We start from the raw sequence: 55,859 nt of genomic DNA, 5'->3' as shown, positions 1-55,859 counted from the left end.
CGATCGCCGCGATCACCGCGGCGGCGTCCGGCTCCCCGCGCCCCTCGGGCATCGGGCAGTAGGCGTCCGGGTTGGTGGCGACGAGCCTCGCACGCCGGTGCTGCCAGAGTGCGTCGAAGGCGATCTGCAGCTTCCGGTAGTCGAAGCCGCGGTCGTAGCTGGCCACGACGACGTCGATCTCCCGCGGGTCCTCGCTCAGCCTCAGCCCCGCGTCCAGGATGGCGCGGCGCAGCGGCTCCTCGCCGATGACGAACACCGAGGCGCCCGGCATCTCCCTGCTCAGCCACGCGGACATCGTCACCACCGGGTTGACCACGCGGTCCGGCGAGGTCGGCAGCCCGAGGCCCGTGAGCTTGTCCGCGTACATCTGGGGGTCACGCGTGGGGTTGTTGGAGAGGAAGAGCGTCTCCCTGCCCTCGCGGCGGAGCCCTGTGATGAGCTCGTACGCCCCGGGCAGGAGCTCGTTGCCGAGGTACACCGTGCCGTCGAGGTCGAAGAGGTAGCCGTCGTAGGCCCGGAGGGGCCTGGAGATCAGGGAATCGAGGGCTGCACTGGTCATCGGACTGCCTCCGCAAGCTTGGCGAACACGGCACGGTTGGCCGGGTAGATGTCCCTGTAGACGTCGTAGAGCCGCTCGTAGGCTGCAGCGGCGGCACCGGGCTCATAGGAGACGCCCGTGCCGCTCATGGCCTTCGCCGCGGAGGGGATCGACTCGTGGATCCCGACGGCGGCCGCGGCCAGCATGCCGGCCCCGAGGCACGTGCTCTCGGGCTCGCGCACCACGGAGACGCTGCGCTGCATGACGTCCGCGATGATCTGGCACCACACCGGGCTCCGCGACCCGCCGCCCAGCGCCACGACCTCGGCCACGGGCTCGGACAGCGCCGTCTCCGCGCCGGTGGTCAGGAGCCGCTGCTCGAAGGCGAGGCCCTCGAGCAGGGCCCGGTACACATGCGCCTTGCCGTGCACCCCAGTGAGGCCCACGAGCATGCCGCGCGCGTTGTGGTCCCAGTACGGTGTGAGCGCGCCCGTCCAGTACGGGAGCGCCAGCAGGCCGTCCGAGCCCGGCGGCAGGTTGGCCGCGGCGGTCTCGAGGACCTGCTCGGGGCTCAGCCCGAGGCCGAGGGCCTTGGAGTCGATCCCGGAGAACCTCTCGACGAACCAGGTCAGGTTGATCGTGCCGCCGCCGATGAACGTCTCGAGCGTGTAGGCGCCGGGGACCGCGGCCGAGAGGGTGCGGTACTCCCGGGCATGGGAGTAGTGGGCCGAGAACGTGCCGGAGACGATCCCGCTGCCGAGGTTGAGGTAGGCGCGGCCCCCGGTCGTCGCACCGGCGCCGAGCTGCGCGCACTGCCCATCTCCCGCCCCGGCCACGACGGCGACCGCCGCCGGGAGCCCGAGGCGCGCTGCGGCGTCGTCGGTCAGATGGCCCAGCACGCTCCCCGGCGCGCGCAGCTCGCTGAGGTTCCCGCGCTCGAGGCCGACGGCGGCGAGGAGGCCGTCGTCGTAGTCGAAGGTGGACATGTCCACGAGCCCGAGCGGGTCTGCCGAGGCCCACGAGGTGAGCCACGTGCCCGTGAGCCGGTGGACGAGGAAGCCGTGCACGTCCACGACCTTGCCGAGGCGCGCGATGGTGTCCGGCTCGTTCTGCGCGAGCCAGTGGAGCTTGTACCAGGCAGGGGTCGGATTGGCGGGCTTGCCCGTGATCCGGTGGACCTCGTCGGTCCCGTGCCGCTGCACCTCGTCGGTGGCACGCGTGTCGAGCCACAGCATGGCCGGGCGCAGGGGCGTGCCGGCGTCGTCGAGGCACACGAAGCTCTCGCGCTGGTGGGTGATGCAGATGGCGCCGATCCGCGAGGCGTCAACGGTCTGCGCGGCCCGGCGGATGGCGTCGGCGGAGGCGCTCCACCAATCCTCGGCGTTCTGCTCGCCCCAGCCCGGGCGGGGCTGGCTCAGGTCGAACGCGCAGCGGGCCTGCGAGAGGACCTCGCCGCGTGCGTCCCACACGACCGCCTTCGCGGCCGTGGTGGAGCAGTCGACGCCGATCACGTAGTCGCGTCGCATGTCCTTCAGTCCTTCCTGCTCTCGGCTGCGGGAACCGCCTGTGCGGCGCTCGCGGCGCGGGCGGCCCCCGCAGCCCGGCCAAGGACTTCATCGACGTCGGCGGGCGTCCACCACCCCAGGACGGTCAGGAGGTCGACGACGGTGAAGCGGTTGCGCATGAGCGCGCAGTTCTCGACGGCCCAGCGGGCGAGGCCGGAGTCCACGCTCGGGTCGAGGTCCGCCGGGGTCGCCGCGGAGCCGGCGTCGCGCAGCGCCCGCGCGATGGACGCCGCCGGGCGCAGGAGGCCTCGGAGCTCTTCCCGGTGCTCGGCCCAGCCCTCGACGAGGGCCTGGACGCGGTCCCGGTTCGCCTCGATCGCTGCGAGCTTGGCCGAGTAGTCCTTCCAGCACTCGTCGGCGACGCGGAGGCTCGGGTCCACGCGCTCGAATGCGGCCAGCACGCGCCGCCGGGCCTCGTCCCGGTCCAGGGCGGCCTCGGAGAGCTGCGGGGCGGCGCCCCCGTCCAGGCGGTCGAACAGCATCTCCCACGCGCTCGCGGCGATGACCGCCCCAGCGCCCACCTGGGCGCCGTGGAGGCCCATGGGAAGGCCGTTCTCGGTGTGGTACTGGTCCAGCATGTGGCTGATGAGGTGCTCGACGCCGGAGAGCACCGCGGTGGTGCCCGCGACCCCGGTCACGATGCCGCGGAGGGCGAGGGCCCGCGCGAGCGAGGCGACGGCACCGGCCTCGCCCTCGCGGACGCCGGGCGCCCAGCTCTCGAGGTCTTCGCCGACCGTGCCGAGCAGGCGCACGGCGTTGGGCTTGAAGGTCGTGTCCGTCCCCACAAGGGAGGCGAGGCGCCAGTCCGCCGGCGCGACGAGCATCGACGTCATCTCCCCGAAGCCCGCCCGGTTCATGGAGTCCGGCGCCTCGGCGATCACGCCCGTGTCCGCGACCACGGCGTCAGGCCAGCACGAGGGCACGGTGCGCTTGACGCCGTCGCGCAGCACCACGGAGACGTCGTCCGTGAACCCGTCCACCGAGGCCGCGGTCTGCACCGTGACCAGCACCGGAGGCACAGCGCCCTCCCCCGCCCGCTGGACGGCCACCTTCGCGATGTCGCTGATGGTCCCGCCGCCGACCGCGACGACAGCGGCACGGCCCTCGGCGGCGCGCGCCGCCTCGTCCATGACGCTGTCCACGACGTGCAGCTCCGCGTGCCCATCGTCGAGCACCGTGCGGACGACGTCGAAGCGCTCCGCCAGCCGCGTCTCCACGAGGGCCTTGACGTCCTCGCCGCGGCGCGAGATCAGCGTGCGGTCGACGAGGAGCAGGACGCTCGGCCGGGTGGCGTCCTGACGGCTCTGGCCGAGCAGCTCGTCCACCGTCGCGGTCACGGCGGCGAGCGCCTCGGGGCCGATCACGAGCCGTCGGAGCCCGCAGGGGGCGAGGGTGCCGTCCGGGTCGGCGTCGCTGATCAGGGCCTCGATCGGCTCGACGGCGTAGGCGTTCGCGGGCATGGGGGTCCTCTCTCGTGCCGCCGGGGAGATGCCGACGGCGCAGGGCTCGCCGCCATGGGCGGGCCGGGTCAGGTGCGGCGGGTCAGGTGTGGCGGGCGCGGCTGGCCCGGTCCGTCAGCACGGCGACGATGATCGCGATGCCGATCACCACCGGCTGGAGGTTGGGCGAGACGTTCAGCAGGGACATGCCGTTGTTCAGCACACCGATGATGAGCAGGCCGATGAACGTGTTGAGCATGCCGCCGGAGCCGCCGGACAGGCTCGCCCCGCCGATCACGACGACCGCTATGACGTTCAGGAGGTCTGCCGTGCCCGCTGTGGGCTGGGCCGAGTCGAGCCGGGACCCGACGATCACGCCCGCGAGTGCCGCGAGGAATCCGGCCACGACGTAGACGCCGATCTTGATGCGGGTCACGTTCAGGCCCGAGAGGCGGGCCACCTCGGCGTTGCCGCCGATCGCGTAGAGGGCGCGGCCGGAGGGGCGGAAGCGGAGCCAGTACGCCGCGAGGAGGTAGGTGCCGACCAGGATGATCGCCTCGAGGGGGATCCCCAGGATGTCCTCGCTCGTGATGGCGAGGTACCACTCCGGGAAGCCGTTGATCGGGTTGCCGTTCGTGAGGTACAGCGCGAGGCCCGCGGCGGCGGACATCGTGGCGAGGGTCGCGACGAAGGGCTGGATGCGCCCGTAGGTCGAGAGCACGCCGTTGACGAAGCCCACCCCCGCGCCCACGAGGAGCCCTACGACCACGCACAGCTCGAACGGCAGCCCGGCCGAGCGGTACAGCCACGCGCTCGTCATGAGCGAGAGCGCGAGGGTGGATCCGACGGACAGGTCGATCCCGCCGATGAGGATCACGAGGGCCGCGCCGACGGCCATGATCCCGATGTCCGCGTTCTGGGTGACGATGTTCGAGAGGTTGCGGCCCGTGAGGAAGTACGGGGACAGCACGGAGAACACGATCATGACGGCGATGAGGCCGAGCAGCGGCCCCGGCACCGCCCGGAACGCCTTGGCCGCAATGCCGGCCACTCCCCCGCCGCCGGCGCCCCGGCCCCGGACCGGGACGGTCTGGGCGTTTGCTGCGGTCGCATCCCCGTGGGCCGAGGACCTCTGCTTGACGGCACGATCCGTTGTGGTTCGCATGGCTGCTGCTCTTTCTACTGCTGGGGGACGAGGGGTGACGGCGACGGGTCGGCCGAGTGCACGGCCAGGGACATGACACTCTCCGGGGTGGCCTCTCCGCGGCGGAGGATCCCGCGCTGGCGGCCCCTCGACATCACGAGGACCCTGTGGGAGAGGCCGAGCACCTCGTCGAGCTCGGACGAGACGACGATGACCGCCATCCCCTCCGCCGCGAGGGAGCGGATGATCTCGTAGATCGCCATCTTGGCGCCGACGTCGACGCCGCGGGTGGGCTCGTCGATGATGAGGACCTTCGGGTCCTTGACGAGCCACTTGCCGATGAGGACCTTCTGCTGGTTGCCGCCGGACATCGACTTGACGGGGAGCGCCATGTTCCCGCGGACGTCGAGGCGCTGCGCCTGGACCGCAGCGACCTTGCGGATCGCCTTGTGGGTGAGCGGGCCCTTGCGGGCCATGTCCCGCTCCCACGGGAGCGTGACGTTCTCCTCCGCCGAGCGGTCCAGGTTGAGGCCCTGGCCCTTGCGGTCCTCCGGGACCATGACGATCCCTGCCCGGATGGCCGCCTGGGGGCTCGTGCACGGAAGCCGGCGCCCTTCGAGGAACACCTCCCCGGAGTCGGGGCGGTCCACGCCGGCGATGGCCCGGACCACCTCGGTCCGGCCTGCGCCGACGAGGCCCGCGATCCCGAGCACCTCTCCCGCGGCGAGCTCGAAGCTGATGTCCGCGAACGCGCCGCGCCGGCCGAGGCCCCGCACCTCGAGCACCGTGGAGTCACGGCTCGGCTGGGGCGGGACGTGCTCGTACGTGAACTCGCGCCCGACCATCGCGTTGATGATCTTCTCCTTGTCCACGGCTCCGGAATTCCACGACTGGACGCGGGAGCCGTCCCGCAGGCACACGATCTCGTCAGCGACCTCACGGACCTCGTCGAGGCGGTGGGAGATGTAGACGACGCCGGCCCCGGCCGCCCGGAGCGAACGGATCCGCTCCAGGACGTGCTCGGTCTCGGAATCGCCGAGGGACGCCGACGGCTCGTCGAAGACGACGTACCGCGGCTTGCGGCTCAGGGCCTTGGCGATCTCGATCTCCTGCTGCATGGCCATCGAGAGGCCGCGGACCTGGCGGCGGACGTCGAGGTCCACGCCCAGCGAGTCGAGGACGGCCCTCGACTCACGGCGGACGAGGTCCCAGTCCACCCGGCCGGCCCGGCGGGGCAGGCGGCCGAGGAAGATGTTCTCGGCCACCGAGAGGTCCTGGATGAGGCGCGTCTCCTGGTGGATGAGCGCCACTCCCTGCCGGAGGGCCTCGGCGGGGCTCGACGGCGAGTACTCCTCGCCGTCGAGCCGCATGCTGCCGCCGTCCGGCTTGACCACGCCGGTGATGATCGAGCTGAGCGTGGACTTCCCGGCGCCGTTCTCGCCCACGAGGCCGACGACGCTGCCCGGCAGGACCCGGAAGTCCACGGACTTCAGGACCGTCACCCCCGCGTAGGCCTTGACCAGGCCCGTGCCCTCGAGGCCGGAAGAGGCTGGCTGTGTCGTCATGGCTGGGCTCACTTGAAGGACTGGGCGTCCGGGCCGTAGAAGTCCTCGACCTTGTGCTTGGTGACGGTCTCCTTGTTGATCAGCACCGTGTCCTGGTACTGCTCCTTCGGGATGTCATCGCCCTTGCCCTCCATGAGCGCCACGGCGTTGCGCACCGCGAGCTGGCCCATCATGTACGGCTGCTGCGCCATGGTGGCCTGGGTCAGGCCGCTCGCCACACCGTCGAACATGGTCGGGAAGCCGTCGATGCCCACCGAGAAGATCTTCTTGCCGGAGGCCTTGGCCGCCTTCGAGGCGCCGAGGGACATCGCGTCGCTCTCGCCGAAGACCGCCTTGAGGTTGGGGTGCGCGGTGAGGATGTTCTGGGTGGCCTTGTACGCCTCGGTCTCGTCCCAGTTGGCCGTCTCCTCGGCGACCACCTTGATCTCGGGCGTCTCCTTGAGGGCCTTCTGGCAGCCCTCGGTGCGCTGGATCTCGGCGGTGGAGCCGAGCACGCCGTGGAGGATGGCGATCTCGCCCTTCTTGCCGATCTGCTCGAACATCCAGGTGCACAGCTCGTAGGCGGCCTTGACGCTGTCCGTCGCGATGTAGGTGGCGAGCTCGCCCTGGCCTGACTCGGGGCGCTGGTCGACGGCGACCACGGGGACGTCCGCCTCGTTGGCCGCGCGCACGCCGGCTGCTGCCGCGGTGGAGTCCTGCGAGGTGAAGATGAGCGCGCCGATCTGCTTGGTCAGGAGGTCGTTGACCTGCTTGACCTGCGCCGAGGAGTCGTTGTTGGCGGAGGTGATGTTGACCTCGTAGCCGAGCTTCTTGGCCTCGTCCTTGATGCCCGCGACCTCGGCGACGTAGAAGAGCGACTTCTGGTCCGCGACGGAGACGCCGATGACCTTCTTGCCGGCCCCGGCCGATCCGCCGCCGCCATCGCTGCCGCAGGCCGCCAGCGAGAGTGCCGCGAGGCCGGCCAGGACTGCGCCGCCGAGCCGTACCGCCATACGTGAAGCCATCTTCGTCTCCTTTGTGCGTGATGACTGAGGGGTAGAGGGGGTCTACCGCAAGTCTTGCGCATCTTTATTCGGATGCTCAATTCCTATGCACCGATAGTGCGACGCAGCTCACACGCTTGTCAAGCAGCCCGCCCCGTTTCGGGTACAGATCCCGACGGCAAGACGGGGTCTCGGGTACGCAAGCACCGACGACCGGGCTTCCTTTGGGCCGGAAACGCCTGAGGGCCGCCTCCTGCCGGTCGATGCCAGATGGCAAAGACCGGGAGGAGGCGGCCCTCAGACGGGACGCCTCAGAGGTGGTCCCTCAGACGGGACGCCTCATGCGGGACGCTTGGGAGGGGAGCCGGGGCGCGGCGTCAGGCCTTCTTCGGAATGAATGCCACGGCGGCCGCCGCGAGGAGGCCGATCGCCGCGAAGATGATGAAGTTCCACTGGAACGGCAGTTGGGCCGCGCCGATGACGCCGCCGATCATCGGGCCGGTGATCGCGCCGATGCGGGCGAACGAGAGCGCCCAGCCCGTCGCGGTCCCCCGCGCGTGCGCGGGGTAGTAGTCTGCGACCCAGCCCGTGAGGACCAGAGAGGTCGAGATCGAGCCGATGCCCGCGAGCGCCACGAAGACGTAGTTCACGAGCAGGCTGCCCGGGAACATGAGCATCAGGATGCCGGCCGCCCCGAGCGCGTAGAACGTGACGAGCACGGCCTTCTTGCCGTACCGGTCCGCGATCCGGCCGATCACGAGGCCGCCGATCGCGGAGGCGAGGGAGAAGACGAGCAGGAAGGTCAGCGAGGAGCCGAGGTCGTATCCGGCCTTCTTCATGATGGCCGGCAGCCAGGTGTTGAGGCCGTACACGAGGAGCAGCCCGCAGAAGAGCGAGATCCAGAAGCAGACGGTGGCCACGCCGTACTGGCGGGAGAACATCGAGGACAGCACGCTCTTCCACGACGCCCCGGCCTCCTTGCCGGGGGCTGCCTTCGGCGCCCAGTCCTCGGGCACGAAGGGCGTGATGCCGAGCCTGCCCGCGAGCGCCTCCGCCTTCTCGCGCCTGCCCTTCGCCATGAGGTACTCGATCGACTCGGGGACCATGGCCATGATGAGCGGGAGAATCAGGATCGGCGCGGCGCCGAAGCCCACCACCCAGCGCCAGCCCAGAGTGGGCAGGAAGGCGAGGGCGCACAGGGCCGCGGCCACGATGCCGAGCGAGTAGCCCGAGTACATGAGGCCGTAGTTGAAGGAGCGCTTGTTGGGGGCCGAGTACTCGATGGTGAGGGCGGCCGCGACGGGGATGATTCCGCCCATGCCGAGCCCGCCGATCAGGCGGAACAGGCCGAACAGCTCCGGGGTGGGCGCGAGCGCCGCCCCGAGCTGCGTGAGGGTGAAGATCGCCATGGACACCGCGAGCATGCGGCGGCGCCCGAACAGGTCCGAGAGCGTGCCGATGCACATCGCCCCGATGAGCATGCCCACGAGGGCATAGGAGCCGAGCCCGCCGAGCTGGAGCGGCGTGAGGTTCCAAGGTCCGTAGTCGGCGAGGGCGGGCAGCACCGCGCCGAGCACGCCCACGTCGTATCCTTCGGCGAGGATGGCGAGCCAGCAGCAGAACAGCACGAGGCGCGTGGTGCGCTGGGGTACTGGCCATGCGGTCTGGGTGCTGGAGAGTGTTGACGACGGCGCTGCGGCCATGGGCGGTCTCCTTGGTGAACGGATGTTGTGACGTGCGTCACGACTTGAACATATGCGAGTCCTTGACGGCCGTCAATGAAACCGCATAAATGGAACCACTGCCCGGGACGAAGGAGCCACAGCATGAACGCACAGCCCACAGCAGGCTCAACGGTCGCCGAGGTCGTCGCCCAGACCCTCGCCGAGCTCGGCGCAGGCCACTGCTTCGGAGTGGTGGGCTCCGGGAACTTCGCGGTCACGAACGCCCTCGTGGCCCATGGCGTCCCCTTCACCCCCACGCGCCACGAAGGCGGCGCCGCCACCATGGCGGACGCCTACGCGCGCATGTCGGGCAGGGTCGGGCTCGTCTCGGTCCACCAGGGCTGCGGGCTCACGAACGCCGCGACGGGAATCGGCGAGGCCGCCAAGTCCCGCACGCCGCTCATCGTGCTCGCCGCCGAGGCAGCCGGCGCGTCCGTCCACTCCAACTTTGCCATGGACCAGGCCTCCCTCGCTCGCAGCTTCGGCGCGGTCGCCGAGCGCGTGCACTCCGCCGCCTCGGCTGTCGCGGACACCGTGCGCGCCTTCCGCACCGCGCTCGAGGGCCGCCGCACGGTGGTCCTCAACCTTCCGCTCGACGTCCAGTCCCAGCCCGCGCCCAGCACAGTGCACACAGCGCACGACGCCGGGCACTCGCCGTCGTCCGCCCGCCCGCCGCAGCGCCTCTCACCGCCGGCACCCGTGCGCCCCGCCGAGGAGAGCGTGCGCGAGCTCGCGGCGCTCATCGCGGGCGCGCAGCGGCCCGTGTTCGTGGCCGGGCGCGGCGGTCGCGGGGCACGCAAGGAGATCCTCGCCCTCGCCGAGCATGCGGGGGCGCTCGTCGCGACCTCCGCCGTCGCGAAGGGGCTCTTCGCGGGCGAGCCGTTCAGCCTCGGGATCTCCGGCGGGTTCTCCTCGCCCACGAGCGCGGAGCTCATCGCCGGCGCGGACCTCATCGTGGCGTTCGGCTGCGCCCTGAACATGTGGACCATGCGGCAGGGCCATCTCATCGGCGAGGGCGCCGCCGTCGTGCAGGTGGACCTCGACCACGCCGCGCTCGGCGCGCACCGGCCGGTGACCCTCGGCGTCGTCGGGGACTCCGGCGCGACGGCGGCCGCCGTCCTCGAGGCGCTCGGCGCCGGCTTGGGCGCCACTGGCACGGGCGCTGCCCGCACGGGCTACCGCACAGAGGAGGTCCGCGAGCGCATCGCGGCGTCCTCGCGCTGGCAGGACGTGCTCACCGAGGACCTCTCGGGGCCCGGCGCGGACGGCCTCGAGCGGATCGACCCTCGCGAGCTGACCCGGCGCCTCGACGCGCTGCTGCCCGCGGAGCGGATCGTGGCCGTGGACTCCGGCAACTTCATGGGCTACCCGAGCCAGTACCTCGACGTCCCGGACGAGTTCGGGTTCTGCTTCACGCAGGCGTTCCAGTCGATCGGCCTCGGGCTCGCGACGGCGATCGGCGCCGCGCTCGCCCAGCCGGGACGCCTGCCGGTCCTCGGCACGGGCGACGGCGGCTTCCTCATGGGCATCGCCGAGCTCGAGACGGCGGTGCGGCTCCGGCTCCCACTCGTGTGCATCGTGTACAACGACGCCGCGTACGGGGCGGAGGTGCACCACTTCGGGGCAGATGATCCGGGCGCGGACCTCTCCACCGTGACGTTCCCGGACACGGACATCGCGGCCCTCGCGCGGGGCTTCGGCTGCGAGGCCGCGACCGTGCGGACCCTTGCGGACCTCTCGGCCGTGGAGCGGTGGCTCGCGTCCGGCGACGGCCGGCCGGACCGGCCCCTCGTCCTGGACGCGAAGATCGCCTCCGACGGCGGCGCCTGGTGGCTGCACGAGGCGTTCAAGGGCCACTGATCCTTCTCCACACCCCCGACTCCCTCTCGTCCCCCCACTCGTCTCCCCCCACCCGTTTCGGGTACAGATAATGCCCCCGAAAAGCCGTTTCGGGTACAGATAATGCCCCCGAAAAGCCGTTTCGGGTACAGATAATCCACCCAGAAAGCCGTTTCGGGTACAGCCGCCCATCGCCCGGGCCCGGCCGTTGCGCCCTGTCGAAAGGCGCTGCGCCGCGGGCGGTCCTGGAAGGGTTCAAGATGCCCTTTTCCGGGGAAGATCCCCATAGTCCTCCGGGAAACCGGCCGGACCGCCGACAGCATCATGGAGGGCGAGACCGATGAGCAGCGAATACCGCGAACCCCACGGCGAACGCCGCGGGAGGCACGATCGGGACTGGAACGAAGGTACAGACCGCGAACGGCACCTCGACCGCGAGCGCGACCCAGAGCGCGACTGGGACGGGGACCGCGAGCGGGATGTAGACCGCGACTGGGACGGGGACCGCGCGGCCGTGTCCGCAGAGCAGAGGCGGCGCTTCGGCGGGGTGAAGCCCGGCGCCGCATTCTTCGGGTGGCTCACTGCCACCGGGATGTCTGTGCTCCTGACCGCCCTGGTCAGCGCGGCCGGCGCCGGCCTCGGGGTCGCGACGCAGACGGATGCGCAGGATCTGGCGGGACAGGCGGCACAGAACGTGGGCATCGCCGGAGCTGTGGCCGTGGCCGTGATCCTGTTCGTGGCGTACTACTGCGGGGGCTACGTGGCCGGGCGCATGGCGCGGTTCAACGGCATCAAGCAGGGCATCGCCGTGTGGGTATGGGCCGTGGTCTTCGCCATTCTCTTCGCGGTCCTCGTCATGGTGGCCGGGAGCCAGTTCAATGTCCTCTCGACTCTGAACAGCTTCCCCAGGATCCCCGTGGACGAGGGCACGCTGACCACTGGAGGGGTCATCGTCCTCGCGGTCGCCGCGGTCATCACGCTCGCCGCCGCCGCGCTGGGCGGGCGGGCAGGGACGCGGTACCACCGCAGGATCGACCGGGCGCCGCTCGAGGGCTGAGCGCCGCCGGCCTCGGCCCCTTCTGCCGCACGCCCCGGATGCGGGAGGCGGCAATCGGAAGGGGCATGGAAAGGAGGGCCCGCGCGACGAACGTTGTCGCGCGGGCCCTCCGCCGTGTCCAAGGGTCAGCCCCCGACGTCTGCCCCCGCCGTCACGAGGCCTTGGCCGGCGCGGGCGCGTCGATGCCGAGCCGGCGCCGGTCCCGCTGCTGGTTGACGAAGAGCAGGGACAGGACGCCGAATGCCAGCAGGAGCCCTCCTGCGAGCGCGAACGACGCCGAGTATCCGGCTGCGGGGGTCGTCGCGGCGCCGATGAGGAACCCGGACACGGCCGGGGCGAAGACGCCGCCAGAGGTCAGCACCGCGTTGGCGATCGAGAGGTTGGCGCCGCGCTGGCCGACCGTGGTCAGCTCGGCGACGATGAGGTAGCTCAGGGCGAACAGGGCTGGCGCGGTGCCGAAGCCGAACACCATGAGCCCGACGGCGAGCGCCGGCTCCTGCACCGACGAGGCGAGGAGGAGGGAGCCGCCCGAGAAGACGGCCGCGCCGCCGAGGACCCAGGCGCGCGCCTTGCGGGTTGCGACCCCGCGGAGGTGGAGGCGCTGGCTGAGGGCGCTGAGGCCCACCGTCGCGATGGCGCCCCAGGCTGCGGGAAGGGCGATGAGGCTCCCGGCCTGCTGGCCGCTGAGGCCGAGGACATTCTGGAAGTAGGCCGGCCCCCAGGACATCGCGAGGGTGAAGGTCCAGTACCCGAAGAAGGACGTGAGGACCGCGAAGATCCAGCTCGGCGAGAGGATGGTGCGCCAGTAGGAGACACGGGTCTCTGCGGACGGGGCAGACGGCACGGCCGCGCTGCCCGCCCCGGCCCCGGGGGCACCGGCCCCGTGGGGACCATCGAGCTCGCGCTCAGCTGCCCGGCTCGTGTACGGGCCCTCCTTCCCGACCACGAGCCAGTAGGCCGCGAAGACGAGGCCGACGACGGCGAGCAGGGCGAAGGCGGACCGCCAGCCGTACGAGGTGATCACCCAGGCGAGGACAGGGGCGAACGCGACGATGCCGAGCGTGACTCCCGAGGAGGCCAGCGCGGCCGGGGTGGCGCCCTTCTTCTCGGGGAACCACTTGTAGATGCCGTGCATGAGCACGGGGGCGAGCGGACCCTCGCCGGCGCCGAGGAGAAGGCGGCTCGCCCACAGCGCCGGGAGGGACGCGAAGAGCAGGATGGGGGCCTGCGCGAGGGACCAGAGGAGGCAGAGGACCAGGAGGATCCATCGGCTCTGGACCTTGTTCGCCAAAGGCGCGGCCACGAGCTGCGCGACCCCGAAGGTGAAGAACATGGCACTGCTCACGAGGCCGAACGCCTCCGGGGTGACGCCCAGCTCCTTCATGATCGGGACGGCGGCGATGCCGAGGACGGCCTTGTCCGCCCAGCTGAGCATCATGAGGAACAGCAGGGACAGGGTGATGAGCCAGCCGTAGCGGCGGCGCTTCTCGTAGGACCAGGTGGCCGGGTCCTTCGAGGAGGCCGGCAGCACCCGGGATGGCGTGGGATCAGCGAGCTGGGTCATGGATCTACTCCTTTGTAGAACCGGCTCCCGCCGCGGCGGAGACCTTGAGGGGGATGGAGGTGAAGAAGTGGAGGGTGTTGTGCAGCTCTGGCACGGGGTCGCCGTCGAGCTCGAGGGTGGCGGCGCGCGCCACGAGGGCCTTGAGGACCAGTTCGATCTCGAGGCGGGCGATGGGCTGGCCGATGCACTGGTGCAGGCCCATGCCGAAGGCGACGTGTCCGGTCGCGTTGCGGTCCAGGTCGAAATCCGACGCCGTGTCGCCCCACCGCCGGGGGTCGCGGTTGGCGGCGCCGAGGAAGAGCAGGATCTTGGAGTCGGCCGGTATGCGAACCCCGGCGAGCTCGGTGTCCACGGTGGCCGTCCGGTGGAACATCTGGAACGGCGACTCGAGGCGGAGTGCCTCGTCGACGGCGAACTTCACGAGGTGCGGCTCACGGCGCAGACGGGCCCACTGCTCCGGCTGGCGGGCGAGGGACAGGAGTGTGTTGCCGATCCCGGCGACTGTCGTGTCCACCCCGGCGGAGAGGAGGGCGCGGACCAGCAGCGAGGCCTCCTGGTCGGAGATGTTCCCGAGATCGGCCTGCTCCCAGATCTTCTCGCCGAAGCCTCCGGGCATGAGGCTCCCGCGGGCGCAGGCCCACTCGACCCACGCGGCCACGGACTCGGCCCCGGCGAAGGCCCGCTCGTAGATCTCGTTGCGGGGCCCGAAGGCGTTGAAGGCCATACTGCCGTAGGGCAGGAGGTTCTCACGGCCGGAGTCGGGGATGCCCACCGCGTCGGGGAACACGCGCAGGGGGTACACCTGCGCGAGGTCCGTCACGCCGTCGAATGCGCCGCGGGCCACGAGCGATTCGGCGAGCGTCTCCGCCGGCGGCGCGAAGCCCGCCGCGAGGTCGCGGACGGAGCCGGGGTGGATGACCTTGGAGAGGCCGCGCCGCATCGCCGTGTGCGTGGGCGGGTCCGACTCGAGGATGCCCGCAGGGCGCCATTCGGACTGCTTGCGGATGTCTGTGGGGCCCACGCCGCCCGAGGAGCAGTAGGTCTCGAAGTCCATGAGGACCTCGTGGACCGGCTCGAAGTGCGTGACGGCGTAGACGCCGTACTTCTCGAGGTAGACCACGGGACCGGCCTCGCGGAGGGCCTCGTGCAGGGAATAGCGGCCCACGAGGTTCTCGGGGGTGAAGGGGTCCGCGTCGAGGACCGGGGCCTCGCGGTGGGTCAGAAGCGACATCGTGTTCTCCGTGGGTCTCAGAGGTCGAGGGTGAGGCGGCTGCAGCCGGCGGCGGCGCGGGAGACGCAGACCATCATCGTGGCGCTGCGGGCCTTGTCCTCCGCGCTGAGGATGGCGTCACGGTGGTCCACCTCGCCCGCGAGGACGGGGATCTCGCACGTGCCGCAGACCCCCTGGCGGCACGAGGAGAGGACGCGGACCCCGGCCTCCTCGACGGCATCGAGGACAGTGCGGTCGGCGGCGACCTCGAGGACCTCGCCGGTGCGCGCCAGCTCGACCTCGAACGGACCGGCCGATCCGCCTGCGCCCGGGGCCGCCGCAAAGCGCTCGAGGTGGAGGGCCCCTGCCGGCCAACCGAGGCAGTAGTCCTCGATGGCGTCCAGGAGCCGCTGCGGTCCGCACGCGTAGACGAGGGTGAGCGCCCGTGGCACGCCGAGGAGGGCCTCGAGGTCCAGCCGGCCGGATTCCTCCGACGGGAACAGGAGGACCCGCTCGGGGCCGTAGGCCTCGAGGAGCTCGTGCGCGAAGGCCATGGTGGCGAGGCTGCGGCCACCGTAGGCAAGGCGCCACTCCTTGCCCGCCTCCTCGGCGGCCTCGATCATTGCGAGCATGGGGGTGATCCCGATGCCGCCGGCGATGAAGAGGTACTTCCGCGAGGGCGCGAGCGAGAAGTTGTTGCGGGGACCGCCGACGACGACGCACGTCCCGACGGTCAGCTCGCCGTGGACGTAGGCGGAGCCTCCGCGGGACCCGGGCTCGCGCAGGACGGCGATCTCGAGGCTGCCCCGGTTCGCCGGGGAGGAACAGATCGAGTACTGGCGGGTGTGCCCGGGAAGGTGGAGGTCGATGTGGGCGCCGGCCTCCCACGCGGGGAACTGCCCGCCGTCGGCGGGGCGCAGCGTGAGGTGGGCGACGCCGTCGGCGGCCTCGCGGCGGTCGACGACGAGCGCGTCCAGGGTCGCGGAGACGGGGACGGGGTGCTCCACGTCGGCCTCGGCCTGTGCCGTCATCGTGGTGTCCTTTCCTTGAGCGGCGAGGGGGTGATCTCCGTCACCGCGCTTCCTGCCCTCGACCTTAAGTCCGCAGGGTGCTTCGGATCACGCTGTCCTTACCGCTGGATGGAAAGGATGCGGCCGCCGGGCTCCTCAGGCCCGGACGCGCCTCACTCCCCCGCGCCCAGAGCCCGCCCGATCGCCTTCGCAGCGACCTGGAGCGCGGGCAGCGTCCGCTGGACAGGAGGCGGGGTGGCCCCGATGCCGACGGCTCCCAGGGCCGCGATGACGCGCCCGCCCATGCCGAAAACGGGCACGGCCAGGCCCGATGTGCCCAGAGCGTGCTCCTCGACGGTCGTGGCATACCCCTGCTCGCGGACCCTGACGATCTCGCGCTGCAGACGTGCCGGTTCGGTGATGCTGTAGCGCGTCTCCTGCCTGAGCTCGCCGAAGGCCAGCTCGAGGACGGGCACGGGAGCATACGCGAGGAGGACCTTGCCGCCGGCGCTCGTGTGCAGGGGAAGGCGCTCCCCCACCCGCGCGACGGGCTGCCCCACGGCGGTGCCCGCGATGCGCTCGAGGACGAGTGCATGGGCTCCCTCGAGGACGAAGAGGTTCACGACGTGCCGGGTCGCGAAGAGCACGTCGTGCATGTACGGCGCCGCAACCTCGCGCAGGCCCTTCTGGACGGGCGCGAGCATGCCGAGCATCCACAGGCGGTGCCCGATCTGGTACCGGCCGTCGGTCGTCTTCGCCAGGGCGCCCCAGTCCGTGAGCTCGCCGAGGAGCCGGTGGCATGTGGCGACCGGCGTACCGGACCGCCGCGCGATCTCGGACAGGCCGAGGACGGGATGCTCCTGGTCGAACGCGGCCAGGACGTTGAGCGCGCGTGATGTGACCGACTGCCCGGAGGCCTTCGTATGCCCTGCCACTGCACCACCTCATGCCGGAGAGGCGCCCTGCACGTGCTGGGCGCCTCTTCCACGATAGACCTGCCAGACGGCCCCGGTCCCCGGGTCTGCTCAGCTGCCCGCCGGCACGCGCGCGGGGGTGAACCGCTGGCCCGGCTGGGCCACCGTGACGGGGCCGGAGAACTCCTCCGCCACCCCGGCGGCCCACTCCTCGTCGGTGGCGACGCCGGCGAGATGGGAGAGGACCACGCGCCCGACGCCGGCCGCCCGCGCCACGCGCCCGACGCCGGCGGGCGTGGTGTGGGAGATCTGCTGGTGGTTGAGGAACTCGGGCGAGAAGTCCCCGGCCGCGAAATAGGCGAGGTTGACGGCTTCATGGACGAGCAGGTCCGAGCCTGCAGCGAGCGTCGCGACGTTCCGGCACTCGGCGGTGTCGCCCGAGATGACGACGGAGCCGTAGCGGGTGTCGAACCGGAACGCGAAGGCCGGGAACACGGGCGGGTGCTCGACGAGGATGGCGGTGACCGTCACGTGCTCGTCCGCGTACACCTCGAAGGGCCGCATGTGCGGCGTGTGCTCGGGCCCGCCGTCGACGGCGTCGGCCGGCAGCCCGATGTCGACCGCCCGGACGATCCGGCGCAGGTCGGGACGGCCCTCGTCCGTGATGCGGATGCCGATGTCGTAGTCGAAGGCCGCGAGGAGGTGCGAGACCATCTCGCTCGTCTGCGGGCCTGGCCCGTACACGGGAAGGTCCGTCGAGAAGCCGTCGACTGGCCTGCCCCAGTTCCAGAGCAGGTAGGCGGGGAGCTCGCCGACGTGGTCCGAGTGGAGGTGGGTGATGAACGCGGCGCGGAGGTCCTTGCCGCGCAGGCCGGCGGCGTGGGCCTGCCGCGTGCAGCCGAGGCCGAAGTCGACGAGGTAGTGCACGCCGTCGACCACGATCGCGGTCGCGATGCCGGGAGCGCCGCTGCGGATGGCGGGCCCGGCAGCGGTGCCCAGGGTGATGACCTCGAGGCCGGCGGTGGTGGTGTTCACGGGGGTCATGGCGTCCTCAGGTCAGCGGGCCGGGCTGGCCGCGGGGGCCGGGCTGGGGGCGGGAGCGTGGGCGCGGGCGTTGACGGTGCGCAGCTCGAGGTATGGTTCGAGCCCGACCGGCCCCCGCTCGCGGCCCACTCCGGAGGCCTTCCAGCCGCCGAACGGGGCGTCGAGCTCCACCTGGGTGTGCTGGTTGATCCACACGGTGCCGGCCTCGATGCGACCGGCCAGGTCCTCGGCGCGGCCGAGGTCCGGGGTCCAGAGGGAGGCGCCGAGACCGAACTCCTGCGCGTTGAGCCGGTCGAGGAGATCGTCGAGGTCGGTGTAGGCGACGACGGGCAGGGCCGCGCCGAACTGCTCCTGCGCGACGAGGGCACTGTCGAAGCCGGCGCCTGCCACGACGGTCGGCTCGAGGAAGTGCCCGGGCAGCGACGCGCCCCGGCCCCCGCCCCCCGCGAGCCGCGCCCCGCCGTCGAGCGCCTCCCGCACGAGGCCCTGGACCAGCTCGAGCTGGGAGCGGCTGTGCATCGGGCCCATCGTCGTGCCGTCCGCGACGCCGTGGCCGACGACGAGCTTCGCCGCCTCCGCCGTGATTGCCTCGACGAGCTCTGCCTCGCGCTCGGCGGGGACGAAGACCCGCTTGACAGCCATGCACACCTGGCCGGCGTTGCGGAACGCCGACCCGACGATCCCCGCGGCCGTGAACGCGGCATCCGCGTCCGGCAGGACGATCGCAGGGTCGTTTCCGCCGAGCTCAAGGGTGACCCGCTTGACCGTGGGCGCGGCCTGCGCGGCGATCGCGGCGCCGACCTCGGTCGAGCCGGTGAAGGAGATCTTGCGCACCCGCGGGTGTTCGCTGAGTGCGCGGTTGACGGCACGGCGGCCCGTGAGCCACTGGACGACGCCGTCTGGGACGAACCCCACGACAGCCTCCACGAGCGCGATCGTGGACAGCGGGGTGGTCGGGGACGGCTTCGCGATGACGGTGCAGCCGGCCGCGAGGGCGGGGGCAAGCTTGACGCTCAGGAGCGAGATCGGGAAGTTCCACGGCGTGATGGCGGCGACGACGCCGACCGGCCGCCGCTGGACCGTGAGGCTCCGGCCGCCGCGCTCGGGCAGGGACTCCTGCTCGTCCCACTCCAGGTCCGCGTAGTAGTCGAACACGTCAGCGGCCACGAGGACCTCGCCGACGGCCTCGCGAAGCACCTTGCCCTGCTCGAGGGAGAGCGTGCGGCCGATCCCGGGGGCCTTGGCGCGGAGCGCCGCGGCGGCGCCGCGGAGCGCGGCACGGCGGGCCTCGCGATCGGCGGCCCACGCCGGGCCGGCGGCGACGGCGCGCTGGACCGCGAGGTCGACGTCGGCCTCGTCGTGCAGCGGGGCCGAACCCACCGGCTCGAGCGTGGCGGGGTCGAACACCTCGTAGGTCGTGGTCATGCGAAGTCCCTTTCGGTGTCGGTACTGGCTCCCAGCGTGGCGCCGGACGGAGGCCTGGACAACGGCCCTTCTCCATCCAGTGGAAAGGCCCCGTTGCCGGCCGGGCCTGCGGGGCCAAGAGTGGTGGGAGACACATCAGCCCACCCTTCAGCAGGAGGATCCATGCAGCCGGACTTCGCCGGACGGACCATCGTCGTCACGGGAGCGGCCTCAGGCATCGGCGCCGCAACGGCCGCCGCCCTGGCCCAGCGGGGGGCCCGTGTGATCGGCGTGGACCGCAACGTGCCCGACGGCGCGGCGGACTTCGTGCGCGCCGACCTCTCGACGTCGGCGGGCGCCGCGGCCGCGGCCGCGGAGGTCCTCGCGCTCTCGCCAGCGCTCGACGGGGTCGCCAACATCGCAGGCGTGCCCGGCACCGCCCCGTGGAAGACCGTCCTGGGCGTGAACGTGCTGGGCCTGCGCGCCTTCACGGCGGCGCTGCTCCCGGCGATCGGACCGGGCGGCTTCGTGACCAACCTCGCCTCGAACGTCGCCGACGGCTGGGCCGAGCGCGCCCCGCAGGTCCACGAGTTCCTGGACCGAGGGGACGACGCCGACGCGCTCGCCTCGGTCGAGGGCGACGCCGAGGTGACGGGCAACTCCTACCGCTTCTCGAAGGAGTGCGTACGGGTCCTCACCCAGGTCCAGGCCGCCTCGTCCCTCGGGCGGGTCCGGGTGAACTCGGTGAGCCCCGGCCCCGTCAGCACGCCCATCCTCGAGGACTTCAAACGCGATCACGGCACGGCCAAGGTCGAGGGCGCCATGAGCCTCACAGGCGGCGCAGCGACCCCCGAGGCCGTCGCCGACGTCGTCGTCTTCCTCGCCTCCGAGGGGGCCCGCTGGGTCAGCGGCAGCGACATCCGTGTGGACGGCGGGCTCGGTGCGCACCGCCACGTCCAGGCAGCGCGCCAGCCCGCCTGAGCGTAGATCGGCATCCAGCGGCCTCGCGAGGCGCCGGCTCCCTCGGGCGGCCTCAGGCCTCCTCGGCCGGCGGCTGCGGACCCGGGGTGCTCCGGCAGCGCGGACGCCTCCCCGGCGCCCGGGCACCGGGCTGCCCCTCAGTCGCCCTACGAGGCTGGCCCCGGGCCGCCTCCTGCGGAACCCCGCCCCCCTTCGACCGCCGCCCGGATGGACTCCGGCCATGGCGCCGAGGCCTCGCTCCCGGCGGGCACGTGCACGCTCACGAACCGGCCCGACGCCGCGAGGCGACGGTCCACGGCTCCGGAGGGTGCGCCATCGTACGCCTCACCCCAGACCTCGAAGCGGAACACCATCGACGAACGCCCCACGGACTCGACCTCGAGCACGGTCGTGGCCTCCTGCCCGAAGTACAGCTTCGCGCGGTAGTCCACCTCCTGGCGCACGCGCGGCGCCGCGCCGAAGTACTCCTCGAGCACGCCCAGGCGGCGGAACAGCCTCGCCTCGGCCGCCTCGACGCTGCGGAGCACGAACGAGTTGTGGTGGTGGCCGGCCGCGTCGGTGTCCACCCATTCCACGGTGCGGGTCACCTCTTCACGGACGACGGCGGCGCTCGCCTCGGTCACGGATCCTCCTTGCGCTGGCGTTGCGGGGTCATGTCCCCACCATTGTGGGGTCCCGTCCGCTCGCTCACGGGGTCCCGTCCCCTCGCTTACGGGGTCCCGTCCCCTCGCTTACGGGGTCCCGTCCCCTCGCTTACGGGGTCCCGTCCCCTCGCTTACGGGGTCCCGTCCCGGCTAAGGATCGGACAGGACCCCACAACAGGCGGGACGGGACCCCACAACGGACGGGACGGGACCCCACAACGGGGCGGACAGGACCCCACAACGGTCAGGCGGGGGCGGGCTCCAGGGCCCTCGCCTGCCCCGCCGCGTCCTGCCCCGCCGCATCCTGCCCCGCCGCGTCCTGCCCCGCCCTGTCCGCCGCCGGGGTCCAGCGCAGGTGGGTCGGGAGGGCGTCGCCGTCCGGCTCGCGCAGGAGGGAGAGGCGCGGGCGGACGGCGTCCGTGCGGGCGCTCGGCGGCTTGCGGCGCCCGGCGCGGAACGGCGGCACCCACTCGGCGCCCTCGCCCCTGTAGTCCTGCTCGGCCGCGGCGTGAAGCGTCCAGTTCGGGTCGTACAGGTGCGTACGGCCCAGGGCGCACAGGTCCGCGCGGCCGGCGAGGAGGATCGAGTTGACGTCGTCGTAGCTCGAGATCGCCCCGACCGCGATGACGGCCGCGCCCGTGCCCTCGAGGGCCTGGCGGATGCGGTCGGCGAACGGCGTCTGGTACGAGCGCCCGAACGCGGGCTTCTCGTCCTTGGCGATCTGCCCCGACGAGACGTCCACGGCGGCGGCGCCGTGCGCGACGAACGCCTTCGCGATCTCCACGCCGTCCTCGGCGGTGTTCCCGTCCGGCATCCAGTCGACGGCGGAGATGCGCACCGTGACGGGGCGCTCGGCCGGGAAGGCGGCCCGGACGGCGTCGAAGACCTCGAGCGGGAAGCGCAGTCGGTTCGTCAGGGAGCCGCCGTACTCGTCCGTGCGGCGGTTCGAGACCGGCGAGAGGAACGAGGAGAGCAGGTAGCCGTGCGCGGCGTGGACCTCGAGGAGGTCGAAGCCGGCCTCGGCGGCGCGACGTGCCGCGGCGACGAAGTCCTCGCGGATCTCGTCCATGCCGGCCCGGTCCAGCTCGGCCGGAACCTGGTTCTCGGGCCCGTAGGCGAGGGCCGACGGCGCGACGGTCTGCCAGTTCCCGGACTCGAGGGGCTGGTCGATGCCCTCCCACATGAGCCTCGTGGAGCCCTTCCGCCCCGAATGGCCGATCTGCGCGCCGATCTTCGCTGTCGAGGCTGAGTGCACGAAGTCCACGATCCGGCCCCACGCGTCCCGCTGCCCGTCGGTGTACAGGCCCGCGCAGCCGGGGGTGATCCGGCCGGCCTCGGAGACGCACACCATCTCGGTCATGACCAGGCCGGCCCCGCCGAGGGCCTTCGAGCCGAGGTGGGCAAGATGGAAGTCGCCCGGCAGGCCGTCCACCGCGGAGTACATGTCCATGGGCGAGACGACCACGCGGTTCTTGAGCCCGAGCCCGCCGATCCGGAACGGCTGGAACATCGCCGGCCGCGCCACGCCGTCGCCCATCCCCGCCTCCGCCTGGGCCGCGGCGAACCACGCGTCCACGCGCTCGGCGAACTCCGGATCGCGCAGGCGCAGGTTCTCCTGCGTGATGCGGCGCGAGCGGGTCAGGAGGTTGAAGCAGAACTGCAGCGGCTCCTGCGAGGTGTACATGCCGATGTTCTCGAACCACTCGAGCGAGGCCTGGGCCGCGCGCTGGGTGGACTCGACGACGGGCCGCCGCTCCGTCTCGTACGCCTCGAGGGAGGCCTCGAGCGAGGGGTGCTCGTGGAGGCAGGCCGCGAGCGCGAGCGCGTCCTCCATCGCGAGCTTCGTGCCGGAGCCGATCGAGAAGTGCGCCGTGTGGGCGGCGTCGCCGAGCAGGACGACGTTGCCGTGCCGCCAGGAAGCGTTGCGCACCGTGGTGAAGTTGATCCACTTCGAGTTGTTCGCGAGGACCTCGTGGCCCGCGAGCTCGTCGGCGAAGATCTCGCGCACCCGGGAAATGGCCTTCTCGTCCGAGACCCCGGGCGGGAACGCCACGCCCTCGGTCTCGTCGAACCCGGCGGCGCGCCACACGTCCTCGTGCATCTCGACGATGAACGTGGAGCCCTCGTCGGAGTACGGGTACCCGTGGATCTGCATGGTGCCCCACTGGGTGTCCTTGACGAAGAACTGGAACGCCTCGAACACGAGGTCCGTGCCGAGCCACATGTACTTGTTGGGCCGCACGTCCAGGGACGGCCCGAACGACTCGGCGAACCTCGCGCGCACGGCCGAGTTCACGCCGTCGGCCGCGAGGACGAGGTCGAAGTCCCGGGAGAGCTCCTCGACATCGGGCGCCATGGTGGAGAAGCGGACGTCGACGCCGAGCTCGGCGCAGCGGCGCTGGAGGAGCTGCAGGAGCTCCTTGCGGCTCATGGCCGCGAAGCCCTGCCCGCCCACGGTGTGGCGGACGCCGTTGAGGCTGATGTCGATGTCCGTCCAGCGGGCGAACCGCTCGGACATGTACTCGGCGACCACCGTGTCCGCGTTGCCGATCCCGCCGAGCGTCTCGTCCGAGAACACGACGCCGAACCCGAACGTGTCCTCGGCCCGGTTGCGCTCCCACACGGTGACCTCGTGGGCGGGGTTGAGCTGCTTCATGAGGGCGGAGAAGTACAGGCCGCCGGGCCCGCCGCCGATCACGGCTACTTTCAGGGGCTTCATGGGTACGTCCTCTCAGACCTGGGTGCCGTTGGTGGCGGCCTGCTCGCGCAGGCGGTAGTGCTGGAGCTTGCCGCTCGGGTTCCGGGGCAGGGCGTCGACGAAGCGGATGTCGCGCGGGTACTTGTACGGCGCGATCCGGGACTTCACGAAGTCCTGGATCTCGCGGCGCTTCGCGTCGTCGCCCTCCACGCCCTCGCGCAGGACGACGAACGCGCACACCACCGTGCCGCGCTCCGCGTCCGGCCGGCCGACTACGCCGCATTCCATGACGTCCGGGTGCTCGTCCACGGCCGCCTCGACCTCGGGGGCGCCGATGTTGTACCCGGAGGAGACGATCATGTCGTCTGCCCGGGCCTGGTAGTAGAAGTAGCCGTCGGCGTCGCGGTAGAACGTGTCGCCGGTGACGTTCCAGCCGCCCACCACGTAGCCGGTCTGGCGCTCGTCGTCGAGGTACCGGCAGCCGGTGGGGCCGATGACGGCGAGCCGCCCGAGCTCTCCCGCCGCCACCTCATTGCCGTCCGCGTCGAGCACCGTTGCGCGGTAGCCCGGGACGGGCCGGCCGGTCGCGCCGGGGCGGATGTCCTCGCCCGCGGCGGAGATGAACACGTGCAGGAGCTCGGTCGCGCCGATCCCGTTGATGAGCTTCAGCCCGGTCTCCTCGTGCACGTGCTGCCAGACCTCCTGCGGGAGGTGCTCGCCCGCGGAGACGGCGCGCGTCACGCCCGCGAGCAAGTGCGCGCGGCCCTCCTTGAGGATTGCCCGGTACGCGGTCGGCGCGGTCGCGAGGACTGTGACGCCGTGCTCTGCCACGAGCTCGGCGAGCTGGACCGGCGTCGTGCGCTCCGTGAGCAGCGCGGAGGCGCCGAACCGCAGCGGGAACACCACGAGCTGGCCCAGCCCGAACGTGAACGCGAACGGCGCCGAGCATGCGAACACGTCGTCCTCGGTGGGCGCCAGGATGTGGCGCGCGAACGTGTCCGCGTTGGCCAGGATGTCGCGGTGGAAGTGCATGGTCACCTTGGGCACGCCGGTGCTGCCGGAGGTGGGGCCCAGGAGGGCGACGTCGTCCGCGGCCGTCTCCACGGCGTCGAACCTGCCGCTCTTGGCCGCCGCGCGGACGGTGAGGTCGTCGGCGCCGTCGCCGCCGTACCGCACCACGGCGGGGCGCACCCCTGCAGGGCGCACGACGGCGGTGCTGCCGCCCAGTCCCGCGACGGCCTCCTCGAGGTCCTCGGCGAAGCGGTGGTCCACGAGCGCCACGGTAGGCGTGGTCCGCTCGAGGATCTGGGCGATCTCGGCCGCGCGGAGGGCGAACATCGTCGTCACGACCACGCCGCCGGCCTTGAGGACGCCGAGCCACGCAGCCACAGTCCAGGGGTTGTTCGGCGAGCGCAGGAGGACGCGGTTGCCGGGCACGAGGCCGAGGTCCTCGGTGAGGACCTGCGCCACCTGGTTGGCCCGCGTCTGCAGCTCGCCGTAGGTCCAGCGGGTGCCGTCCGGGGTCAGGAGCGCCGGGCGGTCGGGGCCGAAGCGCTCCACGGCGCGGTCGATCAGCGCCGAGCCGGCGTTGAGGCGGTCCGGGTACTGCAGCTCGGGGAGCGTGAACTCGAAGGCCGGCCACTGCTCGGCCGGGGGGAGGTGGTCCCGCGCGAACGTGTCCGCGTGGGCGGAGGGGGTGAGGGCCATGGCGCACCTTTCAGGGCGGGCTGGGGTGAGTTGAATGGGGTGAGCGGAGTCGGTCCCGTGCGGGCCGGCCGGACGCCACTGTCCGGGGGTCGCTGTCGGGGCGCCAGCGTGCGGGACTGTCATTGTCCGGGACGGACCAGGGCCTCCTGGGCGACGGTCGCGACGAGGCGTCCGTCCGTGTCGAAGAAGCGGCCGAGCCCGAGGCCGCGGCCGGACTGCGTTCCGGCGGACTCCTGGACGTAGAGGAGCCACTGGTCGGTGCGGGCCGGCCGGTGGAACCACATGGCGTGGTCGAGGCTCGCGGTGGTCAGGCCCGGGTCCCCCCAGGAGAGGCCGAGGGCGCGGAGGGTGGGCTCGATGATCGTGTAGTCGCACACGTAGGCGAGGGCCGCGGTGTGGAGCTGCTCGTCGGTGAGGGCGGCGGCGCCGGTGCGGACCGCCGGGTCGGAGCCCTCCGCGTGGGGCGAGGCCACGCCGTCGAGCGCCTCGAAGGCGCGCACCCACACCGCCTGGTGCGGCACCCGCTCTCCCTCGACCCGCACGTAGACGGGGCCGGGGACGTGGCGCATGTCGAACGAGCGGCCCGCGGACCAGTACTCCTTGGACTCCGCGGTGAGCGTTCCTGCCTCCGGGGTGCCGGGCTCGATCGCGGCGAGGTACTCCGCCGAGCTCGGCAGCGATTCCGGGTCCGGGATGCCCGCCGGGGCCGCGGGGGCGAGCTCGGCGCCGTCCTCGGGGACCTGGAACGAGGCGAGCGCCGCGTACACGGGCTTGCCGTTCTGGTACCCGCGGACCTGGCGGGTCGAGTAGCCGCGGCCGTCGCGCAGGAGCTCGACCTCGTAGCGGACCTCCGCGCCGATGTCCACGGGCCGCATGAAGTACGAGTGCATCGAGTGCAGTCGGCGGTCCGCCGGGGCCGAGAGCATCGCGGCCGCCGCGGCCTGGGCCACCATGTCCCCGCCGTAGGCCTTGGGCCACGGGCAGGGCTGGGTGGTCGCGGTGAACGCGAGGTCGAAGTGCTCGGGCTCGGCCGGCGTCAGGGCGAGGGCCGCCACGAGGGCGGCGGACCTGGCCGTCGGGGCGCTGGCGGTGTTCATGCGCGGCGGAACCCCTCGAGCTCGGAGTCGTCCACGTCCTCGAGGTTGACCACGATGTTCTCGGGCGTGCGGGCCGTGAGCCACACGAGCTCCTCGGTGGTGGACATGTTGGCCTCGACGTGCGGCATGAACGGCGGGACGAAGACCCAGTCGCCGGCGGTCATGTCGATGTACTCCCTGTAGCCCTCGCCGAAGTAGATCCGGCCGTGGCCGCGGAGCACGTAGCCGCCGGTCTCGGCCTCGCCGTGGTGGTGCGGGAAGGAGCGGTAGCCGGGCTCGTTGGAGACCTGCCCGAACCAGATCTTCGTCGCAGGGGTGTGCTGGATCGAGACGCCGGAGACGCGGACGCACTGGCCGGACTGCATGGTCGAGGTGTCCTCGTGGCCCGCGCGGGTGACGACGGGGATGACGCGGCCGTCCGGCTGCGCGTAGACCGCGTTGTCGCCCTCGGTCGCGTAGGCGGTCTGCTCGGCGGTGCTCTGATCGATGGCGCTCTGATCGGTGGTCATGCTGGCTCCTTTGCCTTGTTCTAGTGTGCGGTGCTGAAGCGGATGGTGTTGGCCAGGCGGCCCAGGCCCTCGGCCTCCACCACCACGGTGTCGCCGTGGGAGAGGTACTGCGGGGGCTGCATGCCCATGCCCACGCCGCCGGGGGTGCCGGTGAGGATGACGTCGCCGGGGCGCAGCACCGTGAACTGGGAGACGTAGGCGACGAGGGCTGCGGCGCTGAAGACGAGGGTCTTGGTGTTGCCGTTCTGGCGGCGGTCTCCGTTGACCTCGCACGTGATCCCGATGCCCGCCTCGGGGTCGATCGAGTCCGCCGTGACGAGGACCGGCCCGAGCGGCGTGGTGGCGTCCCAGGCCTTGCCCTGGAGCCACTGGAGTGTGCGCTTCTGCCAGTCGCGGACCGAGATGTCGTTGGCGAGCATGTAGCCGGCGATCCCCGCGCGGGCCTCCTCCTCGCCCGCGCTGCGGAGTTCCGCGCCCACGACGACGGCGAGCTCGGCTTCCCAGTCGAGCTCGCCCTGCGCTGCCGGCGGCACCGCGATCTCGTCCGTCGGTCCGGTGAGGGTGTCCGCGAACTTCGCGAAGAGGGTGGGGTGCTCGGGGAGATCCCGGCCCATCTCGGTGATGTGGTCCGCGTAGTTGAGGCCGCAGCAGATGACCTTGGCAGGGGCGGGGAGCGGGAGCGCGAGCTCGGCCTCGCCCACGGGCACGCCCTCGGCGTCCCCGGCGACCCCGGCGCCCGGCGAGGTGCCCGCGAGCGCGGCCTCCGCCGTCGTCCGCCAGTCCCCTGCGGCGAGGAGCGCGCTCAGGTGCGGGGCGCCGAGCGGCAGCCAGCGGTCTGCGCTGCGCACGGCGGCGCAGGTCCCGCCCGCAGTCCGGATCGTGGCCAGTTCCATGGGTCCTCCTCTGTCGCCCGGCGACCCTGTATGTCGCTTTCTTGACGTCCGTCAACTAAGCTCAACGTAACACGGCTCACACTGCCGCGACTACCCCCACACTGGAACGAGCCCGCGAGGGATGCAGGAGGAGACATGGAGGCCACCATGGCGCGCAAGGAGACCATCAACCCGGCGTCGCTGCCCAAGCCCTCGGGCTACGCGCACGGGATCCGGGTCGGCAGCACGGTCTACCTCGGCGGCCAGACCGCGCTGGATGCGGACATGCGGATCGTGCCCGGTGGGATAGTGGAGCAGTTCCGCCAGGCGTTCTCCAACGTCCTCGCCACGCTCGAGGAGGCCGGAGGGAAGCCCGAGGACCTCGTGGACGTGACCATCTACCTCACCGACGTGGACGACTACATGGCGCACGGGCGCGAGATCGGGCGCATCTGGCGCGAGATGGCGGGGCGGGAGTACCCCGCGATGGCCGGGATCGGGATCACGCGGCTGTGGCAGGAGGAGGCCCTGATCGAGATCAAGGGCGTGGCCGTGATCGGGTCGGGGACCGCCGCGGAGTAGCCCGCCGACCGGGGCAGATCAGGTCCGACGCCGGAGGTCTTGGTCCGGCCGTCCTGTGCAAGACCACCCGAATCTGAGTACAGGCGGCATGACCCAAGTAGTCGCGCGGGAAGACGCGCTCCCGATTCAGGTACAAAGTACTCATCACAAACGTCCGTACAACTGTCACAGTGGGATGACAGGCAGCATTGGCATCCGGGGGGCTGTGATGGCAAACGTCGATGATGTTGTTCGGATATGGAGCTCGGGCGGCGGCGCACCGGCAGAGCGGCTCAGCCGGTACGCGCAGGCGCTCGTCGCCGAGGGCCCGGTCGCCGCGTACCACGTGCTGGACGACGACGAGGAGGACCGGGCGATCCTCTCGCTGTACCGCGTGGACCGGCCCCGCGCCACGATCGAGGACCTGCACCAGGTCCCGCCGCTCGCGCTCTCCGGCTACCACCAGATGCTCCACGATCTCGCGCGCGCAGGGCTCGGGCCGGAGCCCACCGGGCACTGAGCGCGCGGCCCCCGTCCTCGCCGGGCCCCCTACCCGGCGAGGACCCGCTCGGCATGGCGCCGGGCGGGGCCTTCGAGCTTCGCGTGGAGCGAGGCGAAGAGCTCCTCGGCCACGAGGCCGTGCCAGGTGGGCGGGAGGTACTCCGCCGGGAGGCCCGGGTCGAGATAGGGCAGGCGGCGCCACTGGGTCAGGAGCGAGACGTAGTCGGCGAAGGCGGCGGCGTCGTCGGCGGCCGACGACGGCGCCACGCCCTCCCAGCGCTCGCGCACCCCGCGCTGGCCCTCCACGAACTCGACGTAGGTCGCCTCGAGCGCGTCCAGGTCCCACCACTCGGCGACGCGCTCCGGCATGCCCGGCCCCTCGCCGTCTTCCGCGTGCTCTGCCTCCGCGTACCGGGCGCGGAAGAACTCGACGTACTGCCCGGCGCCGGCGCGGGCCAGGCGCCGCCGGGCCTCCTTCTCGAGCGCGACCGGCGCGATCCACAGCCCCGGCGAGACCGCGCCGAAGCCGAGCCGTGTCAGGGAGGCACGGATCTGGTGGCGCAGAGCGCGCTGCGACTCGGGGACGGAGAACGCGGCGAGGAGCCACGGATCATCCGGCCGGGCGCGGTGGGGCGAGAAGATGCGCTCGTCGCCCTCGCTGAAGACCTCCTCGAGGCCCGGACCCAGGCGGTACGCGGCAGCCCCGCCGAGCTTCACGCTCTCGAGCACACCGCGCTTCTTGAGCCGGGACACCGCCGAGCGGACTCCCGCGCCCTCCACCCCGAGGTCCCCCAGCAGCCGGACGAGCGCGGCGACTGGGAGCGCGCCTCCATGCTCGCGCGCGTAGAGGCCGAACACAGTCACGAGCAGCTGCTGATGGCGCGGGGACGCGGCCGCTGCCTTGGACTGCTGGACGGCGGCGGTGGACATGCACCGAGCCTACCGCCGGAGGGACCCCTGGCGCCGGGCAGCGCGTCTACGTGCCCGCCGGGGCCTTCGGGATGAGGATCCAGAGCACGATGTAGACCAGTTCGCCCACGCCCGTGATCCCGAAGACCACGAACGCCAGCCGGACGAGGAACTTCGGGATCCCGAACCGTGCGGACAGGGCCGCGCACACGCCGGCGATCATCTTTCCCTGACGGGGACGCACAAGAGCTCCAGTCATGCCGTCACGCTACTCCGGTCGGGCCGCGCCCTCCAGAGGCAGTCGGCAGGCGCGGACCGCCGCTCCGGCTCTGGCCCTCGCCCCGACCGAGTCCTACGATGTGCTCGATGCGTGCGCGGCCCTTGAGTCCGGGGGAGGTGGGGGCAATGGCGTTGGTGCCCGTGGCGCGAGCTCGCGCCCTGACCGCGCTGCGTCACGCCGCAGCCGCCGCGGGCCTCGGGCTCGGGTGGCTCCTCCTCTCCGCCCCCGCCGCCTCTGCCCTCGACGACCTGCTGGGGGCGGATTCCCTCCTGGGCGCCCCCACAGCTCCCACGGCGGAGCTGGCGCCCGTGGACACGGTTGGACGCACGACGACGATGCTCGCCTCCGTCGCGGATGCGGCGGCGCCCGCGGCGCATCCCCTGCTGACGGGCCCGCTGGAGCCGCTCGCCCCCGTGGTGGGCGGCGTGGTGTCGGAGATCGGGGACGCCGTCACGGCGGTGGGAGACGTCGTCGGCGCCCTCCCGGCGCCGTCCGTCTCCGTACCGATCCCCCTGCCGGAGCCGCTTCCCCTGCCGGCCCTGCCGCCCTCGGTCCTCCCGGTCGCGCCACCTGCTGCGCCCGCTCCGGCCGTGTCCCCGGCGGCTCCCGCCGCTCCGGGCTCCGCCCCCGTCCTTGACACGGCGCCCGTCCTCGCACCGCCCGCGGGAGAGGGCACGGGCCCGGCGGCCCCCGGCGATGGACCCCGGGCGACCCTCGAGTCCGGCCGGGTGTGGGACTGGTCGATGCCCGTCTTCTCCTTGGAGCGCCCGGCCGAGCTCGGTCCGGCCGCGGAACGCCTGCCCTCGGGCGCTCCCGGCGGGCCCTGGGCCATCCCTCTGTTCGAGAGGCAGCTGTGGCTGGGCTCGGGACTGGCCGGCGCCTCCGGGGCCGGGGCTCCGGGCGCTGTGCTCGCTGCCGCCGTCCTGCTTCCAGCCCTGCTCCAGCTCACGGCCCGGAACCGGCCACGGCGCGCGCACGCGCCGGCCTCCCCCGCGTTCCAGCCAGGATCCACCCCCGACTGAGGGGACGAGTCTGCCTTCTCGCAGTCCGTCCTGCGCGCTTCACGCGCGCCCAGACTCAGACAAAGGATCACTGGCATGAACACCATTGGCAACTGGCCTGACCCCCTGTAGGAATTCGGCATGTAGGGGATCGGCCGCTTCTCGGCCTCAGGCGGGATCCGGCCCGCCTTGGCCGTCCAGCCCTGTCGACCCGAGCGTCCTGCGGACGAACTCGGCCGCCGGCCCCGCGTGCGCCTCCCTGATCCTCTCGAACAGGGCGACGCACGCCGCGCCCGGCCAGTCCTCCGGCAGCAGCTCTGGCGGCAGGCCCGGATCCAGATAGGGGATCATGCGCCACGCGTCGACGCAGTGCACGTACGCGGCGAAGCTCTCGGCAGGCCCCTCACTCTGGCCGGGCACGTCGGCCTGCCCCGCGATGAAGTCGCGGTGCAGGCCGGCGATGGCGTGGAGGTCCCACCATCCGGCCACATGGCCCGCCGCGACGGGCCCTGCCGGGAGCCCGCGGGCCGTGAACAGGACGACGTGCTCGCCGAGCCCCAGTCCGTCCACGGCGTCCGCGACCTCGTCGCGGAGGTAGTCGGGGCAGATCCACACGCCGGATTCGACTGCCCCGCATCCGATCCAGCGGAGCTGTCGCCGCAGCTGGTGCCGCACATCCCGCATGGCCTCCGGAATGGAGAAGACGATGAGGCACCACTCGCCGTCGGCGGCCATGCTGCGCGGCACGTGGATGCGCCGGTCGCCGCGGGCCAGCATCGCCTCGGCCCCGGGCGCGAGCGCGAGCCCCGGCACGCCGTCCCGGGCCTCGCCCTCGAGGAGGCCGCGCTGCTTGACGCGGCTCACGGCCGTGCGGGCCTGCGGGACGGGCACCCCGAGCGCACCGAGGAGGGCGACGACGGTCTCTGCCGGCATCCACCCGCCCGTCTCGCGCAGGTACAGGCCCACCACGGTGCGCAGGAGCGAGACGGCACTGCCGGGCCGCGAGACCATGTCGTCCGCGACCCGGGGCAGCGCGCTGGCGGGCGCGTCCTCGGGGTGGACCACGTCCACCGCGCCCACGTGCGTCCCCGCCGGAGCCTCCGTCGGCGCGTCTGCGGCCCCCATCGCGGAGCCGGCCCCTGAGGCCGTCACGCGAGCTCGGCCAGGGCGTCCCGGATGGCGGCGATCCCCGCCTCGACCTCGGCGAAGGACGTGCTCAGCGGCGAGAGGCCCACGCGCAGCCCGTGCGGCGGCCGGAAGTCGGGAATGACGCCCCGCTCCCACAGCATCGCGGTGACCTCGCGGAAGCGCGGGTGGTTGAGCGTGATGTGGGAGCCCCGCTCGGCGGGGTCGCGCGGGGAGGCGAGCTCGACGCCGAACGCTGCGAGGTCCCGGGCGGCGAGGGCAGCGGCGAACTCGGTCAGCAGCACGGACTTGGCCCGGACGGCCTCCATGCCGCCCGCCTCGGCGATGAGCTCGACCATGCCCGCGAGCGGCTGCATCGCAAGGATCGGCGGCGTGCCCGTGATGAACTGCCGGATGCCGGCGGCGGGGGCGTAGGACTCGGTCATGCCGAACGGGTCCGCGGCGCCCATCCAGCCCCACAGCGGCTGGCGCAGGCGGTCCTGGAGCCCGCGGCGCACATACCCGAACGCGGGGGAGCCCGGCCCGCCGTTGAGGTACTTGTACGTGCACCCCACGGCGAGGTCCACGCCCCATGCGTCGAGCTCGAGCTGCACCGAACCGGCCGAGTGGCACAGGTCCCACACCACGAGCGCTCCCGCGCGGTGCACGGCCTGGGTGATCGCCGGGGCGTCGGCGATGAACCCGGACCGGTAGGCCACATGGCTCAGGAGCACGACCGCGGTGCGCGGGCCGACCACTGCCTCGACGTCGGCCGGGCGCACTCCGGTGTCCGGGTCCGGCGAGATCCAGCGGATCGTCGCGCCCCGCTCGGCGGCGATGCCCTCGACGAGGAAGCGGTCCGTGGGGAAGTTCTCGCGGTCGATCACGATCTCGTCCCGCCCGGCACCCGACTGGGCGTCGAGGGCGGCGCGGACGAGCTTGTAGATCATGACCGAGGTCGAGTCCGCGACGATCGTCTGGCCGTGGGCGGCGCCGAGGACCACCTCCGCGAGGCGGTCGCCGAGCCGCACGGGCTCGTCCATCCAGCGCTCGTCCCAGGCGCGGATGAGCCGCTGGCCCCATTCGCCGCGCGTGAACTCGCCGAGGCGCTCCGCCGTCGCCGCGAGCGGGCGGCCGAGCGAGTTCCCGTCGAGGTAGGCCACGACCGGGTCGCCCTCGGGCTCGAGGAAGCGGTCGCGGAAGCGCGCGAGTGGGTCGGCGGCATCCAGCGCCGCCGCATCCAGCGCCTGCAGGGCTGAGGTGCTCGTGGGGGTCATGGCTCAGGCTCCGATCTCGGTGCGCACGGCGTACAGCTCGGGGAAGAAGGTCAGGTCCAGGGCACGCTTGAGGAAGTCGACGCCGGAGGAGCCGCCCGTGCCGCGCTTGAAGCCGATGGTGCGCTGGACGGTGCGGAGGTGGCGGAAGCGCCAGGCCTGGAAGTTGTCCTCGAGGTCCACGAGGTCCTCGCACGCCTCGTAGAGGCCCCAGGGCGTGGAGTCCTCCTCGTAGATGCGCTTGAAGACGGGCACGAGCTCCTCCCGGAACGTCCACGGCTCCGTGACATCACGGTCCAGGACGTCCGCGGGGATCTCGTACCCGTTGCGGGCCACGAGGCGCAGGAAGGCGTCGTAGAGGGTGGGCTCGGCGAGCAGGCCGGAGAGGAGGTCGTACGCCTCGGGCTCGCTCGTGAAGACCTCGAGCATGCGCGCGTGCTTGTTGCCGAGCACGAACTCGACCGCGCGGTACTGGTACGACTGGAAGCCGGACGAGTTGCCGAGCGAGCCGCGGAACTGCGCGTACTCGCGGGGGGTGAGCGTGCCGAGCACGGACCACTGCTCTGTGAGCGTGCGCTGGATCGCCTTGACCCGGGCCAGGCACTTGAGGGCCTTGCCGAGATCGTCCGCATCGAGGAGCCGCCGGGCCTCGAGGAGCTCGTGCAGCACGAGCTTGAGCCAGAGCTCCGAGGTCTGGTGCTGGATGATGAACAGCATCTCATCGTGGTGGACGGGGCTGCTCTGGGGGTGCTGGGCGTGCAGGAGCGCGTCGAGGCCGAGGTAGCGGCCGTACGTCATGGCGCCATGGAAGTCGGTGCGGACCGTGTCCTCGATCTTCCGCACGCCGGCCGGCTCCGCCGAGTTCTGGGCCGCCGTGTTCTGGGCGGATACAGCGTCCGCAGGAGGCGTCTGCGCGGGTGTGGTCTGGGGCATAGTCTGACGATATCATCTTCGTGACGATCGTCCAAGGGATGAAATCGATGCGCGTCACGTCCGCGCGCCGGGCGTGCGCGTCACGTCCGCGCGCCGGGCGGGCCCGTCAGGACGGTCGGAATGTACTCGAGCAGCTGCGTGCGCCCGTCGAACGTGCGGCTTGCGACCATCTCGAGCGCCACGTCCGGGTAGCCGTCGTAGATCCGGTCCCTGCCCGTCCGGCCTGTGATGACCGGGAAGACGACCACCCGGAACCGGTCCACGAGCCCGGCCTCGAGGAGGGAGCGGCACAGCGTGAGGCTGCCGAGCGTGCTGAGGGGCTCGCCGCTGCCCTCCTTCATCTCGCGCACCGCTTCGACCGCGTCGCCCCGGACAAGCCGCGTGTTCGGCCAGGCGAGGGGCTCGGCGAGGGTCGAGGAGAAGACGACCTTGCGCATGCCGGCCAGGACGTCCGTCCCGGGCTCGCCCTCGGCAGCGAGCGCGGACATGACCCGATATGTGGTGGCACCCATGAGGACCGTGCGGTCGGGCTGCTCGTCCAGCCACGCGAGGTACTCGGGGCTCTCGAGCCCCCATCAGCCCGGCCAGCCCTCGGCGGCCCCGTAGCCGTCGAGGGACGTGATGAAGTCGACGAGGAGTTCTGGCATCTGCGGCTCCTTCGGCTGGGTGGACGGCCGGCGTCCGCGGCGCTGGGCGTTCCGCGGCACCCCTCCATGGTGCTCCCGCGGGCCGGCCCACGTCAGCCCCCGCGGCCGTCAGGATGCCGGCCGGCAGTCATGCCCCCAGCAGCGGTCCGGCCAGCAGCAGTCCGGCCAGCGCGGCGGCCAGCGCGAGCACGAGCGTCCCCAGGGCATTGACGACGGCGGCGCCCCACTTCCCCGCGAGCGCGAGGCTCACGCTCTGGTAGCTGGCCGTGGAGAAGGTCGTGTACCCGCCGAGGAACCCGGTGCCCAGCACGGCCGCCGGCCCCGCACCGAGCGCCCCCGCGAGAGCGAGGCCCGCGACGAGCCCCAGGGCGAAGGACCCGGTCACGTTGATCCCGATCGTCGCGACCGGCAGCGCCGAGCGGAGGCGCCGGCTCACCGCGGTGTCCACCGCGTAGCGCACTGCGGCACCGATCCCGCCGGCCGCCCCGAGCAGCAGCACCTCGCCCGGACTCACTGCTCAGCCTCCCGCCCAGCGTCAGCGCCGGAGTCTCCGACCCCTGGCCCACCACCGGATTCGGACGGGACCCCGTACCGTGGCGCGTGGTTCTGTCCGAAAGCCGTGGCGCCTCCGGAGGACGGCGGGCGCCCCGCCCCGCGTGCCCCGCCCCCCTGCGGGTGCGCGGCCACGCGGGCCTCGGCGGCCAAGCCCCTGCGGTCCTCACGGTGGAGCCACGCCGCGCCCGCCACCCCGGCGAGGGTCGCCGCCGCCCCGCCGAGCAGGGTCAGCGCGAGGTACCACCCGGCGTCGGCCGCGCGGCCGTCGGAGAGGAGCCGCACGCCGTCCACCGCGAGCGCAGAGTATGTGGTGAAGGAGCCGAGGAACCCCGTGCCGAGCCCCAGGCGCACGAGCCGCCGTGCCCCCGCATCCGGCCCCCGCCGCACGAGGGACTCGAGGAGCACGCCGAGGGCCAGGGCGCCGAGGAGGTTCACCGCGAGGGTCGCAGCGGGGAAGCCGCCGGGCATCCCCACGGCCTCCCCCACGGCCCAGCGGGCGAGCGTCCCTGCGGCACCGCCAACGGCAACGAGCGCGAGCACGGCCGGCGAGAACGGGTGGCCCGGCCTGGCGGGCGCGGGGAGGCGCGAGGCGGCGTGCGCCTCGGGAGGCGGGGGCCCGGCGTCGTGCGCGGGGCGGGGGCGGGAGTGTGTCACGGCGCCTTGAGCGTACCGGCTATCCGCTGCGGCCAACCACCGCTAGCGTGGTGCCATGGATGCGGCCCCGTGGTTCGCCGAGGCCTTCATGGCGTGGTTCTCCGCGGAGGACTCCGAGCTCGCGCGCGCCGTGCTGCAGCGCGGAGTCGCGGCGCTCTACTTCGTCGCGTTCCTCTCCTCCCTGAACCAGTTCCCCGCCCTGCTCGGCGAACGCGGCCTCCTGCCCGTCCCCGAGTACCTCGAGGGGTTCCACCGGATGCGCCGCCCCACGCTGTTCCGCTGGCGCTACTCGGACCGGCTGCTGCGGGCCATGTGCGTGGCGGGGCTGGCCGTCTCGGCGCTCCTCGTCGCCGGCCTCCCGCAGACGGGCCCGTGGTGGCTGCCGCTCATCGCGTTCCTGGCGCTGTGGGGCATGTACATGTCGATCGCGAACGTGGGCCAGGTGTTCTACGGGTTCGGGTGGGAGATGCTCCTGCTCGAGGCGGGCTTCACCGTGGCGTTCCTGGGCTCGGACCAGGTGCCGCCGCCCGCGCCGATCCTCCTGCTGACGGTGTGGCTCGTGTTCCGGCTCGAGTTCGGCGCGGGCATGATCAAGATCCGCGGCGGGCCCGAGTGGCGCGACCTCACCGCCCTCTTCTACCACCACGAGACACAGCCGATGCCCGGCCCGCTCAGCCGCCAGTTCCACCTCCTGCCGAAGTGGATGCACCGGGGAGAGGTGGCCGGGAACCACGTGGCGCAGCTCGTGGTGCCGTTCTTCCTCTTCTTCCCGCAGCCGGTCGGGAGCATTGCGGCGGCGGTGGTGATCGCCACGCAGCTGTGGCTCGTGCTCTCGGGCAACTTCGCGTGGCTGAACTGGTCCGCGATCGTGCTCGCCTTCGCCGCCGTCGGGGACCGCGCGGTGCACACGGTGCTCCCGTTCGTCCCGGAGGACCTCTCGCCGGGGGCTTCCTGGCGCACGACGGCGTGGCCCGCCGACGGCGACCTCCTCGCCTGGGCGTGGGTCGTCGTCGTGCTCGCTGCCGCCCTGCTCCTCGTGGTGCTCTCGTGGCAGCCGCTGCGCAACCTGCTGGCCCGCGACCAGCTCATGAACGCCGCCTTCAACCGGTGGCAGCTGGTCAACGCGTACGGCGCGTTCGGCTCGGTGACCAAGAACCGCATCGAGGTGGTGGTCGAGGGGACCCTGGACCCGGTGCCCGCCGAGGACGCGCAGTGGCGCGAGTACCGCTTCAAGGGCAAGCCCGGCGAGCCCGGCCGGATCCCGCGGCAGTGGGCGCCGTACCACCTGCGCCTCGACTGGCTCATGTGGTTCCTGCCGCTGCGCACGGTGCACGAGGAGTGGTTCTACGCCTTCCTCATGAAGCTCCTTGCCGCGGATGGGGCCACGCTGCGGCTCCTGCGCGAGGACCCGTTCGGGGGCGAGCGGCCCCGCTGGGTGCGGGCGCGCACGGCCATGTACGAGTTCGCGACCCACGAGGAGTTCCGCGAGACGGGCCAGCGGTGGATCGTCACGCCGCTGCGGGAGGTGATCCGGCCGATCGGCCTGCGGGACGGCGAGTAGGGGGAATTCGCGGAGGCGGCGGGAGCTGCGGCGGCGCGCAGCCGAACGCGGGGAGGGCAACGCAAAGGGCCCCGGTCGATCGACCGGGGCCCTTCAGCTCTGTGCGCGAGGCGGGATTTGAACCCGCACGCCCTTTCGGACACTGGCACCTGAAGCCAGCGCGTCTGCCGTTCCGCCACTCGCGCGCGGCACTTCCGGGGTCACAGGCGGGCGCTGGTGGAAACCTTGCACGGCCTGATCCTGCGAAAGCAGCGAGAACCAGCATAGCCGAGCACTTCGCCGATTGCGAAATCCGACGGTGGCCCAGCGCCCGGCCCGCTCGCCCCACCCCACCGCTCGCCCCGCCCCCTGCCCAAACCCCCACCCACCGCTCGCCCCGCCCCACTGCAGTGCCGCGGAATTGTTGGGTTGAACAGGGTGCGGGCCCCTTCCACCCTGCCCAACCCAACAATTGCGAGCAGGGCGGGGCGCGGGCGTCGAACGGAGGCGTCGAGCGCGGGCATCGTTACCGGGACGGAAGGCGGTGCGTGGGGCCGGACAGTGCCCTGCCCAGTAGTATCGTCACAGGACTGCGCGCGCCCATGGGCCGTGCGCCGCCGCCACGGCACACCGGCCGGAGGGGGATCGACCACCTGCACGCCCAGAGGAGAGGAGGAGGCATGGGACTGCTCGACAGGCTCGAGCGCGGCATCGAGAAGGCCGTCCACGGGGTCTTCTCCACCGGCTCCAAGGGGCAGGTGCAGCCGGTCGAGATCGCGAGCCGGATGCGCCGCGAGATGGACCACAAGGCCTACGCGATCGACCAGGGCCGCACCCTCGCCCCGAACGCCTTCGAGGCCAGGCTCTCGGACGCGGACTTCGAGCGGGCCAGGGAGTGGGGCCAGTCCCTCGCCGAGGAGCTGTGCGAGGTCGCCTCGAAGCACGCCCGCTCCCAGGGCTACACGCTCCAGGGGCCCGTCCGCGTCTCGTTCCACCATGACTCGGAACTGCGCGCCGGGGAGTTCGAGGTCGTCTCCCGCACCGAGAAGGGCGCCGGACGGCCGGCGGGCATGAGACCGCCGAGCGCCCCGGCGCCTGCCCGCCGGCCCAACCTGCCCTCGGCGCCCCCGCAGCAGGCCGGCCCCCTGACCCCGGTGCTCGAGATCGACGGCCAGCGCTACGCGATCAATGCCGAGTCGGTCGTCCTCGGGCGCTCCTCGGAGGCGGACATCGTCATCGACGACACGGGCGTCTCCCGCCGTCACCTCGAGATCCGAGTGGACGGCCCCGGCCCCCGCGCCGTTGACCTCGGCTCCACCAACGGCAGCTACGTCAACGGCCAGCGCGTCTCCGGATCAGCCGAGCTGCGCGACGGCTCCGTCGTCACGATGGGCCGCACCAAGATCGTCTTCCGCCTGCTTCCGGCACCCCGGGGAGGGAACGCGTGAACGAGCTGACGCTCACCGCCTTGCGGCTGGGCCTCCTTCTGCTGCTCTGGCTCCTGGTCTTCAGCGTCGTCGGGGCAATGCGCCGCGACCTGGCGATCGGCCGGCGCAACAAGACCGGGGTCCCGACGGCCCGGGAGGTGCGCCGCCATCCCGAGCTCGCCCCGCCGCCGGTGCGCGAGCACGCCCGCCAGCTCGTCGTCGTCGAAGGCCCGCTCGCCGGCATGAGCATGGACCTCGCTGACAGCCCCATCCTGCTCGGCCGCGCGCAGGAGGCCACGCTCGTCCTCGAGGACGACTACGCCTCGGGCCGCCACGCCCGCCTCTTCCCGCAGGGCAGCCGCTGGTTCATCGAGGACCTCGGTTCGACGAACGGCACCTACCTCGCCGAGCAGCAGCTCACGCGGGCGCAGCCGGTGGAGCTGGGCGCGCCCATCCGCATCGGCAAGACCGTGATCGAGCTGAGGCCCTGATCTTGGCCGACGCACAGCTCGTCCTCCGCTATGCCGCCCGTTCCGATGTGGGCCGGCTCCGCTCCAAGAACGACGACTCCGCGTACGCGGGGCGCCACCTCGCCGTCGTCGCAGACGGCATGGGGGGCCACGCGGGCGGCGACGTCGCGAGCGCCTCGACCGTCCTGGACCTGATCCACCTCGACCGCGGCGACTACGCCGAGGGCGAGGCGCGCACGGAGCTCGCGGACGAGATCCAGACCGCGAACTCGCTCCTCTCGGAGCTCGTGGCCAGCAATCCCCTCCTCGCGGGCATGGGCACCACCGTCACGGCGCTCCTGCTCTCGGGCAGCACGTTCGCGTTCGCCCACATCGGCGACTCGCGCGCGTACCGCATGCGCGGCAACCGCGTGGAGCAGGTCTCCACCGACCACACGTTCGTGCAGCGGCTCATCAACGAGGGCCGGCTCCGCGCGGACGAGGCCGAGACCCACCCGCACAAGAACGTCCTCATGCGCGTGCTCGGCGACGTGGACGCGAGCCCGGAGCTGGACCTGGACACGTTCGAGGCCATGGAGGGCGAGCGGTGGCTGCTCTGCTCCGACGGGCTCAACTACGTCCCGCTGCCGATCGTCGAGCGCACCCTGCGGGAGATCGAGGACCTCGGCGAGTGCGCCGACCGGCTGATCGAGCTGACCCTCGCGGCCGGCGCGCCGGACAACGTGACCGTGATCGTCGCCGACGTGGTGGCGGCGAGCGCGGACGACGGCGAGCGGCCGGCTCCCGTCTCCCCCGCGGGTGCCGCGTCGCTCACCGCTGCGGCGGCGGCCCGCACCTCGGTCACTTCGGCCAGCACGCCGGGCACCGCCGACAAGGCCGGCCAGACGGCCGGCGGCGCGGCGGGCGAGGAGCCTGCCACGGCCGCCGACGAGACCAGGGACGAGAAGGCCGGCGCGGGCAAGACCGGTGCCGACGGCGAGAAGGCCGGCACGGACCCTGACCGGGCGAGCGGGCAGGCTGCCCCCGGCGGAAAGCCCGTCGCCGCCCTGGCGGCTGGACCGGCGGCGGCTGGCCCGGCGGCGGCTGGCCCGGCCGCGGCTGGCCCAGACGCGGAGTCCGACGAAGCGGAGGTCAGCGGGCCTCCGTCCGGGGCCTCCGAGGCCCCGGAGGCGGAGGCCACGGCCAGCAACGAGCCCGTGACCGATCCGAACCTGGGGGCCCACCTGTCCGCCGAGGTCCTGCGCCGCGAACTGGACTCCCGCCCGCACGAGCTCGTGGGCGCCGCCGCCGCGGCCGCCGCGAGCGGCTCCCTGCCGTCCGTGGCCAGCCGCACCGCAGCCCGCCGGGCGGCCGCCCTCCTCACCCACCGCGCGGACGCCGACGCCGAAGAGGCCGTCGCAGCCGGCGAGGGCACCGACCGGCCCCGCCGCAGCTGGCTGCGGATCGCGTTCGGCGGCCTCGCCGCGGTCGCGCTCGTCCTCGGGATCGTCCTCGGCTACGCCTGGACGCAGACCCGCTACTACGTGGGCGCCTTCGACGACAGGGTGGCGATCTACAACGGGGTGTCCCAGACCCTCGGCCCCATCCCCCTCTCCCACGTGCACACCGTGACGAACATCCCGCTCGCATCGCTGAGCCCCTTCACGCAGCAGCGCCTGCGCTCGGGGGTCCCGACCGACGGGCTCGAGGGCGCCCAGGACATCGTCCGCACGCTCCAGACCGACCCCGAGGGATGCCTGCCCGGCACGGGGGCGACGCCGAGCCCGGAGGAGGCAACGGCGTCGGCCGCCCCCGTGCCCACTGCGACCGCGAAGCCCACGGCCACCGCCAAGCCGACGGGCACGGCCAAGGCCACCGCAACGGCCAAGGCCACCGCACCCGCGAAGGCCGCCGCCTCGAAGACGCCGACCCCGTCGCCGAGCGCTGCGACCCCGACGGCGAGCCCGACCTCGACCCCCGACCCCTGCCTGGGAGGCACCGAATGAGCGGCGTGGAGACGGCCGCACGCCCGCGCCGCAACGTGGAGCTCGCGCTCCTGCTCCTGGCCCTCGCGGTCTCGGTCAGCGCGAACGCGATGATCGGGCTCCACGACGGCACCTCGTTCGAGGGCGACTTCTGGCTCCAGACCGTGCTCCTCGCCGTTGCGTCCCTCGCGATGCACACAGTGCTGCGGCTGCGCGCCCAGCATGCCGATCCGGTCATACTCCCGCTCGTCGTGACGCTCAACGGGCTCGGGCTCGCCATGATCCACCGGCTCGACACGGCCAACACCGAGTACGGCAACGCCCAGGTCCGGTGGACGCTGCTCGGCATGGCCCTCGCCGCCGTGGTGGTGTGGTTCCTGCGCGACCACCGCCACCTGCGCCGCTACACGTACATCTCGCTGATCGTGAGCGCGGGCCTGCTCATCATGCCGCTCGTGCCGGGCCTCACGGCCGGCGAGATCAACGGCGCCCAGGTGTGGATCCGCATCGGCTCGGCCACGTTCCAGCCCGGCGAGGTCGCCAAGATCACGCTCGCGGTGTTCTTCGCCGGCTACCTCTCCACGAACCGGGACCTCATCCTGCTCGCCGGACGCCGGATCGGGCCCCTGCAGCTGCCGCGGTTCAAGGACATGGGCCCCATGCTCGCGGCGTGGCTCGTGAGCATCGGCGTGCTCATCTTCCAGCACGACCTCGGCTCCTCGATCCTCTTCTTCGGCCTGTTCATGTGCATGATCTACGTCGCGACCTCCCGCGTGAGCTGGGTGCTGATCGGCGTCCTGCTCATCGCCGTGGGCGGGTTCGCGGCGAGCCGGATCTTCGCGCACGTCAGCGTCCGGATCGACGGCTGGCTCAACGCGTTCTCGGACGAGGTCTACGGGCGCGACTTCGGCGGCAGCTACCAGATCGTCCAGGGCCTGTTCGGCATGGCCAACGGCGGCCTGCTCGGCACGGGCCTGGGCGAGGGCCGGCCGGACCTCGTGCCGTTCCCGCACTCGGACATGATCATCGCGGCGTTCGGTGAGGAGCTCGGGCTCGTCGGGCTGTTCGCGATCGTCATGTGCTACGGCCTGCTCATCACGCGCGGCTTCCGCGCCGCGCTCGGCGCCCGCGACTCGTTCGGCAAGCTCCTCGCAGTGGGCCTCTCCGCCGGGATGGGCCTGCAGTGCTTCGTGGTGATCGGCGGCGTCACGCGGCTCATCCCGCTGACAGGGCTCACGACGCCGTTCCTCGCCGCGGGCGGCTCGTCCCTCCTCGCGAACTGGATCATCGTCGCGCTCCTGCTCATCATCTCCAACGCCGCGCGCCGCCCCGTCCTGACCACCCCGCTGGGCCCGGATGCGGCACCCGGGGAGGAGCCGGCGTCGTCCGTGCCGCAGCGCAGCCGGGGACGCCGCGACGGGCTCCGGGGCGCCCGGCGCCACCCGGACGAGGAGACGCTCACGCAGGGGGTGAGGCAGCAGTGAACCAGGCCATCAGGAACGCATGGATCGCCGTCGCCGCGATGTTCGCGCTCATCCTCGGCTCCATCAGCTACGTCCAGGTGATCGGTGCGGACGCCCTCACGGGCAACCCGTGGAACAACCGGGCCATCCTGCAGACGTTCTGCCAGGACCGCGGCGCCATCCTGGTCGCGGGCGAGCCGATCGCCCAGTCCGTGCCGAGCGGCTCGGACGCGTGCGAGTTCCAGCGGACCTATCCCACGGACCCGGCGCTGTATGCCGGCCTCACGGGGTACTACTCCAACGTGTTCGGCTCCACCGGCCTCGAGAACTCGATGAACCAGACCCTCACCGGGCAGGCGGACCAGCTCCTCATGGACCGCATCCGCCAGCTCGTCCTCGGCCAGCAGCCGAAGGGCGCGTCCGTCGAGCTCACGATCGACCCCGCGGTGCAGGCCCTCGCGTACAGCCTGATCCCGGACGGCCAGCGCGGATCCATCGTGGTGACCAACCCGCGGACGGGCCAGATCATCGCGATGGCCTCGAAGCCCAGCTACGACCCGAACAAGGTCGCGACCCACAGCCAGGACGCGGCGCAGAAGGCCATGGCCGGGCTGCAGGCGGTGCCGGGGATCAACCTCAACCAGGGCGTGAGCGGGCCCACGGGCGCGCTGCTGGCCCCGGGCTCCGTGTTCAAGCTCGTGGACACCGCCGCCGCGCTCGCCTCGGGCAAGTACGACGCCCGCTCGGTGCTGCCCAACCCGGCCCAGATGACCCTGCCCGGCACGAGCGCCAAGCTGCCCAACTACGCCGGCGGCAACTGCTACACCCGCAACGAGGCGGACTTCTCGTTCGCACTCGAGCAGTCCTGCAACACCCCGTTCGCCTCGATCGCGCTCGACCTCGGCCAGGAGGCGATCGCCAAGCAGGCGGCCGCGTTCGGGTTCGGCCAGGAGGCCGGCGACCAGCTGCACCTCGACTACTCCCCGGGCGTCTTCCCCGAGGACCTCGACCGCGCCCAGCTCGCGCAGTCCGCGATCGGGCAGTTCGACGTCAAGGCCTCGCCCCTGCAGATCGCCCTCATGACGAGCGCGATCGCCAACGGAGGGGTCCAGATGAAGCCGTCCCTCGTCAAGCGGGTCACGGCGCCGGACCTGCGCGTGGTGGACGAGCCCAAGCCGGAGGTCCTCCGGACGTCGACGACCCCGGAGATCGCGCGGCAGATCAGCGAGTGGATGGCGAACGTCGTCTCGCGGGGCATCGGCTCCGGCGCCGCCGTGCCCGGGGTCGAGGTGGCCGGCAAGACCGGCACGGCCGAGCTCGGCGACACGGGCCTGAACAATTCCTGGTTCACGGGGTTCGCCCCCGCAGACGACCCGCAGGTGCAGGTCACGGTCGTCATGGAGGGCGTGGACGTGAAGACCGGGGCAGCGTTGACCAGTCCTAGTGCAGCGAAGATCTTTGAGGCGGTGTTGAAGAAGTGAGACCGACGTCGGGCATCACCTTGGGCAGCAGGTACCTGCTGCAGAGCCGGATCGCCATCGGCGGGATGGGCGAGGTGTGGAAGGCTCGGGACGAGGTGCTGGGCCGGATCGTCGCGATCAAGATCCTCAAGGAGGAGTACGCGGGGGATCCCGGCTTCCTCGAGCGCTTCCGCAACGAGGCCCGCCACACCGCGCTCCTGAACCACAACGGGATCGCGAACGTCTTCGACTACGGCGAGGCGGACGGCTCGGCCTACCTCGTGATGGAACTCGTGCCCGGCGAGCCGCTCTCGGCGATCCTCGAGCGCGAGCGCGTGCTCTCCCCCGAGCGGACGCTGAACATCATCGCCCAGACCGGGCGCGCCCTCGCGGTGGCGCACGGGCAGGGGCTCGTGCACCGCGACGTCAAGCCCGGCAACCTGCTCATCACCCCGGACCACCGGGTCAAGGTGACCGACTTCGGGATCGCCCGCCTCGCGGACCAGGTCCCGCTCACTCAGACCGGGCAGGTCATGGGGACCGCGCAGTACCTCGCACCCGAGCAGGCCACAGGTCAGCAGGCCACGGGCTCGAGCGACATCTACGCGCTCGGCGTGATCGGGTACGAGTGCCTCACGGGGCACCGGCCCTTCTCGGGCGAGAGCCAGATCGCGATCGCCCTCGCCCAGGTCAACGATGCGCCGCCGCCCCTTCCGGAGCAGCTGCCCGCCCCGGTGCGCGCGCTGCTCATGTCGATGCTCGCGAAGGACCCGCGCAACCGCCCCGCCAACGCGATCAAGCTCGCGGAGGCGGCCGAGGCGCTGCGCCGCGGCGACGTCAGGGCGGCGCACGCCGCGGTGCCGGGCATGCTCCTGCACGACGACTCGACCGGCCCGATCACCCAGGCCACTGGCCGGATCAGCCGGCAGACCGCCCCGACCGCCGTGGTCGGGGGCGCGGGCCTCGCTGCCGGCGCCGGCGCGGCGGCAGCGCACGGGGCGGCTCCCACCTCGGCCCTCCCCGTGGTCGCCGGCGGCGGCCACGGCGGGCCCGGCGGAGAGGACGGGCACGACGACGAGGGGCTCGTCCCCGGGTTCGGCGCGGCCTCAGCGGGTCCCCTGTACGCGGCGGGCGACGACGACGAGGACCTCGAGCCGGCCTCGCGCCGGACCGAGCGGCGCCGCAGCCCGCTCACGTGGCCCCTCGTGGCCCTCGTGCTGCTGCTCGCATTCGTCCTCCTCGGGGTGCTGCTCTCCAACGCGGGGCTCTTCAGCCCCTCGCCCCTGCCCACGGAGACCGCGAGCCAGACGCCGAGCCGCAGCGCCACGCCGTCGAGCGCCTCCCCGACGAGTGCGACGCCCACGCCGACCGAGACCGAGACGCCCACGCCCACGGAGCCGGAGAAGGTGACTGTGGTTGAAGGCGACTATCTCGGGCAGAACTACTCGTATGTCAAGACCGAGCTCGAGCGCCTGGGCATGATCGTGGTGGCCAACCCGGTCGCGGCCCAGTCGGGCGTCATGGGCGAGGTCACCGGCCTCACCCCCGCTGGCGAGCTGGACCCGGGCACGCGGATCACGGTGACCTACCTCGTGGTGCAGCCCCCGGCCACGGCCACGCAGACGCAGACGCCGACCCCGAAGCCCACCCCGCCCGCCACCACGACGACGACGCCGACCGCCGGCGCCCTGCCGAGCCTCAGCGGCCAGTGACCGCATGACCCACACCACCGACCCGCCACGAGGACGAGAGGAAGACGCCATGAACCAGCCTCTCGTCCTCTCGGGCCGGTACGAGCTCGGCGAGCTGATCGGCCGCGGCGGGATGGCGGACGTCTTCGAGGGCCGGGACCTGCGCCTGGGCCGGAAGGTCGCGGTCAAGATGCTGCGCCCGGACATGGCGCGTGACCGCCAGTTCCTCGCCCGGTTCGAGCGCGAGGCGCGGGCCGTGGCCGGGCTCAACCACCCCGCGATCGTGGCGGTGTTCGACACGGGCGAGCACGTCCCGGAGCCCGGGAACCAGCACGCCGTGCCGCTGCCGTACATCGTCATGGAGTTCGTGGACGGCAAGACGCTCCGGGAGATCGTCCGCGGGGACGGCCTCACGATCGACGACGCGGTGGACTACGTCCTCGGCGTCCTCGGCGCCCTCGACTACAGCCACCGGCAGGGCATCATCCACCGGGACATCAAGCCCGCGAACGTCATGTGCACGGCGTCGGGCGAGGTCAAGGTCATGGACTTCGGGATCGCTCGGGCCACCGCGGACTCGGGGGCGACCATGACCCAGACGCAGGCCGTGGTGGGGACCGCGCAGTACCTCTCCCCCGAGCAGGCCCGCGGCGAGGTGGTCGACTCGCGCAGCGACCTCTACTCGGCGGGGTGCCTCCTCTACGAGCTGCTCACGGGGCGGCCCCCCTTCGTCGGGGACTCCCCCGTCTCGGTCGCGTACCAGCATGTCCAGACCGCGCCGCAGCCGGCCGCGGTCCACAATCCGGAGGTCAGCCCGGCGCTCGAGAGCGTCCTCGCGAAGGCCCTCGAGAAAGACCCTGCGGCCCGGTTCCAGAACGCCGCGGCCTTCGCCCGGGCGCTCCGCGCGGCCAAGGCGGGCATCCCGGTGGCACCCGCGGGCGTCGCTGCCGCCGGTGTCGCCGGTGCGGGTGTCGCCGGTGCCGGCGCGGGCAGCGGTCCGGACGGCGGCGTGGACGACGGCGGGCTCCCCACGGCCCCGGTCGGCCTCGTGGGGCTGGGGGTGGCCGGTGCAGCGGGCGCCGCCGGAATGGAAGGTGCGACGGCCGCCGAGGGTGCGTCCCGCGCGTCGGGCGCCTCCTCCGGCGACGCTGGAGGGAACGGTGCGGTCGCGACCGGCGCCGAGGAGACGGGCCGGCACGCCGCGCCCACCCACCTCGGCGACACGGGCCAGATCCCCTTGGCCGCCGCGGCGCCGGCGCCAGAGCTCATCGCCTTCGACGACGCCGCGGACGAGGAACGCGAGCGGCGCGGCAGGGGGAAGCGGCGCACGTGGATCGTGGTCCTGCTGCTCGCGGCGCTCCTGCTCGTGGGCGCGGGCGGCCTGTGGCTCTACAACTACATGAACCAGCCGGCTGCGGTGGTGTCGCAGACCATCCCGGAGGTCGCGGGGATGAACGAGACGGAGGCCGCGCTCCTGCTCGAGCGGCAGGGGTTCGAGCTCGCCCCCATCCAGCGCCCGCACCATGACACCGTGCCGAAGGGCATCGCGATCCGCACCGTCCCCGCGGCGGGGACCCAGCTCGATCTGGGGAAGACCGTCACGCTCGAGGTCTCCGACGGGCCGGCCAACGCCACGATCCCCAAGGAGGTCATCGGCGCCAGCGAGGCAGGGGCCCGCGCCACGCTCGGGGACCTGGGGCTCAAGGTCAAGGCGAGGACCGCGCGCGCGAACGACCCCAAGGCCCCCTACGGCACCGTGGTCGCCGTCAACCCGGGCGTGGGGCAGACGGTGGCGATCGGTTCCGAGGTGGAGCTGACCATCTCCACGGGCAAGGCCACCGTTCCGGACCTGCGGGGGAAGACCTACGAGGAGGCTGCGGCAGCCCTCAAGGCCCTCGGCCTCACCGCGGCCCGGACCGACGTGGAGACCGGCGGTTCACCGGCGGGGACCGTCATCGGGCAGCAGCCGGCGCCCAACGGGGCCGTGGACCAGGGCGGCACCGTGGCCCTGACGGTCGCAGCGACGCCCCAGCCCACGCCGTCGCCCGACAAGCCGAGCGAGGGCGCAAGCGGGTCTCCGAGCGCGAAGCCGACTGCAGACAAGGGGAAGGGCAACCCGTGACGCGGCGTGGCCGGCGGGTCAGTGCCCCTCGGTGATGAGCGGGCTCAGGGTTGCGGCCTTCGCGGCGGCGCCGGAGAGCCCGAGGGACTCGAGCCAGTTGCCGAGCATCTGGTAGCCGCCCTCGGTCAGGACGCTCTCGGGGTGGAACTGGACGCCGCACAGCGGCGCGGTCCTGTGCTGCAGCCCCATGACCACGCCGGAATGCGTGTGGGCGGTGACCTCGAGGACGTCCGGGATGGTGTCCGCGACCGCTGCGAGCGAGTGGTACCGCGTGGCCGTGAACGGACTCGGGAGGCCCTCGAAGACGCTCCCGCCCTCGTGCTCGACGAGGGAGGTCTTGCCGTGCATGAGCTCGGGGGCGTGCGTCACGGTGCCGCCGTAGGCCTCGGCGAGGGCCTGGTGGCCCAGGCACACGCCGAGCATGGGCTTGGTGTTCTCCCCGCACCAGCGGATGAGCTCGATGCACACTCCGGCCTCGGCCGGGTTGCCGGGGCCGGGCGAGATGAGGACGCCGTCCCGCGCCGCGGCGAGCTCGATCGCCTCCTCGAGGGAGACGTCGTCGTTGCGGACCACGGTGGTCTCGGCGCCGAGCTGCTGGAGGTAGCCGACGAGGGTGTAGACGAACGAGTCGTAGTTGTCGATGACGAGGATGCGCGTGGTCATGTCAGGAGCAGGCCGATCGTGGTGTCAGTGAATGTGGTGAGGTCGGAGAGCCAGGGGAACAGGTAGCGCACCATGAGCACGAGGGCCCCGGCGAGGAGCGCGATCGCCGTGAGGATCCGCACCCAGAGCGGGCCCGGGAGGTGGCGGAAGATCCATGCGTACATCATGAGCCTTTCAGTGCGGCCGCGACGCGGGCGGCGATCTCCGGGGGCGCGCCCTCCGAGGCCGGCTGCCACGATTTCAGCACGGAGTAGGCGATGAACCGCTCCGTGTTGCCGTAGCGCGGGTGGCAGGTGGTGAGGGTCAGGAGGCTCTCGGTGGGCTTGACGCCGGGCTTCTGCGGGACGGGCAGCAGGACGTCCACCTCGTGCGGGAGCACGATCCTGCTGTCCCGGAAGACGTACGTGTAGAAGCCCTCCTTGGTCTGGAGGTAGATCCGGTCCCCCGGCACGAGCTTGTCGATGTTGTCCAGCACGGCGCCGTGGGTCTGACGGTGGCCGGCGAGGGCGAAGTTGCCCTTGGCGCCCGGCATCGAGGTGGAGGGGTAGTGCCCGAGCCCGAGGGTGTCCAGCACGTCCCGGCCGCTCCCCTCGAGGACGGGCCGGGCGTAGTCCTCCCCGAAGCGCGGGATGTAGAGGACGCCGATCACGCCGCCGTGGGCGGGAGCCTCGAGGACGGGCGGGGCGGCCTTCTGGGCCGGTGCGCTGGGGCGCGCAGTGGCAGCCGGCGGCTCGAACTCCTGCACGAACTCGCGGACGGCCTGGTCCTGGCGGATGTCCGCCTCGACATTGGTCCACCACAGCTGCCAGACGATGAAGAGCCCGAGGACCACGCCGAGCGTGATGAGGAGCTCGCCGAGGACCTGGATGGCGAATGCGCCCCGCTTCCGGGCCGGGCGGCGAGGGCGGCGCGAGGGACCACGGGCGGCGTCACTGCTCGTGACGGTGGACGCTGCGGACACGGCTCTTCCCTTCTGACGGCAGCTGGCGCCTGCGCAGTCTCGACGCGTGCGCCCGGGATGAGGGCAGCAGCTAGAATGACAGCCGAGAACGACCCCCCAAAGCGTCGGCTCCCAGTCCTGACTCTACCGTGACGAGCCGACGCCAGCAGGATACCAAGCAGGCCCATGCCCGGCCCACGGCCACGAGCCGCCCGGCCACCAAGGAGGATCAGTGCCCGAGTCCAAGGAGAGCCGCACGGACCGCGCGGGGAAGAAGGCCCGCCGCACCGCGAAGGCCCCTGGCCCCACGCCGCAGTGGTACAAGGCCATCATGTTCGGGCTCATGGTCCTGGGCCTTCTCTGGATCATCTCGTTCTACCTCACACAGGGCCTCTTCCCGCTCCCCGAACTGGGCAACTGGAACATCCTCATCGGCTTCGGCGTCGCCATCATCGGGTTCCTCATGACCCTGCGCTGGCGCGACTAGCCACCCGTTGCGGCGTCATGTCCCCTCGCCCCGTTGCGGGGTCATGTCCCCTCAGATCCCAGCCCCAGGGTGAGGCCGAGCGCCCGCCCCACGGCCCGCGCCGTCGTATCCCACCCCGGCAGGCGCGGCCGCCCGGCGAGCGCGGCCGCCCGCCACCGTCCGCGGAGCGCCTCATCGGTGAGCCAGCGGCCCAGCACGGGAACGAGCCCCTCGGTCGTGGGCTCGCAGGCAGTGCCCGCGAGCCCGGGCCCCTCGTGCTCCGGATCGTCCTGCCCGGGCCCGTCCGGCCCGTCAGGCCCCTCCGGCGCCGGCCCGGCCAGCGGGAGCGCGAGCGCCTCCTCCGCTCCCGTCCCAGCGCCGACCACGGCCGGCACCCCGCGTGCGAGCGCCTCGGTGACCGCCATCCCGAAGGTCTCCGACACCGACGCGAGGACCATGAGGTCCGCCCGCTCCCACGCGTCCTCGAGCGCCCGGCCCGTGAGCTCCCCCGGCACCGATATGCGGTCCGCGAGCCCGAGCCGGCCCACCTCCTGGCGCACGAGCGCGGCGTAGGAGGGATCGGCGTCGTGCCCCGCGAGCTGCGCCGTCCACGCGAGCCCGCGCAGCTCCCCGAGCGCCCGCACGAGCGCGAGCTGGCCCTTCCCCGGCGTGAGCGCCCCAACGCAGAGCAGATGCGGCGCCCGTCCGGCGGCGAGGCTCCCCGGCGCGGGCGGCACGTGCACGACGCCGGGCCTCGCCACGTGCGGCTGCGTCCCGTAGCGTGCGGCGAGCCTGGCCGCGGCGAACGCGCTGGGGACGACGACGGCGTCCGCCTGGGCGAGCGCGTCGCGTTCGAGGGCGGCGAGGCGGTCGGCGTCGTGTGGGCTGAGGCCCGGCGCGTCCGGGAGGGACATGTGGACGAGGACCCCGAGCCGGGGCCGGCCGTGCGCTGCAAGGCGAGCGCTGGCTGACGCCGGCCCCGCGGGGGAGGGCCGGTCTCGCCCGGAGACCGCCCGATCCTGCCCTGAGGATGCAGCCCGCAGGGCCTCCGGCGCGCCGCACGCGAGGAGACCGTCGACGAGGACGGCCGCAACGCCGTCGTGCCCTGCTCCCTCGAGCGCCGACCCCTCAAGCCCGGCCGGGGCGAGCGCCTCCGCGAGGCGGGCGCGGTCCTCGGGCGAGCCCACGGGCCACGCCCCCGGCACGGGAACCATCTCGACCCGCACGCCGAGCGCCTCGAGCGCGTGGGCGAGGCGGGCGTTGTACACGTTGCCGCCCGAGGAGTAGCCGAGGCCCTCGGGCACCACGAACCGGACGGCGGGCACGGTGTCCGGGCTAGTCGCGGCGGCGCCGGCCCCGCGACCGGTTCAGCTCCACCCGGCACGAGGCCCACGCGTCCGGGTGCTCGCGCAGGGTGGCCTCGACGGCGACGAGGTGGTCCGCGCTGCGGAGCTTGTCCGCAACGCCCTCGGCGATGTGCTGCGCGATCGCCTCCGTGGTGGTGAGCCGGCCGGAGAACTCCGGCAGCTCGTCGAGGTTCGCGTAGCGCAGGGGGTCGAGGACGCCGGAGAGGACGTCCGAGGCCTCGCCGATGTCCATGACGGTGGCGTTCTCGTCGAGGTCCTCGGCGTGGACGGTGAGCTCCACGACGAAGGTGGCCCCGTGCAGCCCCTGCGCCGGCCCGAACGCGGGGCGGGGGAGGCTGTGGGCGATCATCACGTGATCACGGACGGTCAGGCTGAACATGCCCCTCCTTGGTGTCTGGTCCTCGTGGTCCCGGGTAGCGGATCACCCCGCACAGGCCTTCCCCGCCCTGCCCGAGGCGGTCCATCGCGGCGGGGAGGTCGGCGAAGTCGGTCTCGGGCCCCAGGAACGCCTCGAACGCGTCGTCCGCGAGGAGCTCGAGGGCCAGTCGGAGCCTGTCCCGGGTGGTGCGGCGATGGCGGCGCGGCGTGGCCACCTGGCCCACCTGGCTGGCCCGCAGCGAGAGGCGGCGCGCGTGGAAGTCGGCCCCGAGCGGCACGGCCACCTCGCCGTCGCCGTACCAGGACAGCTCGATCACCTCGCCATCGTCCCCGGCGATCTCGAGGCAGCGGGCCAGGCCGGCGGCGCTGGCGGAGGCGTGGAAGACGAGGTCGCAGTCCTCGGCGGCATCCTGGGGGAGCGCGAAGTCCACCCCGAGGGCGGCCGCGAGGTGCGCCTTGGACGGGTCGCTGTCCACGGCCTCGAGCCGGCCCAGCGGGAAGCGGCGCAGGAGCGCGGCCACGGATGCGCCGATGAGCCCGCAGCCCACCACCGCGACCCGGTCCCCGATCCGCGGACCCGCCTCCCACAGGGCGTTGACCGCGGTCTCCACCGCCCCCGCCAGGACGGCCCGCCGCGGAGGCACGCCCTCGGGCAGCGGCACGAGGTCCGCTGCCGGCACCACATACCGGTCCTGATGCGGGTAGAGGCAGAAAACTGTGCGGCCCGCGAGCTCCGCCGGGCCCTCCTCGACGACGCCAACCGAGAGGTAGCCGTACTTCACCGGCGCCGGGAAGTGCCCCGCCTGGTGCGGCGCCTCCATGATGTCCGCGACCCGGTCCGGCACCCTGCCCGCGTGCACGAGGCTCTCTGTGCCGCGCGAATGCCCCGAGTACAGCGCCCGCACGCGCGCCTCGCCCTCCCCGGGCGCCGGCAATTCCTCGCGCCTCAGCTCACCGCGGCATGGACCCGTGGTCCAGTACGCCGTGGCCAGGTCCGGGTCGGTGTGCGGATGCGCCATCGTCCCCCGAACCTACCCGTCACCATGGTGCGGAAACCAGACCCGGGCGCGGTGCGCCGTCGTGCGCCGCCTCCCGCGGGGCCACGCCCGGGGCCCGCGCCGCGGCGACCTGCCGCCGTCCCTACACTGGAAGGATGACCACGGCGCTCACCCAGCAGACCCACGCGTACTACGAGGACACCTACCTCACGGAGGCGACCGCGGCCGTCATCGCGGCAGGGCGCGGCGAGGACGGCGCGTGGGCGGCGGTCTCGCCGAACATCTTCCACCCCAAGGGCGGCGGGCAGCCCAGCGATGAGGGCACGCTCGACGGCGTGCCGGTCACCCCGGAGCGCGCCGAGAACGGGCTCGTGGTGCTCCGCGGCGCGCCCGAGCTGGAGCCGGGAACCGAGGTGGCGTGCGCGGTCGACGCCGGCACCCGCCTCCTGCACGCCGCCCTCCACACCGCCGGCCACGTCCTCGGGGCGCTCGGCGAGGCGCGCGGCTGGGTCCACTCGGGGCATTCCCACTTCCCGGGCCAGGCCCGGCTCGACTTCTCCCCCGAGGGGCACGAGGACGAGCTCGCGACCCCCGAGCTGCGCGAGGCCGTCCGGGCCGAGCTGCAGGCCGCGATGGACGCGGTGCTCGCGCGCGGGGGCGCCGTCACGGCGTCCGTGGACGCGGCCGGGCACCGGACCGTGGCGATCGAGGGGGTCAACACCGAGCCGTGCGGCGGGACGCATGTCCGGTCCCTCGCCGAGCTCGCGGACGTCACGATCCTCGAGGTCAAGGTCAAGCGCGGGGCGATCAAGGTCCGGTATGAGGCCCGGCACGCGGGCGCCGGCGGCGGATCGGCGGGCGCCGACGCGGGGGCCCGGGCATGAGCCTCTGGGTCAAGATCTGCGGGCTGTCCACGCCCGAGTCGGTGGAGACGGCGGTCGCGGCCGGGGCGGACGCGCTCGGGTTCGTCCTCGCGGAGCACAGCCCCCGGACCGTCACGGCAGCGCGGGCGGCGGAGCTCGTCGCCTACGCGCGGGAGGCTGCCCGGGGCGCGGGCCGCGCGGTGGAGATGGTCGCCGTCGTGCGGCACCAGGCGGCCGACGACGTTGCCCGGCTCGCGCGCGAGGCCGGCGTGGACACGGTGCAGCTGCACGGCGACGAGCCCGACGCGGATGCGGACCGGCTGCGCGAGTCCGGGTTCGGGGTGATCCGGGCGCTGTCCGCGCGCGAGTACGCCGCGCGGAGGGCCGGTGGGTGGGCCTCGCCGGACCGGCTGCTGCTGGACGCCGCCGTGCCCGGGTCCGGGACGCGGATCGGGGCCGAGGAACTCGCCGCCGCGCCGGAGGGGTTCTGGATCCTGGCCGGAGGGCTCTCGCCAGCGAACGTCGCCGAGGCGGTGGCCGCACTCGGGGCCGGCGGGGTGGACGTCTCGAGCGGTGTGGAATCCTCGCGCGGGGTCAAGGACCTGGGCCTCATCCGCGACTTCATCCGTGCCGCCCGCGCCTAGATCCGTTTCGGGTACACATAAAAGCGCCTACGAGCGTTTCGGGTACACATAAAAGCGCCCGACGAGCGTGTGATGTCTCAGGACCTCGTGGACAGTTCTGGTCTCAGGTGAGTGTGGACATTTCATGTCTCAGGAGTTCGTGGACACTTCGGTGGCCGGGGGCTGCTTGAGGCCGCTGCGGGGGACGAATTTGGTGCCCTTGGGCGGGCGGGGGTGGGTGAGGATCTCGGTGCCGTCCTCGTCGTAGAAGGAGATCGTGCGGGTGTCGTAGTGGACTCGGACGGTCTTGCCTGCCCAGTGGGCGCCGATGAGGAAGTGGGTGTTCAGGATGGTGACCACGCCCTTGGGCCGTGAGCCCCGCCTGCTGGCTGTGCGGGGTTCGTCCCAGGGCGGGGCGTGGTCCGGTGGCGGCGGGGCCGGTGGAGCCGCGACGGGGGTGCGGTCCCATGCCTCGCGGGGAGTGAGGTCCAGGCTGCCGTGGCCCTGGTGGACCCGCTCGGTGTTGTAGTAGTGGTCGAAGGCGTCCACCTGGGCCTGGAGCTCCTCCAGGGTCGCTGCGGCCGGCTGGGCGGCGAGATAGGTGAACAGGGTCTGGTGGAAGCGCTCGTTCTTGCCCTGGGTGGTGGGCCTGTACGGTTTTCCGGTGATCGGCTCGGTTCCGAGGCTGCGCAGGTACTCCACGAGGATGCCGGCGTGGCCGCGGCGGGACGGGTTCAGGGCCTGGCCGTTGTCGGAGAGGAAGCGCTGGGGCACCCCGTGCCGTGCGATCGCGGTCTTCACCACCGCCATCGCGGCCTCGCTGGTCTCGCCCCAGGCGGCCAGCGAGGCCAGGGCGAGGCGCGAGTGGTCGTCGATGACCTGGAAGATGGTCGCCGCGCGTCCTGCAGGCATAGGCCATTCGGTCGCGTCGATCTGCCAGCACATGTTCGGGGCCGGGTAGGTGAAGCGCTTGAACGCCGAGCGGGGCTTCTTCCGCGGCGAGGGGACGACCTCCCCGGCCCGGGAGAAAATCCGCGCGAGGGTTGCCCGGGAGGGCGGCTCGAGGCCGCGCCGGCGCATCCGGGCTGCGACGCTGAGCGGGCCGTGGTCGAAGCCCGCTCCGCGCAGCTCGGCACGGGTCTTCAACGCCATTTCCACCATCTCGGCAGGCACAGCCCGTGGGCTCGTGTGCGGCCGGTTGGAGCCCAGGTCCAACGCCGCAGAGCTTCCCTCGGCCAAGGCCTTGGCCCTGACCTTGTAGAACCACGCGCGGGAGACACCGTGCCGGCGGCAGAAATCGGACACCGCCCCACGCGGTGCATCGGCAGGCCAGGTCGCGGCCTTCATCCGGATTCGAGGATCAGGTTCAAGAGCGCTCATGGCTCGATCCCAGACCCGAACTGTCCACGGACTCGTGAGACACACTGTCCACGAGGTCCCGAGACATAAGTGTCTATTCAGTCCCGAGACAACACA

At 72.6% G+C, this 55,859-nt stretch carries 50 protein-coding genes, 1 tRNA gene and 1 pseudogene (1 of these 52 running past the window's edge); 17 read left to right on the top strand and 35 right to left on the bottom strand.

Going from position 1 to position 55,859, the window contains the following annotated elements; translation table 11 throughout:
* The 7 genes from ABCQ75_RS13920 to ABCQ75_RS13890 all read right to left on the bottom strand — a co-directional run.
* Positions 1–559 carry the 5' portion of an HAD-IIA family hydrolase gene (locus ABCQ75_RS13920; RefSeq protein ID WP_345886099.1) on the bottom strand. The gene continues 284 nt to the left of window position 1, outside the view, so only the first 559 of its 843 coding nucleotides appear in the window; its start codon is at positions 557–559; its stop codon lies beyond the left edge, outside the window.
* Positions 556–2,064, bottom strand: coding sequence for a xylulokinase (locus ABCQ75_RS13915; RefSeq protein ID WP_345886098.1), 1,509 nt, complete (start codon positions 2,062–2,064; stop codon positions 556–558). Before ABCQ75_RS13915 ends, ABCQ75_RS13920 begins: the two co-directional genes overlap by 4 nt.
* Before the next feature lie 5 nt (positions 2,065–2,069).
* A complete protein-coding gene (locus tag ABCQ75_RS13910; RefSeq protein ID WP_345886097.1) occupies positions 2,070–3,563 on the bottom strand; it encodes an iron-containing alcohol dehydrogenase in 1,494 nt (497 codons plus the stop codon).
* A gap of 82 nt (positions 3,564–3,645) precedes the next feature.
* Positions 3,646–4,707 carry an ABC transporter permease gene (locus tag ABCQ75_RS13905; protein WP_345886096.1) on the bottom strand — a complete coding sequence of 354 codons (1,062 nt, stop codon included), beginning with the start codon at positions 4,705–4,707 and terminating at the stop codon, positions 3,646–3,648.
* Between the two features lie 14 nt (positions 4,708–4,721).
* The gene (locus tag ABCQ75_RS13900; protein WP_345886095.1) at positions 4,722–6,251 is read right to left on the bottom strand and encodes a sugar ABC transporter ATP-binding protein; all 1,530 of its coding nucleotides are present in this window, start codon (positions 6,249–6,251) and stop codon (positions 4,722–4,724) included.
* 8 nt (positions 6,252–6,259) lie between these two features.
* A complete protein-coding gene (locus tag ABCQ75_RS13895) occupies positions 6,260–7,255 on the bottom strand; it encodes a substrate-binding domain-containing protein (protein ID WP_345886094.1) in 996 nt (331 codons plus the stop codon).
* A gap of 356 nt (positions 7,256–7,611) precedes the next feature.
* On the bottom strand, positions 7,612–8,937 hold the full coding sequence (locus ABCQ75_RS13890) for an MFS transporter (RefSeq protein ID WP_345886093.1): 1,326 nt from the start codon (positions 8,935–8,937) through the stop codon (positions 7,612–7,614).
* 123 nt (positions 8,938–9,060) lie between these two features.
* On the opposite strand from ABCQ75_RS13890, the gene ABCQ75_RS13885 reads away from it, so the two are divergent.
* Together ABCQ75_RS13885 and ABCQ75_RS13880 are read left to right on the top strand one after the other, a co-directional pair.
* Positions 9,061–10,818 carry a thiamine pyrophosphate-binding protein gene (locus tag ABCQ75_RS13885; protein WP_345886092.1) on the top strand — a complete coding sequence of 586 codons (1,758 nt, stop codon included), beginning with the start codon at positions 9,061–9,063 and terminating at the stop codon, positions 10,816–10,818.
* A 319-nt stretch (positions 10,819–11,137) separates the two neighbouring features.
* Positions 11,138–11,854 carry a YrzE family protein gene (locus tag ABCQ75_RS13880; protein ID WP_345886091.1) on the top strand — a complete coding sequence of 239 codons (717 nt, stop codon included), beginning with the start codon at positions 11,138–11,140 and terminating at the stop codon, positions 11,852–11,854.
* A gap of 151 nt (positions 11,855–12,005) precedes the next feature.
* On the opposite strand, the gene ABCQ75_RS13875 is transcribed toward ABCQ75_RS13880, so the two are convergent.
* From ABCQ75_RS13875 to ABCQ75_RS13850, 6 genes are all read right to left on the bottom strand, one after another.
* Positions 12,006–13,418 carry an MFS transporter gene (locus tag ABCQ75_RS13875; protein WP_345886090.1) on the bottom strand — a complete coding sequence of 471 codons (1,413 nt, stop codon included), beginning with the start codon at positions 13,416–13,418 and terminating at the stop codon, positions 12,006–12,008.
* A gap of 4 nt (positions 13,419–13,422) precedes the next feature.
* Positions 13,423–14,649, bottom strand: a complete 1,227-nt coding sequence (locus ABCQ75_RS13870; protein WP_345886089.1) for a cytochrome P450 — start codon at positions 14,647–14,649, stop codon at positions 13,423–13,425.
* Between the two features lie 17 nt (positions 14,650–14,666).
* Entirely contained in the window at positions 14,667–15,659 is a 993-nt protein-coding gene (locus ABCQ75_RS13865; RefSeq protein ID WP_345886087.1) for a PDR/VanB family oxidoreductase, read from the bottom strand.
* A gap of 152 nt (positions 15,660–15,811) precedes the next feature.
* Positions 15,812–16,573: an IclR family transcriptional regulator gene (locus tag ABCQ75_RS13860; RefSeq protein ID WP_345886086.1), complete on the bottom strand. Its 762-nt coding sequence runs from the start codon at positions 16,571–16,573 to the stop codon at positions 15,812–15,814.
* A 90-nt stretch (positions 16,574–16,663) separates the two neighbouring features.
* On the bottom strand, positions 16,664–17,596 hold the full coding sequence (locus ABCQ75_RS13855) for an MBL fold metallo-hydrolase (protein WP_345886084.1): 933 nt from the start codon (positions 17,594–17,596) through the stop codon (positions 16,664–16,666).
* A gap of 12 nt (positions 17,597–17,608) precedes the next feature.
* Entirely contained in the window at positions 17,609–19,021 is a 1,413-nt protein-coding gene (locus ABCQ75_RS13850) for an aldehyde dehydrogenase family protein (RefSeq protein WP_345886083.1), read from the bottom strand.
* Between the two features lie 162 nt (positions 19,022–19,183).
* Here ABCQ75_RS13850 and ABCQ75_RS13845 point away from each other — a divergent pair, with 162 nt between their 5' ends.
* Positions 19,184–19,981, top strand: a complete 798-nt coding sequence (locus tag ABCQ75_RS13845) for an SDR family oxidoreductase (RefSeq protein WP_345886081.1) — start codon at positions 19,184–19,186, stop codon at positions 19,979–19,981.
* Positions 19,982–20,127: 146 nt separating this feature from the next.
* Here the strand turns inward: ABCQ75_RS13845 and ABCQ75_RS13840 are convergent, their stop codons facing one another.
* From ABCQ75_RS13840 to ABCQ75_RS13815, 6 genes are all read right to left on the bottom strand, one after another.
* On the bottom strand, positions 20,128–20,604 hold the full coding sequence (locus tag ABCQ75_RS13840; RefSeq protein ID WP_345886079.1) for an acyl-CoA thioesterase: 477 nt from the start codon (positions 20,602–20,604) through the stop codon (positions 20,128–20,130).
* 265 nt (positions 20,605–20,869) lie between these two features.
* On the bottom strand, positions 20,870–23,335 hold the full coding sequence (locus tag ABCQ75_RS13835; RefSeq protein ID WP_345886121.1) for a bifunctional salicylyl-CoA 5-hydroxylase/oxidoreductase: 2,466 nt from the start codon (positions 23,333–23,335) through the stop codon (positions 20,870–20,872).
* Between the two features lie 21 nt (positions 23,336–23,356).
* The gene (locus tag ABCQ75_RS13830; protein WP_345886077.1) at positions 23,357–25,030 is read right to left on the bottom strand and encodes an AMP-binding protein; all 1,674 of its coding nucleotides are present in this window, start codon (positions 25,028–25,030) and stop codon (positions 23,357–23,359) included.
* A gap of 119 nt (positions 25,031–25,149) precedes the next feature.
* Positions 25,150–26,127: an acyl-CoA thioesterase gene (locus tag ABCQ75_RS13825; protein WP_345886075.1), complete on the bottom strand. Its 978-nt coding sequence runs from the start codon at positions 26,125–26,127 to the stop codon at positions 25,150–25,152.
* Entirely contained in the window at positions 26,124–26,636 is a 513-nt protein-coding gene (locus ABCQ75_RS13820; RefSeq protein WP_345886073.1) for a cupin domain-containing protein, read from the bottom strand. The genes ABCQ75_RS13825 and ABCQ75_RS13820 overlap by 4 nt, the downstream gene beginning before the upstream one ends.
* A gap of 20 nt (positions 26,637–26,656) precedes the next feature.
* Entirely contained in the window at positions 26,657–27,529 is an 873-nt protein-coding gene (locus ABCQ75_RS13815; RefSeq protein ID WP_345886072.1) for a fumarylacetoacetate hydrolase family protein, read from the bottom strand.
* A 135-nt stretch (positions 27,530–27,664) separates the two neighbouring features.
* Here ABCQ75_RS13815 and ABCQ75_RS13810 point away from each other — a divergent pair, with 135 nt between their 5' ends.
* Together ABCQ75_RS13810 and ABCQ75_RS13805 are read left to right on the top strand one after the other, a co-directional pair.
* Entirely contained in the window at positions 27,665–28,090 is a 426-nt protein-coding gene (locus ABCQ75_RS13810; RefSeq protein WP_345886071.1) for a RidA family protein, read from the top strand.
* A gap of 208 nt (positions 28,091–28,298) precedes the next feature.
* Positions 28,299–28,589, top strand: coding sequence for a hypothetical protein (locus ABCQ75_RS13805; protein WP_345886070.1), 291 nt, complete (start codon positions 28,299–28,301; stop codon positions 28,587–28,589).
* Between the two features lie 29 nt (positions 28,590–28,618).
* Here the strand turns inward: ABCQ75_RS13805 and ABCQ75_RS13800 are convergent, their stop codons facing one another.
* Both ABCQ75_RS13800 and ABCQ75_RS13795 read right to left on the bottom strand, forming a co-directional pair.
* A complete protein-coding gene (locus ABCQ75_RS13800; RefSeq protein WP_345886069.1) occupies positions 28,619–29,500 on the bottom strand; it encodes a PaaX family transcriptional regulator in 882 nt (293 codons plus the stop codon).
* A 46-nt stretch (positions 29,501–29,546) separates the two neighbouring features.
* On the bottom strand, positions 29,547–29,738 hold the full coding sequence (locus ABCQ75_RS13795) for a PspC domain-containing protein (protein ID WP_345886068.1): 192 nt from the start codon (positions 29,736–29,738) through the stop codon (positions 29,547–29,549).
* A gap of 146 nt (positions 29,739–29,884) precedes the next feature.
* On the opposite strand from ABCQ75_RS13795, the gene ABCQ75_RS13790 reads away from it, so the two are divergent.
* The gene (locus ABCQ75_RS13790; RefSeq protein WP_345886066.1) at positions 29,885–30,781 is read left to right on the top strand and encodes a hypothetical protein; all 897 of its coding nucleotides are present in this window, start codon (positions 29,885–29,887) and stop codon (positions 30,779–30,781) included.
* 147 nt (positions 30,782–30,928) lie between these two features.
* Here ABCQ75_RS13790 and ABCQ75_RS13785 read toward each other — a convergent pair whose 3' ends face one another.
* The 6 genes and pseudogenes from ABCQ75_RS13785 to ABCQ75_RS13760 all read right to left on the bottom strand — a co-directional run bounded on the left by ABCQ75_RS13785 (position 30,929) and on the right by ABCQ75_RS13760 (position 35,948).
* Positions 30,929–31,885 (bottom strand): PaaX family transcriptional regulator, encoded by a 957-nt coding sequence (locus ABCQ75_RS13785; RefSeq protein ID WP_345886063.1) that lies wholly within the window; start codon positions 31,883–31,885, stop codon positions 30,929–30,931.
* Positions 31,886–31,908: 23 nt separating this feature from the next.
* Positions 31,909–33,162, bottom strand: coding sequence for a kynureninase (gene kynU, locus ABCQ75_RS13780; protein ID WP_345886062.1), 1,254 nt, complete (start codon positions 33,160–33,162; stop codon positions 31,909–31,911).
* A gap of 3 nt (positions 33,163–33,165) precedes the next feature.
* Entirely contained in the window at positions 33,166–34,092 is a 927-nt protein-coding gene (kynA, locus tag ABCQ75_RS13775) for a tryptophan 2,3-dioxygenase (RefSeq protein ID WP_345886060.1), read from the bottom strand.
* A gap of 80 nt (positions 34,093–34,172) precedes the next feature.
* A pseudogene (locus ABCQ75_RS13770) lies at positions 34,173–34,739 on the bottom strand (dihydrofolate reductase family protein).
* Positions 34,740–34,866: 127 nt separating this feature from the next.
* Positions 34,867–35,253 (bottom strand): fluoride efflux transporter FluC, encoded by a 387-nt coding sequence (locus ABCQ75_RS13765; RefSeq protein ID WP_345886059.1) that lies wholly within the window; start codon positions 35,251–35,253, stop codon positions 34,867–34,869.
* On the bottom strand, positions 35,250–35,948 hold the full coding sequence (locus ABCQ75_RS13760; RefSeq protein ID WP_345886058.1) for a fluoride efflux transporter FluC: 699 nt from the start codon (positions 35,946–35,948) through the stop codon (positions 35,250–35,252). Before ABCQ75_RS13760 ends, ABCQ75_RS13765 begins: the two co-directional genes overlap by 4 nt.
* A 55-nt stretch (positions 35,949–36,003) precedes the next feature.
* On the opposite strand from ABCQ75_RS13760, the gene ABCQ75_RS13755 reads away from it, so the two are divergent.
* Positions 36,004–37,509 (top strand): lipase maturation factor family protein, encoded by a 1,506-nt coding sequence (locus ABCQ75_RS13755; RefSeq protein ID WP_345886055.1) that lies wholly within the window; start codon positions 36,004–36,006, stop codon positions 37,507–37,509.
* 102 nt (positions 37,510–37,611) lie between these two features.
* Here ABCQ75_RS13755 and ABCQ75_RS13750 read toward each other — a convergent pair.
* Positions 37,612–37,694: transfer RNA gene (locus ABCQ75_RS13750), tRNA-Leu, on the bottom strand.
* Between the two features lie 474 nt (positions 37,695–38,168).
* Here ABCQ75_RS13750 and ABCQ75_RS13745 point away from each other — a divergent pair.
* From ABCQ75_RS13745 to ABCQ75_RS13715, 7 genes are read left to right on the top strand one after another with little or no spacing between them, the layout of a single operon-like run.
* Entirely contained in the window at positions 38,169–38,936 is a 768-nt protein-coding gene (locus tag ABCQ75_RS13745; RefSeq protein WP_345886053.1) for an FhaA domain-containing protein, read from the top strand.
* Positions 38,933–39,406 (top strand): FHA domain-containing protein FhaB/FipA, encoded by a 474-nt coding sequence (locus tag ABCQ75_RS13740; RefSeq protein WP_345886051.1) that lies wholly within the window; start codon positions 38,933–38,935, stop codon positions 39,404–39,406. The genes ABCQ75_RS13745 and ABCQ75_RS13740 overlap by 4 nt, the downstream gene beginning before the upstream one ends.
* A 2-nt stretch (positions 39,407–39,408) precedes the next feature.
* The gene (locus ABCQ75_RS13735; protein ID WP_345886049.1) at positions 39,409–41,370 is read left to right on the top strand and encodes a PP2C family protein-serine/threonine phosphatase; all 1,962 of its coding nucleotides are present in this window, start codon (positions 39,409–39,411) and stop codon (positions 41,368–41,370) included.
* Positions 41,367–42,833, top strand: coding sequence for an FtsW/RodA/SpoVE family cell cycle protein (locus tag ABCQ75_RS13730; protein ID WP_345886047.1), 1,467 nt, complete (start codon positions 41,367–41,369; stop codon positions 42,831–42,833). Before ABCQ75_RS13735 ends, ABCQ75_RS13730 begins: the two co-directional genes overlap by 4 nt.
* Entirely contained in the window at positions 42,830–44,293 is a 1,464-nt protein-coding gene (locus tag ABCQ75_RS13725) for a peptidoglycan D,D-transpeptidase FtsI family protein (protein ID WP_345886045.1), read from the top strand. Before ABCQ75_RS13730 ends, ABCQ75_RS13725 begins: the two co-directional genes overlap by 4 nt.
* Complete coding sequence (locus tag ABCQ75_RS13720; RefSeq protein WP_345886043.1) at positions 44,290–45,984, top strand: serine/threonine-protein kinase; 1,695 nt, start codon at positions 44,290–44,292, stop codon at positions 45,982–45,984. The genes ABCQ75_RS13725 and ABCQ75_RS13720 overlap by 4 nt, the downstream gene beginning before the upstream one ends.
* 49 nt (positions 45,985–46,033) lie before the next feature.
* Positions 46,034–48,085: a protein kinase domain-containing protein gene (locus ABCQ75_RS13715; protein ID WP_345886042.1), complete on the top strand. Its 2,052-nt coding sequence runs from the start codon at positions 46,034–46,036 to the stop codon at positions 48,083–48,085.
* A gap of 18 nt (positions 48,086–48,103) precedes the next feature.
* On the opposite strand, the gene ABCQ75_RS13710 is transcribed toward ABCQ75_RS13715, so the two are convergent.
* From ABCQ75_RS13710 to ABCQ75_RS13700, 3 genes are read right to left on the bottom strand one after another with little or no spacing between them, the layout of a single operon-like run.
* Positions 48,104–48,748 (bottom strand): aminodeoxychorismate/anthranilate synthase component II, encoded by a 645-nt coding sequence (locus ABCQ75_RS13710; RefSeq protein ID WP_345886041.1) that lies wholly within the window; start codon positions 48,746–48,748, stop codon positions 48,104–48,106.
* Positions 48,745–48,912: a hypothetical protein gene (locus tag ABCQ75_RS13705; RefSeq protein ID WP_345886039.1), complete on the bottom strand. Its 168-nt coding sequence runs from the start codon at positions 48,910–48,912 to the stop codon at positions 48,745–48,747. The genes ABCQ75_RS13710 and ABCQ75_RS13705 overlap by 4 nt, the downstream gene beginning before the upstream one ends.
* Positions 48,912–49,709 (bottom strand): class E sortase, encoded by a 798-nt coding sequence (locus ABCQ75_RS13700; RefSeq protein WP_427916108.1) that lies wholly within the window; start codon positions 49,707–49,709, stop codon positions 48,912–48,914. The genes ABCQ75_RS13705 and ABCQ75_RS13700 overlap by 1 nt, the downstream gene beginning before the upstream one ends.
* Positions 49,710–49,920: 211 nt before the next feature.
* Here ABCQ75_RS13700 and ABCQ75_RS13695 point away from each other — a divergent pair, with 211 nt between their 5' ends.
* Positions 49,921–50,175, top strand: a complete 255-nt coding sequence (locus ABCQ75_RS13695) for a cell division protein CrgA (RefSeq protein ID WP_345886037.1) — start codon at positions 49,921–49,923, stop codon at positions 50,173–50,175.
* 41 nt (positions 50,176–50,216) lie between these two features.
* Here ABCQ75_RS13695 and ABCQ75_RS13690 read toward each other — a convergent pair whose 3' ends face one another.
* The 3 genes from ABCQ75_RS13690 to ABCQ75_RS13680 are packed head-to-tail and all read right to left on the bottom strand — an operon-like array spanning position 50,217 to position 52,918.
* Positions 50,217–51,479: a glycosyltransferase family 4 protein gene (locus tag ABCQ75_RS13690; RefSeq protein WP_345886036.1), complete on the bottom strand. Its 1,263-nt coding sequence runs from the start codon at positions 51,477–51,479 to the stop codon at positions 50,217–50,219.
* A gap of 10 nt (positions 51,480–51,489) precedes the next feature.
* Positions 51,490–51,900, bottom strand: coding sequence for a 6-pyruvoyl trahydropterin synthase family protein (locus tag ABCQ75_RS13685; RefSeq protein ID WP_345886035.1), 411 nt, complete (start codon positions 51,898–51,900; stop codon positions 51,490–51,492).
* Entirely contained in the window at positions 51,878–52,918 is a 1,041-nt protein-coding gene (locus tag ABCQ75_RS13680) for a zinc-dependent alcohol dehydrogenase (protein ID WP_345886034.1), read from the bottom strand. The genes ABCQ75_RS13685 and ABCQ75_RS13680 overlap by 23 nt, the downstream gene beginning before the upstream one ends.
* A gap of 134 nt (positions 52,919–53,052) precedes the next feature.
* On the opposite strand from ABCQ75_RS13680, the gene ABCQ75_RS13675 reads away from it, so the two are divergent.
* Positions 53,053–53,781 (top strand): alanyl-tRNA editing protein, encoded by a 729-nt coding sequence (locus tag ABCQ75_RS13675; protein WP_345886032.1) that lies wholly within the window; start codon positions 53,053–53,055, stop codon positions 53,779–53,781.
* Positions 53,778–54,404 carry a phosphoribosylanthranilate isomerase gene (locus ABCQ75_RS13670; protein ID WP_345886030.1) on the top strand — a complete coding sequence of 209 codons (627 nt, stop codon included), beginning with the start codon at positions 53,778–53,780 and terminating at the stop codon, positions 54,402–54,404. Before ABCQ75_RS13675 ends, ABCQ75_RS13670 begins: the two co-directional genes overlap by 4 nt.
* A 129-nt stretch (positions 54,405–54,533) precedes the next feature.
* Here ABCQ75_RS13670 and ABCQ75_RS13665 read toward each other — a convergent pair whose 3' ends face one another.
* Positions 54,534–55,688 (bottom strand): integrase core domain-containing protein, encoded by a 1,155-nt coding sequence (locus tag ABCQ75_RS13665; protein ID WP_345886028.1) that lies wholly within the window; start codon positions 55,686–55,688, stop codon positions 54,534–54,536.
* Positions 55,689–55,859: the final 171 nt, after the last annotated feature.

Source organism: Sinomonas halotolerans (genome assembly GCF_039615075.1).
Taxonomy (GTDB): domain Bacteria; phylum Actinomycetota; class Actinomycetes; order Actinomycetales; family Micrococcaceae; genus Sinomonas; species Sinomonas halotolerans.
The sequence above is the reverse complement of the archived record's forward strand: the minus strand, read 5'-3'. Positions and strand labels throughout refer to the sequence as shown.

Excerpts from the sequence above, each read along its gene's own strand:
- ABCQ75_RS13915 (WP_345886098.1), bottom strand. The coding sequence starts at position 2,064 with ATGCGACGCGACTACGTGATCGGCGTCGACTGCTCCACCACGGCCGCG.
- ABCQ75_RS13910 (WP_345886097.1), bottom strand. The coding sequence starts at position 3,563 with ATGCCCGCGAACGCCTACGCCGTCGAGCCGATCGAGGCCCTGATCAGC.
- ABCQ75_RS13905 (WP_345886096.1), bottom strand. The coding sequence starts at position 4,707 with ATGCGAACCACAACGGATCGTGCCGTCAAGCAGAGGTCCTCGGCCCAC.
- ABCQ75_RS13900 (WP_345886095.1), bottom strand. The coding sequence starts at position 6,251 with ATGACGACACAGCCAGCCTCTTCCGGCCTCGAGGGCACGGGCCTGGTC.
- ABCQ75_RS13895 (WP_345886094.1), bottom strand. The coding sequence starts at position 7,255 with ATGGCTTCACGTATGGCGGTACGGCTCGGCGGCGCAGTCCTGGCCGGC.
- ABCQ75_RS13890 (WP_345886093.1), bottom strand. The coding sequence starts at position 8,937 with ATGGCCGCAGCGCCGTCGTCAACACTCTCCAGCACCCAGACCGCATGG.
- ABCQ75_RS13885 (WP_345886092.1), top strand. The coding sequence starts at position 9,061 with ATGAACGCACAGCCCACAGCAGGCTCAACGGTCGCCGAGGTCGTCGCC.
- ABCQ75_RS13880 (WP_345886091.1), top strand. The coding sequence starts at position 11,138 with ATGAGCAGCGAATACCGCGAACCCCACGGCGAACGCCGCGGGAGGCAC.
- ABCQ75_RS13875 (WP_345886090.1), bottom strand. The coding sequence starts at position 13,418 with ATGACCCAGCTCGCTGATCCCACGCCATCCCGGGTGCTGCCGGCCTCC.
- ABCQ75_RS13870 (WP_345886089.1), bottom strand. The coding sequence starts at position 14,649 with ATGTCGCTTCTGACCCACCGCGAGGCCCCGGTCCTCGACGCGGACCCC.
- ABCQ75_RS13865 (WP_345886087.1), bottom strand. The coding sequence starts at position 15,659 with ATGACGGCACAGGCCGAGGCCGACGTGGAGCACCCCGTCCCCGTCTCC.
- ABCQ75_RS13855 (WP_345886084.1), bottom strand. The coding sequence starts at position 17,596 with ATGACCCCCGTGAACACCACCACCGCCGGCCTCGAGGTCATCACCCTG.
- ABCQ75_RS13850 (WP_345886083.1), bottom strand. The coding sequence starts at position 19,021 with ATGACCACGACCTACGAGGTGTTCGACCCCGCCACGCTCGAGCCGGTG.
- ABCQ75_RS13845 (WP_345886081.1), top strand. The coding sequence starts at position 19,184 with ATGCAGCCGGACTTCGCCGGACGGACCATCGTCGTCACGGGAGCGGCC.
- ABCQ75_RS13830 (WP_345886077.1), bottom strand. The coding sequence starts at position 25,030 with ATGGCCCTCACCCCCTCCGCCCACGCGGACACGTTCGCGCGGGACCAC.
- ABCQ75_RS13825 (WP_345886075.1), bottom strand. The coding sequence starts at position 26,127 with ATGAACACCGCCAGCGCCCCGACGGCCAGGTCCGCCGCCCTCGTGGCG.
- ABCQ75_RS13820 (WP_345886073.1), bottom strand. The coding sequence starts at position 26,636 with ATGACCACCGATCAGAGCGCCATCGATCAGAGCACCGCCGAGCAGACC.
- ABCQ75_RS13815 (WP_345886072.1), bottom strand. The coding sequence starts at position 27,529 with ATGGAACTGGCCACGATCCGGACTGCGGGCGGGACCTGCGCCGCCGTG.
- ABCQ75_RS13810 (WP_345886071.1), top strand. The coding sequence starts at position 27,665 with ATGGAGGCCACCATGGCGCGCAAGGAGACCATCAACCCGGCGTCGCTG.
- ABCQ75_RS13805 (WP_345886070.1), top strand. The coding sequence starts at position 28,299 with ATGGCAAACGTCGATGATGTTGTTCGGATATGGAGCTCGGGCGGCGGC.
- ABCQ75_RS13800 (WP_345886069.1), bottom strand. The coding sequence starts at position 29,500 with ATGTCCACCGCCGCCGTCCAGCAGTCCAAGGCAGCGGCCGCGTCCCCG.
- ABCQ75_RS13795 (WP_345886068.1), bottom strand. The coding sequence starts at position 29,738 with ATGACTGGAGCTCTTGTGCGTCCCCGTCAGGGAAAGATGATCGCCGGC.
- ABCQ75_RS13790 (WP_345886066.1), top strand. The coding sequence starts at position 29,885 with ATGGCGTTGGTGCCCGTGGCGCGAGCTCGCGCCCTGACCGCGCTGCGT.
- ABCQ75_RS13785 (WP_345886063.1), bottom strand. The coding sequence starts at position 31,885 with ATGGGGGCCGCAGACGCGCCGACGGAGGCTCCGGCGGGGACGCACGTG.
- kynU (WP_345886062.1), bottom strand. The coding sequence starts at position 33,162 with ATGACCCCCACGAGCACCTCAGCCCTGCAGGCGCTGGATGCGGCGGCG.
- kynA (WP_345886060.1), bottom strand. The coding sequence starts at position 34,092 with ATGCCCCAGACCACACCCGCGCAGACGCCTCCTGCGGACGCTGTATCC.
- ABCQ75_RS13755 (WP_345886055.1), top strand. The coding sequence starts at position 36,004 with ATGGATGCGGCCCCGTGGTTCGCCGAGGCCTTCATGGCGTGGTTCTCC.
- ABCQ75_RS13745 (WP_345886053.1), top strand. The coding sequence starts at position 38,169 with ATGGGACTGCTCGACAGGCTCGAGCGCGGCATCGAGAAGGCCGTCCAC.
- ABCQ75_RS13730 (WP_345886047.1), top strand. The coding sequence starts at position 41,367 with ATGAGCGGCGTGGAGACGGCCGCACGCCCGCGCCGCAACGTGGAGCTC.
- ABCQ75_RS13715 (WP_345886042.1), top strand. The coding sequence starts at position 46,034 with ATGAACCAGCCTCTCGTCCTCTCGGGCCGGTACGAGCTCGGCGAGCTG.
- ABCQ75_RS13710 (WP_345886041.1), bottom strand. The coding sequence starts at position 48,748 with ATGACCACGCGCATCCTCGTCATCGACAACTACGACTCGTTCGTCTAC.
- ABCQ75_RS13705 (WP_345886039.1), bottom strand. The coding sequence starts at position 48,912 with ATGTACGCATGGATCTTCCGCCACCTCCCGGGCCCGCTCTGGGTGCGG.
- ABCQ75_RS13685 (WP_345886035.1), bottom strand. The coding sequence starts at position 51,900 with ATGTTCAGCCTGACCGTCCGTGATCACGTGATGATCGCCCACAGCCTC.
- ABCQ75_RS13680 (WP_345886034.1), bottom strand. The coding sequence starts at position 52,918 with ATGGCGCATCCGCACACCGACCCGGACCTGGCCACGGCGTACTGGACC.
- ABCQ75_RS13675 (WP_345886032.1), top strand. The coding sequence starts at position 53,053 with ATGACCACGGCGCTCACCCAGCAGACCCACGCGTACTACGAGGACACC.
- ABCQ75_RS13670 (WP_345886030.1), top strand. The coding sequence starts at position 53,778 with ATGAGCCTCTGGGTCAAGATCTGCGGGCTGTCCACGCCCGAGTCGGTG.